Here is a 56513-nt window from a genome sequence, read left to right as displayed (position 1 = left end):
GAGATGGCCGGCGACGCGAACGACAAGCTGTTCGTGCCGATCGCGGTGCCGTGGGAGACCCTCGGCGGGCTGCTCGTCGTGGTTCCGCTCGGCGCGGCCCTGCTGGCCGCCCTGGTCACCAAGTCCAGCGGCGCCATGGCCCGGCGCGCGGCGGGCTGACGGTCACTGTGCGTTCACGCCCCCGTACAGGGTGGATCACGCCCGTACGGGGGCACACCGTGTGAGTAAGACGGTGTGCGAGAGAATGACGGCATGGAGATGCCGAGGAGTGAACGGTCGCAGGACAGCCCCCCGCACGGCCTGATCGTGGGACAGGACGGGATGCCGGTCGGCGGCGCCGATGACGAGTCGCGCGAGGTCCCGGTGACGGAGATGGTCGAACAGCCCGCCAAGGTCATGCGGATCGGCAGCATGATCAAGCAACTTCTGGAAGAGGTCCGCGCCGCACCTCTGGACGAGGCCAGCCGGGTCCGTCTCAAGGACATCCATGCAGCGTCCGTGAAGGAGCTGGAGGACGGTCTGGCTCCCGAGCTCGTGGAGGAACTGGAGCGCCTGTCGCTCCCGTTCACGGAGGAGGCGATTCCCTCCGAGGCGGAACTGCGCATCGCGCAGGCCCAGTTGGTGGGCTGGCTGGAAGGCCTGTTCCACGGCATCCAGACGGCCCTGTTCGCGCAGCAGATGGCGGCGCGGGCCCAGCTCGAACAGATGCGCCGCGCCCTCCCCCCGGGCGCCCCGACGGACGAGGAAGACGCCCACGGCGCCATCCGCTCGGGCCCGTACCTGTAGACAACGGTGGTGGCGGGGCTTGCGGGCCCCGCCACTGTCGTTCCCGGCCCCGCCGCACCATCCGGGCCCCGTCGGCGTCCGAGGCGCCGGGGTCCGGGGGCAGTGCCCCGGGAAGTGCAGCTCCCCGCAGGGGACATGGCCCCCGCATACTCATGGGTATGACCTACGACGCGATCGTCCTGGCCGGCGGCGCCGCAAGACGACTCGGCGGCGCGGACAAACCCGCCCTCCGTGTAGGCGGACGCGCCCTCCTCGACCGCGTCCTGGACGCCTGCACGGACGCCACCACCACCGTCGTCGTCGGCGGCCGCCGCCCCACCTCCCGCCCGGTCCGCTGGACCCGGGAGGAGCCGCCCGGGGCCGGCCCCGTCGCCGCCCTCGACGCCGGTCTGCGCCAGACCACCGCCGAGCTGGTCCTCGTACTCTCCGCCGACCTCCCGTTCCTCGACCGGGCCACGGTCCGCACGCTCCTGGATTCCGCCGGAGCCGACGGCGCCCTTCTGCGCGACCCCACCGGCCGCGACCAGCCGCTCGTCGCGGCCTACCGCGCCGAACCCCTGCGCCGCGAGATCGCCCTCCTGGCGACCGAGCACGGCGGCCTCTCCGGGCTCCCCCTGCGCGCCCTCACCGCCGAGCTGGACCTGGCCAAGGTGGCGGACACTGCGCCACTCGCCTCCTTCGACTGCGACACCTGGGACGATCTCGCAGCCGCCCGCGCCAGGATCAGGGAGCATGGAAGCGTGCTGGACCAATGGATCAACGCCGTCAAGACCGAGCTGGGCATCGACCTCGCCGTCGACACCAAGACCCTGCTCGACCTCGCCCGCGACGCCGCGCACGGTGTCGCCCGGCCCGCCGCCCCCCTGACCACCTTCCTCGTCGGCTACGCGGCCGCCCAGGCCGAAGCCACCGGCACCGACCCCGCCACCGCCGTCGCCGAGGCCTCCCGCAAGGCGGCCGACCTGGCCCTGCGCTGGGCCGCCGAAGCCGAGGCCGAGGCCGAACAGAACGGCTCAGGATGACCCCCACCGACGCCGACCACACCCTCCAGGCCCTCGACGAGGCCCTGGCCCTGGTCAGCCGCGATCCCCGGCCCGGCGCAGCCGGCACCCACCGCGCCGCCGCCTGGCCGCAGGCCCGGGAGGCCGCCGCCCGCGCCGGCTCCGCCCTCCGGCCCCGCACCCACCGGGTCCCCCTCGCCGACGCGCTCGGGGAGGTGCTGGCCCAGTCCCTGGAGGCCCTCACCGATCTGCCGTCCTTCGACACCTCCGCCATGGACGGCTGGGCCGTCGCCGGCCCCGGCCCCTGGACCGTCCGTCCCGGCGGCGGGGTACTGGCCGGCTCCGAGCGGCCCGAGCCGCTGGCCGACGGCGAGGCGGTACGGATCGCCACCGGCGCCCGGATCCCCGCCGACACCACCGCCGTGATCCGCAGCGAGCACTCCCGCGAGTCCGGCACCCAGCTGCACGCTGACCGGACCGTCCTCACCGGCCAGGACATCCGCCCCCGGGGTCAGGAGTGCCGCTCCGGAGATCTCCTGCTGCCCGCCGGCTCCCTCGTCACTCCGGCGGTCCTGGGCCTCGCCGCGGCCGCCGGGTACGACGAACTCGCCACCCGGCCCCGGCCCCGCGTCGAGATCCTGGTGCTCGGCGACGAGCTGCTCACCGAAGGCCGCCCGCACGACGGCCTGATCCGGGATGCCCTCAGCCCCATGCTCGGCCCCTGGCTCACCCGGCTCGGCGCCGAGGTCACCGCCACCCGGCGGCTCGGCGACGACCCCGAGGGCGCCAAGGCCCTGCTGGACGCCATCACCTGCTCCGACGCCGACCTGGTCCTCACCACCGGCGGGACCGCCTCCGGCCCCGTCGACCACGTCCACCCCGTCCTGCAGGAGGCCGGCGCCGAGCTGCTGGTCGACGGGGTCGCCGTACGCCCCGGGCACCCCATGCTGCTGGCCCGACTCGGCGACAGGTCCTCCGGCCAGGACGCGGTGCGCCACCTGGTCGGCCTGCCCGGCAACCCGCTCGCCGCCGTATCCGGACTGCTGACCCTCGCCGAACCGCTGCTGCGCGCCTTGGCCGGCCGCCGCCAGCGCCCCCGGTACACGGTCCCGGTGCAGGGCGACGTACCCGGCCACCCGTACGACACCCGGCTCGTGCCCGTCCTGCTGACCGACGAGCACGCCGTGCCGCTGCGCTACAACGGCCCCGCCATGCTGCGCGGCGTGGCCGCCGCCGACGGGCTGGCCGTCGTACCGCCGCACGGCGCGCACGACGGGCAGGACCTCGAGATCCTGGATCTGCCGTGGGTCTCGGGAGGATGTTTCACGTGAAACTCCACGGCCAGGACGCGATGGCCCGTGGCGCCGACGAGAAACTCGTCTCGCGGCGCATCAAACTGCCCAAGCGCGTCGTGGAGAAGCCGCTCCGGCAGGTCGGCAGACGCCTGTTGATGGCCCTGTTCGTGCTGTTCCTGACGGTCCTGATCGTGTGGCTCGACCGCGACGGGTACCACGACAACGCCAACGAGCAGGTCGACTTCCTCGACTGCGTCTACTACGCCACGGTGACCCTGTCGACGACCGGCTACGGCGACATCGTCCCGTACAGCGACAGTGCGCGGCTGACCAACATCCTGCTGATCACGCCCCTGCGCGTGCTCTTCCTGATCATCCTGGTCGGCACCACCCTGGAGGTCCTGACCGAGAAGACCCGCGAAGAATGGCGACTGAGCCGCTGGAGGAAGAACTTGCGTGAGCACACGGTCGTCGTCGGCTTCGGCACCAAGGGCCGCTCTGCGCTGCTGACGCTGCTGGCCACCGGCCTGCGCAAGGAGCAGGTCGTCATCGTGGACCCGAGCGCCAAGGTGATCGACACGGCCAACGCGGAGGGATTCACCGGGGTCGTCGGCGACGCCACCCGCTCCGATGTCCTGCTGCGCGCCGAGCTGCAGAAGGCCCGTCAGATCGTCATCGCCACACAGCGGGACGACACCGCCGTACTGGTCACGCTGACGGCTCGGCAGATGAACCGCGGCGCGAAGATCGTCGCGGCGGTCCGCGAGGAGGAGAACGCGCCCCTGCTGCGCCAGTCGGGTGCGGACGCGGTCATCACGAGCGCGAGCGCGGCCGGCCGGCTGCTGGGGCTCTCGGTGCTGAGCCCGAGCGCGGGCACGGTGATGGAGGACCTGATCCAGCAGGGCAGCGGACTGGACCTGATCGAACGGCCCGTCAGGAAGGCGGAGGTGGGCAAGGGCGTACGGGAGACGGAGGACCTGGTGGTGAGTGTGCTGCGCGGCCACCGGCTGCTCGCGTACGACGACCCGCACGCGAGCCCGCTCCAGCTGACGGACCGTCTCATCACCATCGTGCGCGCGGCGCCGCTCGCCTCGTCGCCGATGACGATGGGACCCGCCGACTAGCCGGCGCGCCGCCGGGGTGGCGTACCCTCCGGGCCATGCATGCGATCACCATCGAACAGCCCGGCGGCCCCGAGGCCCTCGTCTGGGCCGAGGTACCCGATCCGGTGGCCGGCGAGGGCGAGGTCCTCGTCGACGTCGCGGCGAGCGCCGTGAACCGCGCCGACATCCTCCAGCGCCAGGGCTTCTACGACCCCCCGCCCGGCGCCTCCCGCTACCCCGGCCTGGAGTGCTCGGGGCGTATCGCCGCCCTCGGACCGGGAGTGTCCGGCTGGGCGGTGGGCGACGAGGTGTGCGCGCTGCTCGGCGGCGGCGGGTACGCGGAGCGGGTCGCCGTCCCGGCCGGCCAGCTGCTGCCGGTCCCGGCGGGCGTGGACCTCGTGACGGCGGCGGCGCTGCCCGAGGTGGTCTGCACCGTGTGGTCGAACGTGTTCATGGTGGCGCACCTTCGCCCTGCCGAGACGGTGCTGGTGCACGGCGGCTCCAGCGGCATCGGCACGATGGCGATCCAGCTGGCGAAGGCGGTCGGCGCGACGGTGGCGGTGACGGCCGGAGGCCCGGAGAAGCTGGCCCGCTGCAAGGAGCTCGGCGCGGACATCCTGATCGACTACCGCGAGCAGGACTTCGTGGCGGAGCTGCGGGCCGCGACGGGGGGCGCCGGCGCGGACGTCATCCTGGACATCATGGGCGCGAAGTATCTGGCGCGGAACCTGGACGCCCTGGCCGTGAACGGCCGGCTCGCGGTGATCGGGCTCCAGGGCGGGGTGAAGGCCGAGCTCAACCTCGGCGCGCTGCTGGCGAAGCGGGCGGCGATCACCGCCACCTCCCTGCGGGCACGCCCGCTGGAGGAGAAGGCGGCCATCGTCGCCGCCGTACGGGAGCACGTGTGGCCCCTGGTGGCAGCGGGCCGGGTCCGCCCGGTGGTGCACGCGACGTATGCGATGGCGGATGCCACCGAGGCCCACCGCACGATGGAATCGAGCACGCACGTAGGCAAGCTCCTGCTCACCACCTGACCGTCTTTGCCGCGCGGGGTTTGCCCCTCCCCGCCCTTCTCCCGTTCAGCGGGCTCCGCCCCGGGAACGGGAGAAGGGCGGGGAGGGGACTCGCCCCGCAGGGCCCCGCTACAGCGAACGCAGCAGCACCGCAGGCGACTCCACGCAGTCCGCGACGTACCGCAGGAACCCGCCCGCCGTGCCGCCATCGCACACCCGGTGGTCGAACGTCAGCGACAGCTGGACGACCTGGCGGACCGCCAGCTCGCCCTGATGGACCCACGGCTTCGCCACGATCCGGCCGACGCCGAGCATCGCCGCCTCCGGGTGGTTGATGATCGGCGTGGAACCGTCCACACCGAACACCCCGTAGTTGTTCAGGGTGAACGTCCCGCCCGTCAGATCCGCCGGCGCCAGCTTCCCGGCCCGGGCGACCTCGGTGAGGCGGGCGAACTCCGCCGACAGCGACTCGGCGCCGCGCGCCTGAGCGTCCCGGACCACCGGGACCACCAGCCCGCGCTCCGTCTGCGCCGCGAAGCCCAGGTGCACGGACGGCAGCCGCACGATCTCGTTCGCCGCGAGGTCCACGGTCGAGTTGAGTTCCGGGTACTTCGCCAGCGCGGCCGTGCAGATCCGGGCCAGCAGCGCGAGCACCGAGATCTTCGGCCCGCCCACGGCGTTCATCGCGGCCCGCGCCGCCATCAGCTCGGTCGCATCGGCGTCGACCCAGCACGTGGCGTCCGGGATCTCCCGGCGGCTGCGCGACAGCTTCTCGGCCACCGCGCCCCGCAGGCCCTTCAGCGCAATCCGCTCACCGCTCACCGCGGCCGCCACGGGGGCGGAAACGGGAACGGCCACCGGCTCCGGCGCGCGGAGCGCCGCCTCGACGTCCGCACGCAGGATCAGGCCCTCGGGTCCGGATCCGTGCAGCGCGCGCAGGTCGATCCCGTGGTCCCGCGCCAGCTTGCGCACCAGCGGCGAGATCACGGCGACGGGCCCGGCCGAAAGGGGAGCAGGAGCCTGAGCAGGAGCCTGAGCGGCAGCGGGCGCGAGGGGAGCGGGTGCGGAAGCAGCGGCGACAGCCGGCGCTGCGGAGCCAGGTCGCACCCGCCTCCGACGCGCCGTACGCGAGTGGTCCGTCCCGTAGCCGACCAGGACGTTGCCCGAGCCGGAGTCCTCGGGCTCCACCGCCCCGTCCGCGCCCGCACCCACCGCCACCGTGATCAGCGGTGCTCCGACGGGGAGTTCCGTGCCCTCCTCCCCGAACCTGGCGGTGACCACACCGCCGTACGGGCACGGCACCTCCACCATCGCCTTGGCCGTCTCGACCTCGACCACCGGCTGGTCGACGGCGACGACGTCGCCCACCGCCACCAGCCAGCGGACGATCTCGGCCTCGGTCAGTCCCTCCCCGAGATCGGGGAGCTTGAACTCCATTACCTGCGGCATCAGTTCTCCCACTGCAGGCGGGCCACGGTGTCCAGGATCCGGTCCACACCGGGCAGATGGTGCTTCTCGAGCATCGGCGGCGGGTACGGGATGTCGAAGCCCGTCACGCGCAGCACCGGCGCCTCCAGGTGGTGGAAGCACTTCTCCTGGATGCGGGCGACGAGCTCCGCGCCCGGTCCTCCGAAGCCGTTGGCCTCGTGGACCACCACCGCGCGCCCGGTGCGGCGCACGGACGCCACGACCGTGTCCTCGTCGAACGGGACGAGCGAGCGCAGGTCCACGACCTCCAGGTCCCAGCCCTCCTCGCGCGCCGCCTCGGCCGCCTCCAGGCACACCGGCAGCGAGGGCCCGTACGTGATCAGCGTGGCGCTCGTGCCCGTACGCCGGACGAGTGCCTTCCCGATCCCCGGCACGGCCGCCGGCGTCTCGGGGTTCCACTGGGCCTTCGACCAGTACAGCCGCTTCGGCTCCAGGAAGACCACCGGGTCGTCGCTCGCGATCGACGCGCGCAGCAGCCCGTACGCGTCCTCCACGGTCGCCGGGGTCACCACGTGCAGGCCGGGGGTGGCCACGTAGTACGCCTCGGAGGAGTCGCTGTGGTGCTCCACCCCGCCGATCCCGCCGCCGTACGGCACCCGGATGGTGATCGGCAGCGGCATCGCGCCGCGCGTGCGGTTGCGCATCTTCGCCACGTGCGAGATGAGCTGCTCGAACGCCGGGTAGGCGAACGCGTCGAACTGCATCTCCACGACCGGCCGCAGCCCGTACATGGCCATGCCCACCGCAGCGCCCAGGATCCCGGCCTCGGCGAGCGGGGTGTCCGTACAGCGGTCCTCGCCGAACTCCTTCGCGAGGCCGTCCGTGATCCGGAAGACCCCGCCCAGCGTCCCGACGTCCTCGCCCATGACGTGGACCGTCGGGTCCTCCGCCATCGCGTCGCGCATGGCCCGCCCCAGGGCCTGCGCCATCGTCGCCGGCTTCACGGCCACCGTGGTCACGACTGCTCCTCCGCGTCGAGCTCGGCGCGCAGCATCTCCGCCTGCTCGCGGAGCCGGCCGGTCTGCTCCGCGTAGACGTTTTCGAACAGGTCCATCGGGTCGAGCACGGGCTCGGCGTTCATCCGCTCGCGCAGCGTCGCGGCCATCGCCTCGGCGGCGTCCTTGGCCTCCTGGATGCCCGCCGCGTCCAGCAGCCCGCGCGCGGTCAGCTCGCGCTCCAGCAGCTCCACCGGGTCGTGCGCCTTCCAGGCCTCGACCTCGGCGTCACCGCGGTAGCGGGTCGCGTCGTCGGCGTTCGTGTGGGCCTCGATGCGGTACGTGACCGCCTCGATCAGTGTCGGTCCGCCGCCGGCCCGGGCCCGCCGGACCGCCTCGGACAGCACCTCGTGCACGGCGGCGATGTCGTTGCCGTCGACGAGGCGGCCCGGCATCCCGTACCCGACGGCCTTGTGGGCCAGGGTGGGGGCGGCGGTCTGCTTGGCGAGCGGGACGGAGATGGCGAAGCCGTTGTTCTGGACGAGGAAGACCACCGGGGCCTGCCAGACGGCCGCGAAGTTCAGCGCCTCGTGGAAATCGCCCTCGCTGGTGCCGCCGTCGCCCACCAGGGCGAGGGCGACCACGTCGTCGCCGCGCAGCCGGGCCGCGTGCGCCAGGCCGACCGCGTGCGGCAGCTGGGTGGCGAGCGGGGTGCTCAGCGGGGCGATCCGGTGCTCGCGCGGGTCGTAGCCCGTGTGCCAGTCGCCGCGCAGCAGCGTCAGCGCCTGGACGGGGTCGAGTCCGCGCGCCACGGCCGCGAGGGTGTCGCGGTAGCTCGGGAAGAGCCAGTCCTGCTCCTCGAGGACCAGCGCGGCCGCGATCTCGCAGGCCTCCTGGCCGACCGTGGAGGGGTACACCGCGAGCCGGCCCTGCCGGGTGAGGGCGGTGGCCTGGGCGTTGTAGCGGCGGCCGCGCACCAGCTCGGCGTAGCAGCGCCGCATCAGCTCGGGGTCGAGCTTCTCGGCGGCCGGCGTGCCCAGTACCCGGTACGGCTCGGGGTCCGGGAGCAGCGGAGCGGCATCCGTACGGGGCCTCCAGGCGGGCGGCGGGGTGGATCGGTAGGACGCACCGGCACCGGGCAGCTCTTGGACCGTCATGGCGGCGTACACCTCCTCGTGGGAAGTCGTCTGGGCACCCCCGGGGGCACCCCCGGCGGTGGCCGGGGGCATGTGAGGCGCCTCACCAACCGATTGTTCGGTCGATGGCGCAATTTGGCTACAGGCGGCTCCAGGCTGTGGACAAAGTGACGCCGGGGCCCTGGGATGGGTGCAGGACGTCCAGGAGAGGGAGGCAGTGGGCAATGCCGGATGAACAAATGGCCGCAGCGGGTTCCGCACCGGTCCCACCGGGCGGTGCACCTTCCGCCCCACAGGCCCCGCCCCGCGCCCTGGATCCCATCGACCGTTCGATCATGCGCCTGCTCCAGGCGGACGGCCGCGCGTCGATACGCTCGGTGGCCGAGCAGGTCCACGTGTCGCGCGCGAACGCCTACGCCCGGATCAACCGGCTGATCGACGACGGGGTGATCCGCGGGTTCACGGCCCGCGTCAACCACGAAAGGGCAGGCCAGGGCGCTTCCGCGTACATCACCCTGAAGATCGTCCAGAACTCCTGGCGCACGGTCCGCGAGAAGCTGCGCGAGCTCCCGGGCGCCGCCCACATCGCGCTGGTCAGCGGCGATTTCGACGTCCTGCTCCTGGTCCACACGCCGGACAACCGCACCCTGCGCGAGCTGGTGCTGACCCGCCTCCAGTCCATCCCGGAGGTCCTCTCGACGCGCACGCTGCTGGTCTTCGAGGAGACCGACCTCCTCGACACCGGCCCGAACGGCGGACCGGCGATCTCCGAGGAGTAGGCGATCCCCGAGACAACAGGGGCTGCGGAACGCGACAGCGCCCCGGGAACGGCCTGGAGGGCGGTTCCCGGGGCGCTGTGCGAGGCGCCTACGGGTTGATCACTTGGTCTCGTAGTAGCCGAAGATGTCGACGATCAGGTCGGTGGTGTTCCAGCTCTGGTTCCAGAAGTCGACGACCCCGTTGACGCCGCCGGAGCTCGCCTGGACCAGGTTCGGGACGGTCTTGCCGGCCGTCCAGTTCAGGGTGGACGCGGTGGGACGGGTCAGCTGCGACTCGGTGCCGCTCTCGTACTGGTCCGGCGTGTTCGTGTCCGGGGCGACCGAGAGGAAGCCCGCGTCCTTGGTGTTGGTCACCGTGGTGTTCAGGACGTAGCCCGCGATGCCCTGCTCGCCGTGGGAGATGGGCATCCAGATGTAGCCGCGGGGGTACATCGGCCCCTGGCCCCAAGCACGGGTGTCGAGCATGCGGCCCGGGGTGACCGGCATGAAGGCGCCCGAGCTGTCGGGGCTGTAGTAGCCGACGACGTCGACGATGACGTCGGTCCCCGCCCAGGCGCCGTTGAAGACGTTGACCTTCCCGTCGGCACCGACCGGGACGACCACCGAGTTGGCGACGGTCTGCCCGGCCTTGAAGTTCACGTTCGAGGTGTTCGGGGCCTGCTGGCCGCTCGGGTAGGCCGTCAGGTGGCCGTCCTCGCGCGGGCCGGTGGCCGTCACGTTCAGCGCCACGGCGGTGGCGTTGGAGGGCACGTACCAGCCGCCGAGCTGCACGCCGATCGTGCCGCGGCCCGCGACCTGCCCCTGGGGCGCGCCCTGGCCGGAGCGGGTGTCCACGGCGCGGACCGGGGCCATCGGCGTGTAGCCGCTGGCCGCGGTGCGGGTGAAGTAGCCGGTGATGTCGGCGATCAGGTCGACCGCCGTCCAGCTGCCGTTGTAGAGCTCGACGGTGCCGTCCTTGCCGACCGGCACGACCACCAGGTTCGGGACGGTCTGGCCGGCCTCGAAGTTGAGGTTCGAGGTGGTCGGACGCGTGCCGCCGCCCGGGAAGGCCGTGACGTGCCCGGGGTTGGCGGCGTTGGTGACGGTGACGTTCAGGGCCACGGCCGTGACGCCCGCCGGTATCTTGCCGTTGCCGGCGATCTTCACCTTGGCCGAGGAGTACGCCTGGACCATGCCCTTCGGGGCTCCGGTGCCGGTCCGGGTGTCCAGGAGACGGGTCGGGGCGTACGGGGTGAAGTCCGAGCCGACCGTCGACAGCGGGAGCTCGTTGACGACCTCGGCCGAGTTCGCCAAGTCCGTCACGGTGACCTTGACGTTGTACTCGCCGAGCTCGGCGTAGCTGTGCTTCAGCGACACCTCCTGGCCGGGGAGGGCCTGGGTGCTGTCGGTCGTCCCGTCACCCCAGCTGTACACGACGCGGAGATTGGCGCCCGGGGAGCTGAGGACCTGGGCCTTCAGCTCGATGCCGTGCGCGGACGTGCTCTGCGCGTCGAGGACGAGGCCCAGGTCCGGGTTGCCCGCGGCGGTCTCCGCACCCTGGGCGGTCGCGGCAGCCGTGCCCTTGGCCGCCGGCAGGGCCTTGCGGACCGAGTGCTCGGCCGGGCTGTGGAACTTCTTGACTTCGGATGCACCGAGCTTGGCCAGGTCCGCCGCGGGAGCGGACACCCCCTTGGCCACCGGTGCGGACGGACCCGCGGCCGGACCGGCCGCCTGGGCCGTGCCCGGGATGAAACCAACGCTGGCCGCGACGACGACGGCAGCGGAAACTACGAGACGGCGACTGCGCACCGGCCCCCCCATTTTCTATTACTGCTTGAACATGTTCGAAAGCCTGCTCATCGTACAGACCCCGCGCGGCGATTCAGCCGGCATTTGCGGCCAGACCGTACGGATCATGGCCGGTCACCGACCGCGTACGGTCCGCAGTCCGTCCAGCGCCATGTGGACGACCGCGTCCGCCAATTGGTCCGCGGTGGTGCCGGGGTGCGGCCGGTACCACTCCACCAGGGAGTTCACCATGCCGAACAGCAGGCGGGTCGCCAGCCGGATGTCCACGTCCGCGCGCAGGTCCCCGTCGGCCGCGGCGGCCTTGAGGAGCTCCGCGACCTGGTGGTCGAACTCACGGCGGCGCTCCAGGGCCCAGCGCTCGGTCCGGGTGTTGCCCCGCACCCGCAGCAGCAGCGTCACGTACGGGAGCTCGGCGACCAGGACCTCGACCGTGCGCCGCGTGACGTACTCCACCCGCTCGACCGCCCGGCCGCGTACGGCACCCGTCTCCTCCAGGACGGCGAAGAGCCCGTCGAGCGCGCGGCTGACGGCCCGGCGCAGGAGCTCCTCCTTGCCCGCCACGTGGTGGTAGATCGAGGACTTCGAGATGCCCGCCGCCTTGGAGAGGTGCTCCATGGAGGTGCCGTCGTAGCCCCGCTCGTTGAAGACCTGGACGGCGACCGACAGGAGCGTCTCGGGGGTGTACGTGTCCCGCCTGGCGGTGGTCATTCGGCGTCCTCCGCGTAGCCGAGCTTGAACAGCGCCAGCGAGGGCGCGTAGCGGCCTCCGGGACAGCGCTCGTCGAGGTGGTGCAGCAGGTCGTAGGCCCAGTCGCGGCCCAGCCGGCCGTGCCATTCGGACGGGCCCAGCGGGTAGTTCACGCCGAGCCGCATCGCCGTGTCGATGTCCTCGGCGGTGGCCGCACCGCGCGCGACGGCATCGGCGGTCAGGTCGATCAGCATCGCGACCGTGCGCGCCACGATCATGCCGGGCACGTCGCCGATGACGGAGACCTTCTTGCCGAGCTTCTGGAACAGACCGACCGCCTCGGCCAGGGTCCGCTCGGTGGTGTCCGCACCGGCGGACAGCGCGATCCGGGTGGCCCCGCGGTAGTCGAGGGCGAGGTCGAAGTAGACGACGTCGGCGAACTCGATCGAGGTCTTGCCGTCCGCGAGCACCAGCTGGCCCTCGCCGGGCAGCTGGATGTACGGGCCCCCGTGCTCGGTGGACGTGACCGCGATCCCGGCCTCTTCCAGCAGCTCGACGAGCCCGGCGGCGGGACCGAGGTCGCCGACCACGGTGACCTTCTCGGGGGACTCCTCGGGACCGGCGGTGTGCGGGGCCGGAGCCTGGACGTCCGGGCCGTACGGGAACCAGCCGTGCCCGGACTTGCGGCCCAGGCGGCCCGACTGGACCAGCCGGCGCTGCGCGAGGGACGGGGTGAACTTGGGGCTCCGGAAGAAGGACTCCCACACGGAGCGGGTGACGGCCTCGTTGACGTCCTGTCCGATGAGGTCGGTCAGCTGGAACGGGCCCATCTTGAAGCCGCCGCACTCGCGGAGCACGGCGTCGATGGTCGCCGGGTCGGCGCCCTGCTCCTCGTACACCGCGAAGGCCTCGGCGTAGAAGGGGCGGGCGATCCGGTTGACGATGAAGCCGGGGGTGTCGGCGCAGCGGACCGGCGTCTTCCCCCAGCCCAGGACGGTGCGGTACGCGCGCTCGGCGGCGGCCGGGTCGGTCGCGAAACCGCTGACCACCTCGACGAGAGGGAGCAGCGGGGCCGGGTTGAAGAAGTGCAGGCCGAGGAAGCGGCCGGGGTGCGCGAGGCCGGCGGCGAGCTCGGTGACGGAGAGGGAGGAGGTGTTCGTGGCCAGCAGCGCGTCCGGCGCGACCACCTCTTCGAGTGCTTCGAAGAGCGCGCGCTTGACGGCGGAGTCCTCGACGACGGCCTCGATGACGAGCGCGGCGCCGGCGAGGTCGGTGAGGGCGGTGGCCGCATCGATCCGGCCGATCGCGTCCTCGGCCTCGGCGGGGTCGAGGCGGCCCTTCGCGGCCATGCGGTCGACGCGGTCCTGGACGATGCCGACGCCGCCGGCGGCGAGCTCGGCGTTGATGTCGTAGATCAGCACCCGGTGACCTGCGAGGAGGGCGACCTGGGCGATGCCCTGCCCCATGGTGCCGGCGCCGACGACCGCCACAGTGCGGGACCGCTCGATTGCTGTCATGTCCTGATCCTCCCGCACCGGGTTATCCACAGGCCTGCCGGGCCCTCTTGTCCCGACCGATCGTTCGGTTACTCTAACTCCAGTCTGCTCTTCTTCACCCGCCCCTGCCTGATCTCAGTCTGCGACCCAGCCTGATCTTGCCCGGCTCAACGAGGAGTTGGTCCCTGATGGCCGCCGAGCTCACCGTCCCCCAGCTGTCCGACAAGCACCGGTCCACCCTGGACCAGGCCCTGGCGGCCATCCGCAGCCGCGCCTACTGGTCCCCGCATCCGGAGCACCCCAAGGCCTACGGGGAGACCGCCCCGGCCGACGGGCTGGCCGCCTTCGAGGCCGTCCGCGGCACCCGCTTCGACCTGGGCCAGCCCGGCACGGACGGCTGGGCGGGCGCCGAAGTGTCCCCGTTCGGCCCCGAGCTGGGCGTCGAGTACCCGCACGTCGACCCCGACGTCCTGCTGCCCGCGATGAAGGCCGGCATGGGCGCCTGGCGGGACGCCGGTCCCGAGGTGCGCGCCCTGGTCTGCATCGAGATCCTGGCCCGGATCGGCGCGCGCACGCACGAGTTCGCGCACGCGGTCATGCACACCAGCGGCCAGGCCTTCATGATGGCGTTCCAGGCGGGCGGCCCGCACGCACAGGACCGCGGCCTGGAGGCGGTGGCCTACGCGTACGAGGAGCAGACCCGCGTCCCGGGCCAGGCCGACTGGTCGAAGCCGCAGGGCAAGAAGGACCCGCTGGAGCTCGGCAAGACCTTCACGGCCGTCCCGCGCGGCATCTCCCTGATGATCGGCTGCAACACGTTCCCGACGTGGAACGGCTACCCGGGCCTGTTCGCCTCCCTGGCCACGGGCAACGCGGTGCTGGTCAAGCCTCACCCGCGCGCCGTGCTCCCGCTGGCGCTGACCGTGAAGGTGGCCCGCGAGGTCCTCGCCGAGGCGGGCTTCGACCCGAACCTGGTGGCGCTGGCCGTCGAGCGCCCGGGCGAAGGCATCGCCAAGACCCTGGCCGTCCGCCCCGAGATCAAGCTGATCGACTACACCGGCTCGACCGAGTTCGGCGACTGGCTGGAGACCAACGCCCGCCAGGCACAGGTCTACACGGAGAAGGCCGGCGTCAACACGGTCGTGGTCGACTCGACGGGCAACTACAAGGGGATGCTGTCCAACCTGGCGTTCTCCCTTTCGCTCTACAGCGGCCAGATGTGCACCACCCCGCAGAACCTGCTGATCCCGCGGGACGGCATCGAGACGGACGCCGGCCACAAGTCGTACGACGAGGTCGTCGCCGACCTCGCGGCCTCGGTCGGCGGCCTGCTGGGCGACGACGCCCGGGCCAACGCGCTGCTCGGCGCCCTGGTCAACCCGGACGTCAAGGCCCGCCTCGAGGCCGCGACCGGCCTCGGCGAGGTGGCACTGGCCTCCCGCGAGGTGATCAACCCCGAGTTCCCGGACGCCGTCGTCCGCACCCCGGTGATGGTCAAGCTGGACGCGGCCAAGCCGGACGACTCGGCCCCGTACCTCTCGGAGTGCTTCGGCCCGGTCTCCTTCGCGGTCGCCGTGGACTCCACGGCGGACGCCCTGGACCTCCTGCGCCGCACGGTGCGGGAGAAGGGCGCGATGACCGTCGGCGCGTACACGACGTCCGCGGACACCGAGCGGGCCATCGAGGAGGTCTGCCTCGAGGAGTCGGCGCAGCTGTCGCTGAACCTGACGGGCGGGGTCTACGTCAACCAGACCGCGGCCTTCTCGGACTTCCACGGCTCGGGCGGCAACCCGGCGGCGAACGCGGCCCTGTGCGACGGGGCCTTCGTCTCGAACCGCTTCCGCATGGTGGAGATCCGCCGCCAGGCCTAGGCGTCGTCGCGGGGCCCGCCCCAGTGGAAGAGGGTCATGGCCACGCTGGTGGCCAGGTTGTAGCTGGACACCTGCGGCCGCATCGGCAGGGAGACCAGGTGGTCCGCGCGGTCACGCAGCTCGGGTGAGATGCCGTGCCGCTCCGAGCCGAAGGCGAGCAGGGCGTCGTCCGGGAGGGTGAGGGCACGGATGTCCTCGCCCTCCGGGTCGAGCGCGTACAGCGGCCCGGCGGGCAGGGTGTCGATCTCGACGCGGTCGACGGTGGTGGCGTAGTGCAGCCCGGCCCCGGCCCGGACCACGTTCGGGTGCCAGGGGTCGAGGTCGCCGCGGGTCACCACGCCGGTGGCGCCGAAGCCTGCGGCGAGCCGGACCACGGCGCCGACGTTGCCGAGGTTGCGGGGGTTGTCGAGCACGACGACGGGCGCGGTCCGGGGCTGCCGCTCCAGCCGGGCCCGCCCTTCGGCCCGGTCGGGCCGCACCGCCAGCGCCGCGACCCCGGTGGGATGGACGCGCGGCAGCAGCGTGCGCAGCTCGGCCCTGCGCACCAGCCGCCCGACCTCGCCCGCCACATCCGGAGCCAGCTCGCCGGCGAGCGCCCGTACGGCATCCGGATCGTCGGCGACGACGGCCCGCACATCGGCTCCGAACCGCAGGGCGTGCTTCAGCGCATGGAACCCGTCGAGGAGTACGAGGTCCCCGCACTCGGCGGCCTCCCGCCACTGCCGTGCGGTCTGGTCGGGGCTCCCATGCTGCTCAGTCATACCGCCGAGCGTACGGGCCGTGGCCTGGGAGTTCTGCCCCCTGCCCGCCCTTCGCCCGTTCCCCGGCGCTGCCCGGACCCGGTCCTCGAACGCGGACGGTCCGGAGGTTCAGCCCCGTCGGCGTCAGCGGCGCGGGTGCCCGGGGGCAGCGCGCCCGCAACGGCCCGCACTCGCAGGGGTCCGGGGCGTGCCCCTGGGGGCACCTCCCGGCGGTAGCCGGGGAGAAACGGAGAAAGGGCGGGGCGGGGAGGAGCCCCGCACAGCGGAAGCCGCACGCGCCGGGGGCTCAGCGCACGCTGGGACTCGGCCCCGCCGGCGCGACAGCCGCCTCGGCCTCCGCCGGAACCGCCGCAGCCCCCGCCGTCTCCACCAGGCGGGAGGCCCTCACCCCGAGCCACACCAAGAACCCCGTCGGCAGAAACACCGCATCCGCGGCGATCATCGCCAACGAGAAGAACGGCAGACCCAGCAGCACCGCGATCCCGGCATGCTCGAGCATCATCACGCCCAGCAGCACGTTCTTGATCCGCCGGTTGAACACCGTGAACGGAAACGCGACCTGCACCGCCACCGTCCCGTACGACAGCAGCATCACGAGCGTCCCGCTCCCCGCCACCACCGCCGACAGCCCCGGCCACGGCGTGAAGTAGTCCAGCCCGAGCGGGTAGTACAGCGCGGTCCCGTCCTGCCACCGCGACCCCTGGATCTTGTACCAGCCGGCCGTCGCGTAGATCAGGCAGACCTCCGCCATGATCACCAGCAGCCCCGCGTTGTGCACCAGGTTCGCCAGGACGTCGAGGACCGCCCGCCCCTCGCCCTGCGGCTCGTACCGGTCCACCATCCACCACACCGCGCAGACCACCCACAACGCCGCGAAGGCCGCCAGCCAGCCGTAGCTGAACCGCGCGGCCACCGCCCCGTACGCGAACACCGCGCCGAGCACACCCCACAGCACCGGCCCGGCCACCCCCGCCGAGGCCGACCCGCGCAGCCGCGCGCGCCGCGCGTCCAGCGACCACACCTGTGCGCACCGCGTCAGCACCAGGTACATCGCCATCAGGTGGATGACGTTGTCCCCGCCGTCGCCCATGAACACGCTGCGGTTCTGCAGCGACAGCACCCCGACCATGAACACCACGGACATCGCGCGCGTCCGCCAGCCCAGCATCAGCAGCACGCTCGAGAGCACCGACACCGCGTACACGGACTCGAACCACAGCGCCGAGTCCGACCACATCAGCACCGTGAAGGCGTGGTTCGAGTCGACCAGCCGCTCCGCCAGCCCGAAGCTCCAGGGCCCGTCCGGCCCGTACAGCTCGTGCCGGTTCGGGAACTCCCGCAGCAGGAAGAACAGCCAGGTCGCGGAGAAGCCGATGCGGACGACGGCGCTCTGGTAAGGGCCCAGCGCCCGTCCCGTGACCTGCGCGACCGCCCGGCCGGCGGCGGCGCGCGCCCGCCTCACACCGTCCACCACGGCAGCTCCCGGTAGTAGGTCTCGGTGTCGGTCTTCTCGTCGCTCCACGGCGGCGCCGCCACCGCCCGCGTCGCCGAGCGCAGCTGGATCCGTACGATCTCGCCCCGCAGGCCGGTCCCGTCGTCCGCGAGCCGGCTCAGTGCGATCCGGCGCAGGTACTGCTCGGACAGCTCCCCGCGCTCGCCGATCGGCTTGTTGTCCTCGTCGTGCGAGCCGGTGAAGAAGTCCCAGGCCCGACGCAGCTCGTTCTGCCGGGTGTGGCTCGGCAGCAGGCTGTGCCGGATGGCCGCGCCGTCCTCGGCCGACAGGTCGCGCCAGCCGACGGAGACCAGCTCGCCGCCGAGGTCGGGGCGGACCTCGGCCCGTACCTCCACCGCGATGTTCTGCTGGAGCGGGTTGGGGGCGAAGAGCTTCCAGTTCTGCTCGAACTCGGGGTAGATCCAGTCGTCGACGGTCTGCGCGTGCTGCTTGCTCACCGTGTTGGACGGGGCGACGTGCAGGAAGACGAGCGCCAGGTGCCCGCAGGCGGCGAGGCCCACGGCCGCCAGCGCCAGGGCCGCGACGACCCGGTACGGGGCGGACAGACCGGCGATCCCGGGCGCCCGCGGCGCCACCGGGCCCGGCGGACGCGGTTCGGCCGCCGGTTCGACCGGCGGATCCACGGGCGGGCGCGCCGACGGAACAGCCGGGCGGTCGACCGGCGGAACGACCAGCGGAACGACCGGCGGAACGGCCTCTTCCGCGGGCTCGCGCTCGTTCGAATCCATCCCGCCCCGATCGTCCGGCGTCCACAGGGTTGACCTCAGAGGTTGACACCCTACGGGCCGCCGACCCACCATTGAAGAGTACGAACCGAACGATCGGTCGGTCGGGCGGTCAACAATCTCTGGCAGGGGGCCGGGATGGTGGCAGTGACCCCGGAAACGGGGCAGGACTCAGGCCTCGGGGCTGACCTCGGGGCACAGCTCGCGGCGGCCTTCGACGCCGCCGTGGCGGCCGACGAGCGCGTCGAGCCGCGCGACTGGATGCCCGAGGCGTACCGCGCCTCGCTCGTCCGCCAGATGGCCCAGCACGCCCACTCCGAGATCATCGGCATGCAGCCCGAGGCCAACTGGATCACCCGCGCGCCCTCGCTGCGCCGCAAGGCGATCCTGATGGCCAAGGTCCAGGACGAGGCCGGGCACGGCCTCTACCTGTACAGCGCCGCCGAGACCCTCGGCACCAGTCGCGACGAGCTGCTCGACAAGCTGCACTCCGGCAAGCAGAAGTACTCCTCGATCTTCAACTACCCCACCCTGACCTGGGCCGATGTCGGCGCGATCGGCTGGCTCGTGGACGGCGCGGCGATCACCAACCAGGTGCCGATCTGCCGCTGCTCGTACGGGCCGTACGCCCGCGCGATGGTCCGGATCTGCAAGGAGGAGTCCTTCCACCAGCGCCAGGGCTTCGAGCTCCTCATGGCCCTCTCCAAGGGCACGGAGGCGCAGCACGCCATGGCGCAGGACGCCGTGGACCGGTGGTGGTGGCCCTCGCTGATGATGTTCGGCCCGCCGGACGACGAGTCGGCGCACTCCGCGCAGTCCATGGCATGGCGGATCAAGCGGCACTCCAACGACGAGCTGCGCCAGCGCTTCGTGGACATCGCCGTTCCGCAGGCCGAGGCGCTGGGCCTGACCCTGCCCGACCCGGACCTGAAGTGGAACGAGGAACGCGGGCACCACGACTTCGGTGCGATCGACTGGGCCGAGTTCTGGGACGTGCTCAAGGGCAACGGCCCGTGCAACGAGCAGCGGATCGGCCAGCGGCGCCGGGCCCACGAGGAAGGCGCCTGGGTCCGCGAGGCGGCCGCGGCGTACGCCGGGAAGCACACCGCCCGGACCGAGCACACCGCAGTACAGAGCACGGCAACGAACGAGGAGGCAGGGGTATGACGCAGAACTGGCCACTGTGGGAGGTGTTCGTGCGCTCGCGCCGCGGCCTCTCGCACACGCACGCGGGCAGCCTGCACGCGCCCGACGCGGAGATGGCCCTGCGCAATGCCCGCGACCTCTACACGCGGCGCGGCGAGGGCATCTCGATCTGGGTGGTGCCCTCCACCGAGATCACCGCGTCCTCGCCGGACGAGCGGGACCCGTTCTTCGCCCCGTCGGCCGACAAGCCGTACCGGCACCCGACCTTCTACGAGATCCCCGAGGGGGTGCACCACCTGTGACCAGCACCGATGCCGTTCAGCCCGATCTCGTCCGGTCCGCAGCCCTCGCGCTGGGGGACGACGCCCTGATCCTCTCCCACCGCCTCGGCGAGTGGGCGGGTCACGCCCCCGTCCTGGAGGAGGAGGTCGCCCTCGCGAACATCGCGCTCGACCTGCTCGGCCAGGCCCGCGTCCTGCTGTCCATGGCCGGCGACGAGGACGAGCTGGCCTTCCTGCGCGAGGAGCGGTCCTTCCGCAACCTCCAGCTGGTCGAGCAGCCGAACGGGGACTTCGCCCACACCATCGCGCGCCAGCTGTTCTTCTCCTTCCACCAGCACGAGCTGTACGCGGAACTGGCCGTCGGCGACGGCCCGTTCGCCCCGCTGGCGGCCAAGGCCGTCAAGGAGACCGCGTACCACCGCGATCACGCCGAGCAGTGGACGCTGCGGCTCGGCGACGGCACGCAGGAGAGCAACGCCCGCATGCAGGCCGCCCTGGACGCGCTGTGGAAGTTCACGGGCGAGATGTTCCAGCCGGTGGACGGCATCGACGGCGTGGACTGGGCCGCCCTGGAAGGGCGCTGGCTGTCCGCCGTGGGCGGCGTACTCGAGCGGGCCGGACTCGCGCTCCCCGAAGGCCCGCGCACCGGCGCCTGGGCCGCCGGGGCCGGCCGCCAGGGACTGCACACCGAGTCCTTCGGCAGGCTGCTCGCCGAGATGCAGCACCTGCACCGCAGCCATCCGGGGGCGTCATGGTGACGGACACGCCCCGCGCCCCGGCCCCCACGGGCGGGCCCGGGGCCACCGAGGCCATGACCCGCCTGGAGGCGGAGCTGGCCGAGCTCGCCGGCTCCGTGCCCGACCCCGAGCTGCCCGTCCTCACGCTCGCCGAGCTGGGCGTGATGCGCGGTGTGCGGATGCACGAGGACGGCCACGTCGAGGTCACCCTCACCCCGACCTACACCGGCTGCCCCGCCATCGAGGCCATGTCCGCCGACATCGAGCGGGTCCTGACCGGCCACGGCATCCCGGACGTGCAGGTGCGCACCGTCCTGGCCCCGGCCTGGTCGACCGACGACATCAGCGCCGAGGGCCGGCGCAAGCTCGCCGAGTTCGGCATCGCCCCGCCGCGGCCGCACGCGGCCGGCGGGCCGGTCCCGGTCACCCTCTCGGTCCGCTGCCCGAACTGCGGATCGACCGACACCGAACTGCTCAGCCGGTTCTCCTCCACCGCATGCAAGGCGCTGCGCCGCTGCACCGCCTGCCGTGAACCGTTCGACCACTTCAAGGAGCTGTAGATGGCCGCGTCCACGCCGTCGCCCACGTCGGGCTCCGGGCGCCCCGCGCGCCACGGCGCCTTCCACCCGCTGACGGTGGCGGCGGTCGACCGGCTCACCGACGACTCCGTGGCGCTGACCCTGCGCGTCCCCGAGGAGCTGCGCGGCGAGTACCTGCACGCCCCCGGCCAGCACCTCACGCTGCGCCGCAGCACCCCCGAGGGCGAAGAGATCCGCCGTACGTACTCGATCTGCTCGCCCGCCCCGGCCCCCGCGGGTCTCGGCCCGGCATCGCTGCGGGTGGGCGTGCGGCTGGTGGAGGGCGGCGAGTTCTCCACATTCGCGCACAAGGAGATCGCCGCCGGCGACGTGCTGGACGTGATGGTCCCGGCCGGGCGGTTCGTCCTGGAGCCGGCCGCCGCGCCGGCCGCCGGGCACTACGCGGCGATCGTCGGCGGCAGCGGGATCACCCCGGTGCTGTCGATCGCCGCCTCGCTGCTGGCGGCGCGGCCCGACGCCCGGTTCTGCCTGGTCCGCAGCGACCGTACGGCGGCGTCGACGATGTTCCTGGACGAGGTCGCCGACCTCAAGGACCGCTTCCCGGACCGCTTCCAGCTGGTGACGGTCCTGTCCCGGGAGGAGCAGGAGGCCGGGCTGCCGTCCGGCCGCCTCGACGAGGAGCGGCTGAAGGCCCTGCTGCCCGCGCTGCTCCCGGTCGGGGACGTGACGGGCTGGTTCCTGTGCGGCCCGTACGGGCTGGTCGTGGGCGCGGAACGGGCGCTGGGCACGCTCGGCGTCCTCCGGACCCGGATCCACGAGGAGATCTTCCACGTCGAGGACACGGCTCCGCCGGCCCCGGCCGCGGTTCCGGCCCACGTACGGGTCACGGCCCGCCTCGACGGACGTTCCGGGACCTGGCCGGTCCGCGACGGGGAGTCCCTGCTCGACGCCGTGCTGCGCAACCGCGCGGACGCCCCGTACGCCTGCAAGGGCGGGGTCTGCGGCACGTGCCGGGCGTTCCTGGTCACGGGCGAGGTCCGGATGGACCGGAACTTCGCGCTGGAGGCGGAGGAGACGGAGGCCGGGTTCGTGCTGGCCTGCCAGTCGCACGCGGTGACCGAGGAAGTGGAGATCGACTTCGACCGCTGAGGCCGGCCGTTTCCTTCACTGTGCATTTTCCACTGCGTGCTCTATCTTGACGCACCGTCAGGTCCGGACCGGGCCTGACCGGGATCCGGTGCGCGCGGGAGGACAGGCAGTGGACTTCACCTTCACCGAGGAGCAGCAGGCCGCCGTCGAGGCGGCGAAGGCCGTCTTCGCGGACGTCGCCCCGGACGGCGTGCCCAGCCCCGCGCTGACCCCGGGGGCCGTCGCCGAGGACTTCGACCGGCCGCTGTGGGCCCAGCTCGCCGCGTCCGACCTGCTGAGCCTGGTCCTCGCCGAGGAGCACGGCGGGGCGGGCCTCGACGCGATCGCCCTGTGCCTGGTGCTGCGTGAGGCGGCGAAGGTGCTGGCCCGGGTTCCGCTGCTGGAGCACTGCGCCACCGCCATGGCCGTCCAGGCCCACGGCAGCCCCGAACTGGCCGCCGCCCTGCTGCCCGGCGCCGGTCGGGGCACGCTCGTCCTCACCGCCGCCGCTCACGGGCGCAGCGGCCACGATCCCGCGGAACTCGCCGTCACCGCCCGCCGTGAGGGCACGCAGTGGACCCTCGACGGGGTCCAGACGGCCGTCCCCTGGGCGTACGGCGCCGACTGGATCGCCGTACCGGCCCACACGGGCGAAGGCGAGGGCGTCCTCGCGTTCGTCCCGCGCACCGCCGAGGGCCTCACCCTGGCCGGGCAGGTCTCCACCAGCGGGGAACGGCTCGCCGAACTCGCCTTGGACGGCGTACGGGTGCCTGCGACGCACCTCATCGACACCCCGGGCGCCTGGGAGCGGCTCCGCCAGCTCCTCGCCACCGGAACGTGCGCCCTGGCGCTCGGGCTCGGCGAGGGCGTCCTCGCCATGACCAGCCAATACACCAGCAAGCGCGAGCAGTTCGGCTTCCCGGTGGCCACCTTCCAGGCCGTCGCCGTCCAGGCCGCCGACCGCTACATCGACCTGCGCGCCATGGAGGTCACCCTCTGGCAGGCCGCCTGGCGGCTCGACGCGGCGACGGGCGGAGCCGGCGGGCCGCTGCCGAGCGCCGGGGACGTCGCCGTCGCCAAGATCTGGGCCTCGGAGGGGGTACGCCGGGTCGTGCAGACGGCCCAGCACCTGCACGGCGGCTTCGGCGCCGACACCGACTACCCGCTGCACCGCTACCACGCGTGGGCCAAGCAGCTGGAGCTCCAGCTGGGCCCGGCCGCCGCGCACGAGGAGGCGCTCGGCGACCTGCTGGCCGCCCACGCCCTCGCCTGACGGCCGGCGCCCGGCGTTCTAAAGCACGAAGGCCGGGTTCCCGTGGTCGGTCACCATCGGGCGCCCGGCGCCGTCCCAGGCCTGCATGCCGCCGTCGATGTTCACAGCGTCGATGCCCTGGCGCACCAGGTACTGGGTCACCTGTGCGGAGCGCCCGCCGACCCGGCACATCACGTGGACGCGACGGCCGTCCTCGACGGCCTCCGTCAGCTCACCGAAGCGGGCCACGAAGTCGCTCATCGGGATGTGCAGGGCGCCTTCCACGTGTCCGGCAGCCCATTCGTCGTCCTCACGGACGTCGAGGACAAAGCCTTCGGAGGGCACCGCGGCGGCGTCCACCGAGGGAAGCGGTCCGAAGTTCATACGTCGCCTTCTCTCATCGCAGGTCTGACTCCCAACCTATCCAAACTCCGCGAGCTCCGACTCCCGCTCGGAAACCTGCGCCAGCAGTTGCTCCGCGATCTCCTCCAGCAGCCGGTCCGGGTCCTCCGGCGCCATCCGCAGCATCGAGCCGATCGCGCTGTCCTCCAGCTCGCGCGCCACCGCCGCCAACATCTCCTTGCGCTGCGCCAGCCACTCCAGCCGGGCGTAGAGCTCCTCGCTCTCGTTCAGCAGCCGCACGGCCTCCGGCACGGGACCCGCCGCCCACTCCTCGGCCAGCTCACGCAGCACCTGCTCCTCGCCCCGCGCGTACGCCGCATTGACGCGCACGATGAACGCATCGCGCCGCTCCCGCTCGGCGTCGTCCCGGGCGAGGTCCGGGTGCGCCTGGCGGACCAGCTCGCGGTAGAGCCGGCGTACCTCCTCCGTCGGCCGGACCCGCTCCGGGGGCCGCACCGGGCGGTCGGTGAGCATCGCGGACGCGTCGTCGGAGATGCCCTCTGGACCCATCCAGTCGTGGAACAGCTCGTCCACGCCCGGCATCGGCATCACCAGCGAGCGGGCGTCCCGGGCCCGTCGCAGATCCTCGGCATCGCCGCTCCGGGCCGCCTTCGCCTCTGCGATCAGCGCATCCAGCTCGTCCAGCCTCGAGTACATCGGGCCGAGCTTCTGGTGGTGCAGGCGGGAGAAGTTCTCCACCTCCACCCGGAAGGTCTCCACGGCGATCTCGAACTCGATCAGCGCCTGCTCGGCGGCCCGCACGGCCCGTTCCAGGCGCGCCTCGGGACGCTCGTCGCCGGTGTCTTCAGTCTGCTGCTCGCTCACCCGGCCACCCTAAGGCCGGGCGGGCCGGGTCGATGTTTCACGTGAAACATCGACCCGGGACCGTGACCCGCAACGGGACTCGATGACCCGCTCAGACCCCGGCCTCCGCCGCGATCCGCCCGGACCGCACCGCCGCCACCAGGTGCGCATGGTCGGCCTCGCTCCGGTCGGCGTACGCCACCGCGAAGGTGGCCATCGCCTCGTCCAGCTCGTCGTTCTTGCCGCAGTACCCGGCCAGCAGCCGCGGATCGGCGCTGTGCGCGTGCGCGCGGGCCAGCAGGGCGCCGGTCATGCGCCCGTAGTCGTCGATCTGGTCGGCGGCCAGCGCCGCCGGGTCCACGCTGCCCTTGCGGTTGCGGAACTGCCGCACCTGGTACGGCCGCCCCTCCACCGTGGTCCAGCCCAGCAGGATGTCGGAGACCACCTGCATCCGCTTCTGCCCGGCCACCACCCGGCGGCCCTCGTGCTCCTCGACCGCGGACTCGAAGCCCAGCGCGGCCAGGTGCGGCAGCAGCACGGACGGCCGCGCCTCCTTGACCTGGAGCACCAGCGGCTCGCCCCGGTGGTCCAGCAGCAGCACCACGTACGAGCGGGTGCCCACGCTCCCGGTGCCGACCACCCGGAAGGCCACGTCGTGGATCGCGTAGCGGGCCAGCAGCGGCAGCCGGTCTCCCTGCAGGGTCTTCAGGTACGGGCCCAGCGAGGCGGCCACGGCCGCCGCCTCCGCGTCGCCGACCCGGCGCAGCACCGGCAGGGCGTCCACGAAGCGCCGCCCGCCGTCGGGGCCGGCCTCGGTGGACTTGGCGGCGAACCGCGCCGAGGTGTTGTTACGGGCCTTCTCCGAGACCCGCTCCAGCGTGCCCAGGAGGTCCCGGGCATCGGTGTGGGAGACGAGCTCCTCGTCCGCGATGGCGTTCCAGGCGTCCAGCGCCGGCAGCTTGGCCAGCAGCCGCATGGTGCGGCGGTACGCGCCCACCGTGTCGTGCGCCGCGGCCCGGCAGGTGTCCTCGTCCGCGCCGGCCACCCGTCCGGCCAGGACCAGCGAGGTCGCCAGCCGCTTCAGGTCCCACTCCCACGGGCCGAACACGGTCTCGTCGAAGTCGTTCAGGTCGATGACGAGCCGACCGCGCGCATCCCCGTACAGGCCGAAATTCGCCGCATGGGCGTCACCACAGATCTGCGCGCCGACCCCGGTCACCGGGCCGCCCGACAGGTCGTGCGCCATCAAGCCGGCCGCTCCGCGCAGGAACGCGAAGGGGTTCGCAGCCATCCGGCCCACCCGGATCGGCGCCAGCTCGGCGACCCGCCCGACGTTGGAGTCCTCGACCGCCTGCACCGCGTCCGGCCGCCCGGCCGGCGCCTCGAAGTGCGCGTGCGCCGAGCGCGGCACCCGCGTGCGCAGCGCCCTGCCCGCCTCCTTGGGCGAGCCCGCCACGGCCCGCGGGGCGAACCCCTCGACCCCGGGTATCCGCCCGCCGCCCACTGCCCCGTCCGGCTCCGCAAGCCGCTGTTCCGGTACCGCCACCATCCGTGCCGCCCCCGCCCGTACCCGTCGTACTGTCCCGGCCGCCACCGGCCAACATCATCAATTCGGCCCGACGGTACCTACAGCCCGGCGTCCCTGGCCAGCAGGGCGGCCTGAACCCGGTTCTCGCAGCCCAGCTTCGCCAGGATCCGGCTCACGTACGTCTTCACCGTCGCCTCGCTCATGTGCAGCCGCCGGCCCGCGTCCGCGTTGGACAGCCCCTCGCCCAGCAGCGACAGCACCCCGCGCTCGCGCTCGCTCAGCTCCGCCACCCGCCGCCGGGCCTCCTCGCCGCGCCCCGCGGCCCGCCCCGAGGCCAGCTGGTCGACCACGTGCCGGGTCGCCCCCGGCGAGAGGTAGGCGTCCCCGGCCGCGGCCGCCCGCACCGCGCCGATCAGCTCGCCCGGCGCCGAATCCTTCAGGAGGAACCCCGCGCCGCCGGAGCCGAGGGCCCGCAGCACGTTCTCCTTCTCCCCGAAGGTGGTCAGGATCAGCGCCCGGACCTCCGGTGCCGCCCGCCCCAGCTCACCGAGCGCGGTCAGGCCGTCCATCACCGGCATCTGGATGTCCAGCAGCATCACGTCCGGCGTGTGCGCGCGGGCCAGGTCCAGGGCCTCACGGCCGTTCGCCGCCTCCGCGACGACCTCGATGTCCGGAGCCGAGGTCAGGATCATCCTGATCCCGGCCCGGATCAGCGGCTCATCGTCAGCGATCACCACTCGGATCACCTTGGCTGTCACCCGCGCTCCTACTGCTCGACTTCGTACGCCTGCTTGTCGACGAGCTTGCCGTCCTTGAAGCAGAACCGGAAAACGGTATCGGTGGACAGCCCCGAGTCGTCCGACGACAGCAGTGCCAGACACTGCGTGCCCTCCGGCCGCTCCGGCCCCTTCCGGTCCAGGCCCTCGGTGAGGAAGCTCTCGCCGTCGGGCAGCCGCCTGCGGACCGCTTCCTCCGGCTCGCCCACCCGCACGTCGTCGTAGTCGGCCCGGCTGATCATCGCGTTGCCCGCGGTGCCCAGCAGCAGCACCACCCCGGCCCCGATCACGATCACCAGCAGCACCACCGCCGCGAAGGCGATCCCACAGCCCATCGCGATGCCCCCGGTCCGGCTGCGGCTCCGTACGGCCAGCTCCCGGTCCACCGCCGCCCAGTCCATCGGCGGGGCGCCTGCCAGCCCCAGGGCATGGGCCTGCGCCTGCTGCCCGAAGTCGTCGGCGATGTGGTCCACCCCCGCCGGCTCCGTCCCGTACGGCAGCACCCCGGCCACCCGGAACCCGCCGTCCTCGGTCGTGCCCGCGTGCACCATCCCGCCGACCAGCCGGGCCCGTTCGCGCAGCCCCGTCAGCCCCTGCCCGCCCGACACCACCTCGCCCGTTCCCGGACCGGCCGCGGGCCCGTTGGCGATCTCCACCACCAGCGAGTCGTCCTCGTACCGCAGTTCCACCGCGATCGGCGCCCCCGGAGCGTGCTTGTACGCGTTGGTCAGCGCCTCCTGAACGATCCGGTACGCCGCGTGGTCGCACGCCGCGACCAGCGGCCTCGGCCGCCCCGCCGACGTCATCCGTACGTCGGTCCCCGCACTCCGCGCCGCCTCGACGATCCCGGCGATCCCCGCCACCCCGCGCGCCGCGGGCTGCGCCTCCTCGACGGGCACCGGCGCCTCGACGCCGTCCCGCATGATCCCGACGACCTCGCGCAGCTCGTGCATCGCCGCGACCGAGGCCTGCCGCAGCACCCCCACGGTCTCGCGCTGGCGGTCGGTGAGCTCCGGGTCCACCTCCAGGGCGCCGGTGTGCACGGAGATCAGCGCCAGCTGGTGGCCCAGGCTGTCGTGCATGTCCTGGGCGATCCGCTGCCGCTCGCGCAGCCGGGCCTGCCCGGCGACCATCGCCCGCTCCCGCATCAGCTGCCCGTTGCGCTCCTGGAGCGCCTGCAGCAGCGTCCGGCGCTGTGACCAGTAGCGGCTGGCCAGACCCGGCATGACCGTCATGGCGAGGAACATCAGGGTGGAGAAGACGATCACCAGCACGGGCCGCTTGTCGGACCACGCCTGCAGCACACCGAAGCCGACCGAGGCGAGGAACGCGAGGGTGAACGCGGTCAACGCCCGGCCCACCCCGACGATCCGGCGCCCCGCCGACCAGCCCAGCAGGATCATGACCAGGAACGAGCCGGGCAGGAACGGGGACACCGCCGACGCCACGACCAGGGTCGCCGCCGGAAGGCGCCGCCGCAGCAGCGTGAGCAGCACCACAGCCGCGGCGCTGCCGATCATCCGCTGCACGCTGCCGTTGTCGAGTTCCTCGACCCCCAGGCCGAGCAGTGCGAGCAGCCCGGCGATCACCAGGTCCCCCGCCAGCATCCGCCGGGTCCACGGCTCGGGGCCCGTCAACCAGTCCCAGCCCGCCCGCATCCTCGCCGTCGCATCCACGCGACCGACCCTAGACATCCGCGCTCCCGCCCGGCCGCCCTCTTTCGTCGCGCCCTGCGTGACGAAAGTCGTGGGGCCGACCCCGCGGCCGCTCCGGCTGCGCTCCCAACTCCCGGTGCACGGAACGGGATCGGCCCTCCGGCGGTCCGCCGGCGTGACCCCCTCAGGGTCAACACCCCACCAGGGCACGGGAAAAGCGAAACGGCCGCCATCGCTTTCGCGATGACGACCGTTTCGTCGATGTGGGCGAGGGGGGATTTGAACCCCCACGTCCCGAAGGACACTGGCACCTGAAGCCAGCGCGTCTGCCGTTCCGCCACTCGCCCGAGCAGCGCCCCAGTGGATCTTCCCTTTCGGTCCGTTCCCCTGGCGACGTCGAAACATTAGCACGTCGGACGGGGTGGATTCACATCGCTTTCCCCTCACCGGTCGACCCGGCTCCGATGTCCCCTCCCGCACCGCACGTCCGGTGCGGGACACTGTCCCCTGAGCGCCCCTACGATCCCTTGTGAGGACCAACACTCCTGCGCACGGGACCCAGGGGGAACCAGCCGAATCCGCCACGCGTGGATACGATCAGTAAGCAGTACAGGGCGACAACGACGGAGGAGGTGCCCCATGGGAGTCCTGAAGCGGTTCGAGCAGCGACTCGAAGGTCTGGTGAACGGCACCTTCGCCAAGGTGTTCAAGTCCGAGGTCCAGCCCGTCGAGATCGCCGGCGCGCTCCAGCGCGAGTGCGACAACAACGCGACGATCTGGAACCGCGAGCGGACCGTTGTCCCCAACGACTTCATCGTCGAGCTCAGCGCCGGCGACTACGAACGCCTGAGCCCCTACTCCGGGCAGCTCGGCGACGAGCTCGCGGGCCTCGTCCGCGACTACGCCAAGCAGCAGCGCTACAGCTTCATGGGCCCGATCAAGGTCCACCTGGAGAAGGCCGACGACCTCGACACCGGGCTCTACCGGGTCCGCAGCCGTACGCTCGCCTCCAGCACCTCCCAGGCGCAGCCGCCGGCCCCCCAGAACCAGCAGGGCGGCTACGGCTATCCGCCGGTCGCCGCACCGCCGATGCCGGCCGGACCGCCCCCGGGCGCGGCCGCGCGCCGGCCGGGCGCCGGCGGGCCGGCCCCCGTACCGACCGCAGGCGGCGCCACCCGGCGCCACTGGATCGAGATCAACGGCACCCGCCACCAGATCTCGCGCCCCACGCTCGTACTCGGCCGAAGCACCGAAGCCGACGTGCGGATCGACGACCCCGGCGTCTCGCGCCGGCACTGTGAGATCCGGACCGGAACGCCCTCGACGATCCAGGATCTCGGGTCCACCAACGGCATCGTGGTGGACGGGCAGCACACCACCCGCGCTACGCTCCGCGACGGCTCGCGGATCGTCGTGGGCAGCACCACCATCATTTACCGGCAAGCCGAAGGGTGAAGCGGGGGCAATGTCAGAGCTGACCCTGACGGTCATGCGGTTGGGTTTCCTGGCCGTTCTGTGGCTGTTCGTCATCGTGGCCGTCCAGGTCATCCGCAGCGACCTCTTCGGTACGCGCGTCACGCAGCGCGGCTCGCGCCGCGGCAGCGCCGCCGCCGGAGCGCCGGCGCAGGGCGGGGGCCGGCAGACCGCCGCGCCGCCGCAGCAGCGCCAGCGCCGCGGAGCGCCGACCAAGCTGGTCGTCTCGGAGGGCACCCTCACGGGCACCACCGTCGCCCTCGCGGGCCAGACGATCACGCTCGGCCGGGCACATGACTCCACGATCGTGCTGGACGACGACTACGCCTCCAGCCGCCATGCCAGGATCTATCCCGACCGTGACGGCCAGTGGATCGTCGAGGATCTCGGGTCCACCAACGGCACGTATCTCGACCGGACCCGGCTGACCACCCCGACGCCCATTCCGCCGGGCGCCCCGATCCGCATCGGCAAGACCGTCATCGAGCTGCGGAAGTAGTACGAGAATGAGCGAGCGGAGCGAGCGAGCCGCGGCAGTCCGGACCACCCAGGACACGGACCCGAGCGCGCTCCCGACCGGAGGGTGGGCAGTGTGGCTCGAGACCGGTTGTACCCGGAGGAAGCGTCGACTGGGCAGGTGCGCATGAGTCTGTCCCTGCGGTTCGCCGCCGGATCCCACAAGGGCATGATCCGCGAGGGCAACGAGGACTCCGGCTATGCCGGGCCCCGTCTCCTCGCCGTGGCCGACGGCATGGGCGGCCAGGCCGCCGGCGAGGTCGCGAGCTCCGAGGTGATCTCCTCGCTCGTGCAGCTCGACGACGACGTCCCGGGCTCCGACATCCTCACCTCGCTCGCCACTGCCGTGCAGCGCGCGAACGACCAGCTGCGCGTCATGGTCGAGGAGGACGCCCAGCTCGAGGGCATGGGCACCACCCTGACCGCGCTCCTGTGGACCGGCCAGCGCCTGGGCCTCGTCCATGTCGGCGACTCGCGCGCCTACCTGCTGCGCGACGGCGTCCTCACGCAGATCACCCAGGACCACACCTGGGTGCAGCGCCTCGTCGACGAGGGCCGCATCACCGAAGAGGAAGCCACCACCCACCCGCAGCGCTCGCTCCTCATGCGGGCGCTCGGCAGCGGTGACACCGTCGAGCCCGACCTCTCGATCCGCGAGGTCCGCACCGGCGACCGCTACCTGATCTGCTCCGACGGCCTGTCCGGCGTCGTCTCGCACCAGACCCTGGAAGAGACGCTCGCCGACTACCACGGCCCCCACGAGACCGTGCAGGCCCTGATCCAGCTCGCCCTGCGCGGCGGCGGACCGGACAACATCACCTGCATCGTCGCGGACGTCCTCGACACCGACAGCGGCGACACCCTCGCCGCCCAGCTGAACGACACCCCGGTCGTCGTCGGCGCGGTCGCCGAGAACCAGCACCAGCTCTTCGACGGCGGCAACGCCATGCAGACCCCGGCGGGCCGCGCCTCCGGCCTCGGCCGCCAGGTCCCCCCGCCGGCCGGTGCCTTCGGGCCCCCCGGCAGCGGCGAGGCGCCCGGCTACGGATACCCCGACCAGAGCCAGGGCGGCGGCGCGTACGGCAGCTTCGGCGAACCCGACCCGTACGACGACGACTCCCGCTACGACGACACGTACGACCACCCCCGCCGGCGCCGCAGCAAAGGGCGCAAGTGGACCACCCGCACCTTGATCCTGCTGATCGTCGCCGGTGTCGTCGGAGGCGGCCTCTACGCCGCCCACCGCTGGACCCAGACGCAGTTCTACATCGGCGTCAAGGGCGAGCACGTCGCACTGTTCCGCGGCATCAGCCAGAACCTCGGCCCGCTGGAGCTCTCCAAGGTGGAGACCGACCGCACCGACATCGAACTGAAGTACCTGCCGCCCTTCAAGCGCAAGCTGGTCGAGGCCACCATCACCGAGACCAGCCTCGACGGCGCCCGCCAGAAGATCGACGAACTCGGCGCCCAGGTCACCGCCTGCAAGAAGGACGAGGAGCGCCGCGCCGCGGAAGCGCAGAACCCACCAGCACCCGGCCCCAGCCTGACTCCCACGGAGCAGTCGCTGGTCGGCCTCTGCGGCAAGCAGTAGTAGACACCCGCGGGCACAGGGGGCCTGCCACACCATGAGCGTTGTCACCAACACGACCACCATCGGCGCCATCGAGCTGCCGAGCCGGCGGAACACCGAGCTCCTGCTGCTCGTTTTCGCCGTGGTCATCCCGATCTTCGCCTACGCCAACGTGGGCCTGTCGATCCACGGCAAGCTGCCTCCCGGCATGGTCGCGTACGGGGGCGGCCTCGCCGTTCTCGCCGGCATCGCCCACCTCGTGGTGCGCCGCTACGCGAAGTACGCGGACCCGCTGCTGCTGCCGATCGCGACACTGCTCAACGGGCTCGGCTGCGTCCTGATCTGGCGGCTCGACCAGTCGGAGCGGCTGCAGAACCTGGCCAAGCGCAGCTTCGGCCACTTCTCCGAGTCGGCCCCCCGGCAGATGATGTACACGGCACTCGCCATCGCCCTGTTCGCCGGCGTGCTGCTGCTGCTCAAGGACCACCGCACCCTGCAGCGGTTCACGTACATCTCCATGGCCGCGTCGCTGGTCCTGCTGATCCTGCCCGTCGTGCCGGGCCTCGGCGCCGACGTCTTCGGCGCGAAGATCTGGATCAGCGTCGGCGGCTTCTCCATCCAGCCCGGTGAGTTCGCGAAGATCGTCATCGCGATCTTCTTCGCCGGCTACCTGATGGTGAAGCGCGACGCGCTCGCCCTGGCCAGCCGTCGCTTCATGGGCCTCTACCTGCCGCGCGGCCGTGACCTCGGCCCCATCCTGATGATCTGGGCGATGAGCCTGCTCGTCCTCGTCTTCGAGAACGACCTCGGCACCTCGCTGCTCTTCTTCGGCATGTTCGTGATCATGCTGTACGTGGCCACCGAGCGCACCAGCTGGATCGTCATCGGCCTGGTCATGAGCGTGGCCGGCGCCGCCGTCGTCGGCGCGACCGCCAGCCATGTCAAGGCCCGTGTCACCGCCTGGCTCGACCCCTTCGCCTGCTACTCCAAGTCGGGCGCCTGCGAGCAGGTCGGCCAGTCGATCATGAGCTTCGGTTCCGGCGGGGTCCTCGGCACCGGCTGGGGCCAGGGCAACTCCGACCTCATCGGATTCGCCGCCAACTCGGACTTCATCTTCTCGACGGTCGGCGAGGAGCTCGGCCTCGCGGGCGTCATGGCCTTCCTCCTGCTCTACGGCCTGATCATCGAGCGCGGCGTGCGCACCGCTCTCGCCGCCCGCGACCCCTTCGGCAAGCTCTTCGCCATCGGCCTCTCCGGCGCCTTCGCCCTGCAGATCTTCGTGGTCGCGGGCGGCGTCATGGGCCTCATCCCCCTGACCGGCATGACCATGCCGTTCCTCGCGTCCGGCGGTTCGTCCGTCCTCGCGAACTGGGCCCTCATCGGGATCCTCATCCGGATCAGCGACACCGCACGCCGCCCCGCCCCGGCCCCGGCACCGTCCCCCGACTCCGAGATGACCCAGGTGGTCCGCCCGTCATGAACAAGCCCCTGCGCCGCATCTCGATCTTCTGCGGGCTGCTCGTCCTCGCGCTGCTGATCCGTACCAACTGGCTCCAGTACGTCCAGGCCGAGGAACTCAGCACCCGCAAGGAGAACCGCCGGGTCCAGATCGCCCAGTACGCCACCCAGCGCGGCAACATCATCGTCGCGGGCGGCCAGGCCATCACCGGCTCCGCCACCACGGACGGCAGCGACTACAAGTACAAGCGGACCTACTCCAACGGAGCGCTCTGGGCACCGGTGACCGGGTACGCCTCCCAGGCCTTCGGCTCCACTCAGCTCGAGTCCCTCGAGGACAAGATCCTCACCGGCAACGACGACCGGCTGTTCTTCGACCGCACGATCGGCATGTTCACCGGCGAGAAGAAGGCCGGCGGCAACGTCGTCACCACGCTGATGCCCGAGGCCCAGCAGGCCGCCTTCGAGAAGCTCGGCGACAAGACGGGGGCCGTCGCCGCGATCGACCCGCGTACCGGCGCCATCCTGGCCCTGGTCAGCACCCCGTCGTACGACCCGTCCAGCTTCGCCGGCAACTCCAAGGCCGACGAGAAGGCCTGGGTCGAGCTGAAGGACGGCCCGGAGAAGAAGCTCGTCAACCGCGCCCTGCGCGAGACCTACCCGCCCGGCTCGACCTTCAAGGTCGTCACCGCCGCGGCCGCGCTGGAGCACGGCGTCGTCACCGACATCAACGTGCCGACGGACACCCCCGAGCCGTTCCTGCTGCCGACGACCAAGACCCCGATGGTCAACCACGCCAAGGGCTGCGAGAAGGCGAGCCTCAACTTCGCGCTGCAGGTGTCCTGCAACTCCGTCTTCGCCAACGTCGCCGACAAGGTGACCAAGGACAAGATGCTGGAGACCGCGCAGAAGTTCGGCTTCAACAACGACAAGATCGACACCCCGGTCCGGGCGTTCGCCAGCGTCTACGACAAGAACATGGACCGGCCGAGCAACTCGCTCTCCGCGATCGGCCAGTACAACACCGCCGCCACCCCCCTGCAGATGGCGATGGTCGCCGCGGCCGTCGCCAACGACGGCAAGCTGATGAAGCCGTACATGGTCGACCAGCTGACCGCCCCGAACCTCGACGTCATCGAGAAGCACGAGCCGCAGGAGATGAGCCGCCCGCTCTCGCCCGCCAACGCGCAGAAGCTCCAGCAGATGATGGTCAACGTCGTCGAGAACGAGAACGGCACCGGCGGCAAGGCCAAGATCAAGGGCGTCACCGTCGGCGGCAAGACCGGCACCGCCCAGCACGGCGAGAAGAACGCCAAGCGCCCCTACGCCTGGTTCATCTCCTACGCCAAGACCGACAAGGGCTCCCCGGTCGCCGTCGCCGTCGTCATCGAGGACAGCGACGCCGACCGCGAGGACATCAGCGGTGGCGGCCTCGCGGCTCCGGTCGCGAAGGCCGTCATGGAGGCCGTCCTGAAGAACCAGGGCTGACGGAGGAGCGCAACGGCCGACAGGGGCACAAAAGGCCGAACTGGAGTGATCCACATCACTGTTCCCGCCCGGATCCGAGCGTACGGTACCGGTCCGGTATCAGCCTGTGGTCACGAACCGATCACCGACGATCGGCCGGTAGCCTTTGCGCGAACAGCACACCGCCGGACCACACACGGGTGCGGTCGGGACTGACGGAGAGGGCTGCAACGTTATGGAAGAGCCGCGTCGCCTCGGCGGCCGGTACGAGCTGAGCCACGTGCTCGGCCGCGGTGGCATGGCCGAGGTCTACCTCGCCCACGACACCCGGCTCGGCCGTACCGTCGCCGTCAAGACCCTGCGCGCCGATCTCGCCCGTGACCCGTCCTTCCAGGCCCGGTTCCGGCGCGAGGCCCAGTCGGCCGCGTCGCTGAACCACCCGGCGATCGTCGCGGTCTACGACACCGGCGAGGACTACGTCGACAACATCTCCATCCCGTACATCGTGATGGAGTACGTCGACGGCTCCACCCTGCGCGAGCTGCTGCACTCGGGCCGCAAGCTGCTGCCCGAGCGCACCCTGGAGATGTGCATCGGCATCCTCCAGGCCCTCGAGTACTCGCACCGCGCCGGCATCGTGCACCGCGACATCAAGCCCGCCAACGTGATGCTGACCCGGACCGGCCAGGTCAAGGTCATGGACTTCGGCATCGCCCGCGCCATGGGCGACTCCGGCATGACCATGACGCAGACCGCGGCCGTCATCGGCACCGCCCAGTACCTCTCCCCGGAGCAGGCCAAGGGCGAGCAGGTCGACGCACGCTCCGACCTCTACTCCGCGGGCTGCCTGCTGTACGAACTCCTCAGCGTCCGGCCCCCGTTCATCGGCGACTCCCCTGTCGCCGTCGCGTACCAGCACGTACGGGAAGAACCCCAGCCGCCGTCGAACTTCGACCCCGAGATCACGCCCGAGATGGACGCGATCGTGTTGAAGGCTCTCGTCAAGGACCCCGACTACCGCTACCAGTCCGCCGACGAGATGCGCGCCGACATCGAGGCCTGCCTCGAGGGCCAGCCCGTAGCCGCTGCCGCCGCCATGGGCGCCCCCGGCTACGGCTACCCCGACCAGGGCCACGGCTACGGACACCAGGGGTACGACCAGCCCACCACCGCCCTGCGCGCCGCCGACGCCGGCCAGACCTCCATGCTCCCGCCGATGGCCCCGGGCGACGGCGGATACGGCTACGGCGACCAGGGCCAGGGCGGCTACGACCAGGGCGGCCACGGCCGCCGCCAGCAGAAGAAGAGCAAGGCCTCGACGATCCTGCTGGTCACGGCCGGCATCCTCGTCCTGGTCGGCGCCATCCTCATCGGCCGCTCCCTCTTCAGCGGCGGCGCCGACAACCGGCCCACCGTGCCCAAGCTCATCGGCGCGACCCTCGAGCAGGCGCAGAAGACCGGCGACAACGTCGGCCTCAAGGTCGAGAAGGAAGCCGACGAGGCCTGCGACAACCAGCCCAAGGGCAACATCTGTTCGCAGATCCCGGCGCCCGACACCAAGGTCGACAAGGGCTCGACGGTCAAGGTCAAGATCTCCTCGGGCGCGCCGGAGGTGGCCGTCCCCGACGTCCTCAACGTGAAGTTCGAGGACGCCGAGAAGGCGCTCAAGGACAAGGGCTTCGCGGTCGAGAAGAAGACCCAGGAGTCCGACCGGACCGCCGGCACCGTCCTGGACCAGACCCCGAAGAGCGGCGGCAAGGCCGCGAAGGGCTCGACCGTCACGCTGACCGTCGCCAAGGAGCAGTCGAAGTCCGAGATGCCGGACCTCCTCGGGAAGACCAGGGAGGCAGCGGTCAAGGCTCTGAACGATGCCAAGCTCAAGCTGGGCAGCGTGACGGAGGTCGACTCTCCCGGTGCCCCGCCGAAGACGATCGTCCAGCAGCAGTACCAGCCGGGCGAGCAGCTCGCGGTGGGCACGACGGTCAACGTGCAGATCGCCAAGGCCGGCCAGAACACCCAGGTCCCGCAGCTGATCGGCAAGACCGTCGCCCAGGCCAAGGCCGACCTCGCGAGCCGGGGCCTGAGCCTCCAGGTCATCGTGGGCGCGACGGACGACAAGGCGATCATCGTGCAGACGGATCCCCCGGCGGGTACCCCCGTCGAGGCGGGCCGGGTCATCAACGTCCAGACCATGCCCGGCCAGCAGAACGGCGGCAACGACGGCGGGACGCTCTTCGGCGGCCTGACGGGCGGCCGGCGCTAACCGGCGGCCCGAACCGCCTGGAGACACGGAAAAGCCCCTGTGGGCGGCCTCAGAGCCGCTCACAGGGGCTTTCCCGTGTCAGCGCAGCTCCGCCGGGCGCGTGCGCTTCGCGTCCACCTTCTCCGTGCGCACCAGCTCGCCCCACACGACGTACCGGAACTTCGAGGTGTACACCGGGGTGCAGGTCGTCAGGGTGATGAAGCGGCCCGGGGCCGTACGCCCCGACTCCTTCGGGACCGCCGAGATCACGTCCACGTCGTACTTCGACGTCTGGCGCAGCTCCGCGAAGACCTTGTACACGTACCAGGTGTCCCGCGTCTCGAAGACGACCGCGTCGCCGTTCTTCACCTTGTCGATGTTGTGGAACTTCGCCCCGTGCCCGTCCCGGTGCGCCGCCAGCGAGAAGTTCCCCGACGGCTCCCACGGCAGGGCCGCCTTCACCGGGTCGGTGTAGTACCCGGCCACGCCGTCGTTGAGGATGTCCGGCGCCGTGCCCCGCTTGACCAGGACCTCGCCGTTCTTCATCGCCGGCACGTGCAGGAAGCCGATGCCGTCCTCGGTGTCCAGTGCCCCCGGCGCCGCGGGCGCGTTCGCCCCCGGGGCACTCTGCCACTGCCGGCGGACGTCGTCGCCGCGCGCCGAGGCCTGCCGGTCCGCGAGGACGTTCGTCCACCACAGCGAATACGCGACGAACAGGCCCAGCACCAGGCCCACGGTGATCAGGAACTCGCCCAGCAGGCTCAGGAACCCGGCGAGCACGCTGCGGCTCTGGTGGGGCGGCGGTGCGGCACGTGACACTGCTTGTTCGTCCTTACGGGCTCGTCAGCGCGGGCGGAGCACCCTGGCTGCGGGGGCGTTCACCGGTCATCCTGCCCCATACGATCATCCGGTAGGTGCTCGTGAACTCCGGGGTACAGGTCGTCAGCGTGATGTACCGGCCCGGAGAGGTGAAACCCGACCCCTCCGGCACCGGTTTGATCACCGACACGTTCGTCGGCGGAGTCTGCGCCAGCGACGAGGTGATCTCGTACGTGTAGTACGCGTCCCGCGTCTCGACCACGACCGGGTCGCCCGGCACCAGCCGGTTGATGAAGCGGAACGGTTCGCCATGGGTGTTGCGGTGGCCCGCCAGCGCGAAATTTCCCTGCTCGTCGGCCGGCATCGCCGTCTTCAGCGCGCCGTCCCCGTAGTGCCCGACCATCCCCTTGTCGAGCACCTTCGGCTTGCTGATCCCCTCCGCCACCGGCACCTTCACGTCCAGCTTCGGGATGTACAGGATCGCGAACCCCTGCCCCGGCTCGAACGCCGAGACGGCCGGCGCAGCGGCCCCGCCCGGCTCCTGCTCCCAGGTCTGCCGCAGCGAGCCCGCAGCCCCGTTCGCCGTCCGCTGCGCCAGTACGTTCGTGTACCAGAGCTGGTAGGCGACGAACAGCAGCATCACCACGCCCAACGTGATGAACAGCTCTCCGGCCAGCCGGCTCGCGACGACCACCGGGCCGCCCGACACGGGCCGCCTGCGCCGCCGTCCGCCGCCCCGCCTCCGCGAGCGCTTCGCGGCCTCCTGAGCTGCCCTGCGCCGCGCGGGCCGGCCCTCCGTGGGCGCGGACGGCGCGACCGCGGTCACGCGACGGCCTTGCCCACCACCGGGGCCAGCCCCACCGAGCGCTCGACGGCCCCCGCGTCCCCGCAGCGGACCAGCCAGTTCGCGAGCATCCGGTGGCCCCACTCGGTCAGCACCGACTCGGGGTGGAACTGCACGCCCTCGACGTCGTGCTCCCGGTGCCGCAGTCCCATGATGATCCCGTCCTCGGTGCGCGCGGTGACCTCCAGCACGTCCGGGAGGGTCGCCGGCTCGGCCGCGAGCGAGTGGTAGCGGGTGGCGGTGAACGGCGACGGCAGCCCCGTGAAGACGCCGAGGCCCTCGTGCACCACCGGCGAGGTCTTCCCGTGCAGCAGCTCGGGCGCCCGGTCCACGACGCCGCCGTACGCGACGGCCATGGACTGCATGCCCAGGCACACGCCGAAGACCGGGACCCCGGTGTCGGCGCAGTGACGGACCATGTCGATGCAGACGCCCGCCTGCTCGGGCGTTCCCGGCCCGGGCGACAGCAGCACGCCGTCGAAGCCGTCCTGCGCGTGGGCGAGCTCGACCTCGTCGTTGCGCAGCACCTCGCACTCGGCGCCGAGCTGGTACAGGTACTGGACCAGGTTGAAGACAAAGCTGTCGTAGTTGTCGACCACCAGAATGCGCGCGCTCACGGAGTGGCTCCCGATCCCTCGTCCACCGTTACGTCGTTGAACGGCAGGAGCGGCTCGGCCCAGGGGAAGACGTACTGGAACAGCACGAAGACCACCGCGAAGACCAGTACGAGGGAGATCAGCGCGCGGATCCACGCGTTGCCCGGCAGATGCCGCCAGATCCAGCCGTACATGCCGTCTGTTTCCTTATCCGTCCACGAACTACCCACCGCACCGCGGGGGCGGTACGCGAACAGACTAAAGGCAGCGGCCCGGCCCGGTGGGTCAGCTCGGCAAACCCTCGGGGCGGCCCTGGGCGGCCGTACGGGTCCCGGTCAGCTCCGCCCACACGACCAGCCGGTGGCTGTGGCCCCATTCCGGATCGCAGGTCGTCAGCGTCAGGTACCGCCCGGGGCCCGTGAACGGCGACCTGCGCGGCACCGGGTCGACCACGCCGATGTCGGTGGGCAGCGTGCGCAGCGGCTCGCTGCGGACCGTGTACGTGTACCAGGCCGTCGCGTCCTTGAGGATCACGACGTCGCCGGGCCGCAGCTCGGGGAAGTCCTTGAAGGGGTCGCCGTAGGTCCGCCGGTGGCCCGCCACGGAGAAGTTCCCGGTGCCGCCGAGGCGGGCCGTGCCCGGGTAGTGGCCGAGGCCCTTCTTCAGCAGTTCCGTACCGGTGCCCTCGAGGACCGGCTTGTTCCAGCCCGGGCCGAAGCGCGGGATGTACATCTCGGCGAAGGGCCGGCCCGGCACGTAACCGGGCTGGTCCTGCGCCGGCTGCGAGGGCGCGGGCTGCGGGGCGGCCGGGCTCACGGCCGGGCTTGCGGCAGGGCTCGCGGCCGGGGCGGCCTCGGGCGCGGCGGCCGAGGCCCAGCGGTCGCGCATCCGGGCCATCTCCCCGTCCATGGCCCGGTCGGCCTTGACCCCGGTCCACAGCAGGACGTACGCGACGAAGAGCACGATCAGCGTGCCCGCCGTCAGGCACACCTCGCTGAAGGTCCGCACCGCCAGGCGCAGTACGACGTCACGGCGTACTGGTCGCGGAAGAGGCATCCAGCGGCTTCGCATAGTGGAGGTCCACTGTGCCGGAGTACCCGGGAAGTGTCAGCTCCTTGTGCTCGTCCACTTTCCAGCCGAGCCCGTACGCCGTCACGTACAGCTGGTAGTTCTGCAGGGCCTGGGAGGCCGCGAGCGCCTTGCGCAGCGCGGCCGGGTCGCCGACCGCCGTCACCTTGTACGGGGGCGAGTAGACCCGGCCCTGGAGGATCAGCGTGTTGCCGACGCAGCGCACCGCGCTGGTGGAGATCAGCCGCTGGTCCATGACCTGGATGCCCTGGGCGCCGCCCTGCCACAGGGCGTTCACCACGGCCTGGAGGTCCTGCTGGTGGATCACCAGGTCGTTGGGCTGCGGCTCGGGCACGTTGGGGATGCGGGCCGTGGCGTTCGGCGGGGCGTCGTTCAGCGTGACCGTGAGGCCCTTGCCGGACAGCGGCTCGGTGCCGGAGGCGATGCGCAGGGCGGCCAGTTTGGCGTCCTCGGCCTTGGTGCTGCCGTCGTCCCGCTCGGCGAGGGCGTCCACCCGGCTGCGGACGGCCGCGGTGCTCTGCTCGAGCAGCGCATTGTTCTGGCTGCGCTCGTGGATGAGGTCCGAGAGCTTGAGGAGCGATGCGTCCGTCCGGATGTTCGTACCCTTGGACGTGTTGAAACTGGTGACGAAGATGAGGCCCGCCAGGGCGAACACGGCGGCCGTCAGCAGCCGGACCGGTCTGGCCCGGCGACGGGGACCCGCGGAGGAGTCGTCGGAATTGCTCAACGTACCCTTCTCCTTCAACGCCACAGGTCCACTACGCTAACGGACGCCCGGGGCAGGCAAGGTCCCCAGCGCATCGACAGGAGAGCCCCTCGTGCCGAAGTCACGTATCCGCAAGAAGGACGACTACACGCCGCCGCCGGCGAAGCAGGCGCAGACCATCAGGCTGACCAACCGCAGCTGGGTCGCCCCGGTCATGCTGGCGTTCTTCCTGATCGGTCTCGCGTGGATCGTCGTCTTCTACGTGACCGAGACCCAGCTGCCGGTCGAGGCACTGGGCAACTGGAACATCGTGGTCGGTTTCGGCTTCATCGCGGCGGGGTTCGGCGTCTCCACTCAGTGGAAGTAGCCGGCCCCGGTCCGAGCGCCGGCAAGCACAGGCGCACCGGGTCCGACAAGCTCTCCCCATGAGTTATCCACAGCGTCATCCACACCTGAGGAAAAGACAGAAGATCTGTGGATAACCCTGTGGAGTGTTGACGCCGGTGTGATCAGGTGAGTTCGGCCGTACGGATCAGGACCACCGCCGCTGCCAGCAGGAATGCCGCCGCGCAGGTCCCCCACTGGACGAGCGTGCGCGTCCTGCCGGCGGCCGGTCCCACCATGCCCAGACCGACCAGCAGCCCGGTCACCAGGCCGCCGATGTGGGCCTGCCAGGACACGGACAGGCTGCCTCCGAACGGCACGAAGGTCAGCACCAGCATGAGCACGACCATGGTGATCACCGGCCGCATCTCGTAGCGCAGCCGGCGCACGAGGACGACGGTTGCGCCGAGCAGGCCGAAGATGGCGCCGGAGGCACCGAGGGTCGGTGTGTTCGGGGCGGTCAGCAGATAGACGAGGGCACTTCCGCCGAGGCCGGACAGCACGAACACGGCGAGGTAGCGGACCCGGCCCAGAGCCGCTTCGAGCGGTCCGCCGATCACCCACAGGGCCAGCATGTTGCCCCCGATGTGCCACCACTCCACATGCAGGAACACCGAGCTCAGCAGCCGGTGGAACTGGCCGGTGGAAACCCCTTCCACGGGGCCGCCGAAGTACTCGACGTACCGCCCGAGCAGCTCCAGCTGGACGACGAGCGCCGGCGCGAGCTGCCCCACCAGGAACAGCGCCAGGTTGATCCCGATGAGGACCTTGGTGACGAGGTGGGGATCGGCTGCCACCACCCCGCCCGCCAGGGTGCGCGGCGCGGTCGCAGCCGGGCCGTTGCCGGTGCCGGAGCCGTCACGGACGCAGTCGGGGCACTGGAAGCCGACCGAGGCGCTGATCATGCACTCGGTGCAGATCGGCCGCTCGCAGCGCGTGCAGCGGATCCCCGTGTCGCGGTCCGGGTGGCGGTAGCAGCCCGGCAGACGGTCGGTGTCCATCGGTCCCCTCGATCAGCGGCGGGGCAGGGGGTGCACCCCGCCGGTCCGGTACACATCCAGGACGGACGGGCGGGGCGGAAAGGTTCCCGGGGCGACGGCTCGGGGGTCAGCGCTTCTCGACGACGACGGACTGGATGATCACGTCGTCGAGGGGCCGCTCGGTGCGCGGGTTCGTCTGCAGGCCGGCGATGTCGTCCACGATCTTCTGACTGGCCTTGTCGGTGACCTCGCCGAAGATGGTGTGCTTGCGGGTCAGCCAGGCGGTGGGCGCGACGGTGATGAAGAACTGGGACCCGTTGGTGCCCGGGCCGGCATTGGCCATGGCGAGCAGGTACGGCTTGGTGAAGGCCAGGTCGGGGTGGAACTCGTCGCCGAACTGGTAGCCGGGACCGCCGGTGCCGTTGCCCAGCGGGTCGCCGCCCTGGATCATGAAGCCGCTGATGACGCGGTGGAAGACGGTGCCGTCGTACAGCGGATCGGTGGTCTTCTGGCCGTCGGTGGGACGGGTCCATTCGCGGGCGCCCGTGGCCAGCTCCACGAAGTTCTTGACCGTCTTCGGGGCGAAGTTCGCCAGCAGCTCGATCTCGATGTCGCCGTGGTTGGTCTTCAGGGTGGCGTAGAGCTTCTCGGCCACGGATCTGCCTTCCATAGTCATCACTGTCGGTTCCAGATCCTCCCACGGAGGGCTGCACGGCAGAGAAATCCTCCACCCGTATGCCCTGTCACGCATGCCGCCCAGCGGTATGGCAGGCATGATCCGACAAAGGGTGGAAAGGTGAACTGTGTCCGCCACCGAGGAGGAGGATCCCGTGACCCGCAAGGACAGCGTGCACCTGGCCGCCGAAAGCGCCAGGGACACGGTCAAGCACGCCGCGGAAGCGGTGGCGCCGTACGCCGCAACCGCCAGGGAAGCCGCGGTGCACTATGCGACCGAGGCGAACGAGCGGCTGGCGCCGAAGGTGTCGTACGCGACCGCCGAGGCGGCACGGCAAGCCCGTACGGCGTACGACTGCCATGTCCACCCGGCGATGAAGGCGGCGCGGGCACACGTGCCGCCGAACGTCGACCGGGCGGCGACGGTGGCGGTCCACCACACGCGCCGGGCGGCGCGCCAGGCGGCCGACTACACCCAGCCGCGGCTCGAGAGCGCGCTGGCGGCGGCCCAGCCGGTGGCCGAGGAAGCCGCGTCGCGGTCGACGGCGGCCTTGGCGGCGCTGCGCGGCCAGGTGTCGGCCAAGGAAGTGCAGAAGCTGGTCAGGCGCAACGAGCGGCGGGCCCGCACCGGCCGGGCGTTCAAGTGGGTGGCGGTGGTCGGCGTCGTGGCGGTCGGCGCGTACATGGCGTGGCGCTGGTGGGACCAGCAGTCGAACCCGGACTGGCTCGTCGAGCCGCCCGAGGCCACGGAGCTGTCCCGGGACCAGGCCAGCTTCGACGACGAGCTGGCGGCGAAGGAGCGCGAGACCGGGTCGGGCTCGGCGGACGAGAACCCGATGTAGCGGACAGGCACCTGACGCGGACGGCAGGCGGGAGGGCCCGGATCCGGTGGATCCGGGCCCTCCCGCCGTTCCCGCCCTCCCGCCCGGCTAGCGGGGGAGGGTGAGCACCTGCCCCGGGCGGAGCAGTTCGGGGTTGGAGCCGATGACGCCCCTGTTCATGGCGTACAGCTCACGCCAGCGGGCCTCGTTGCCCAGCTCCCGGCGGGCGATCGAGGAGAGCGAGTCACCGGCCCGCACGGTGTACACGAGCTGCGCGCCGGCCGGCGCGGGCCCCGGGGCCGGGGCCGCCGGAACCGCCTTGTGCGCGGCGGACGCCGGGGTCGGGGTGTACGGCGAGTGGGGCGCCGCGGTCGGCTTGGGCGGAGCCGGTGCGGCCTTCGGCGGAGCCGCGGCGGCCATCCGCTCGGCGGCGGCCTTGGTGGCCGAGACGGCGTCGCTGTACTTCGTCGCGTAGTCGGCGGACGAGGCCGCCGCTGCCTTCTCGGCGGCCTCGTGTTTCTTCTTGTCGGACTTGAGGAAGTCGAAGAGTCCCATGTCTGTACGCCTCCGGCGGTGGTGTCGCCCCCTGGCTCGGTGCCTTCCCCCACTGTCGGACAGGAGCGGCCGCCCGGCCCTGTGACGGCGCCAACCGGGGGACACCGCAACCGCTCGCCGACGGGCCGCCCGGTCTGCCGCCGGGCTGTTACTGTCCCCGGATGCCCGAGCTCATCCTCCCCTCCCCCCGGCTGCACGCCTCCTGGCTCGCCGCCCACGAGGAATGGGGTCCCGACGCCCACATGGACGGAGCCGGTCTCGGCTCCGGCGACGACGTCGACAGCGCCGAGGGCTTCGCCGCCTGGACCGAGCGGCTGCACCGGTACGGGGACCGCACCCTCCCGGTCGAGCAGGGCCGCGTCCACGCCACGTACTGGTGGATCACCGAGGACGACACCTATCTGGGCGCCATCGACCTGCGCCACTACCTGAACGGGTTCCTCCTCGACGCCGGCGGCCACATCGGCTACGGCGTGCGGCCCTCCGCCCGCCGCCGCGGCCTGGCCGGCTGGGCCCTGCGCGAGGTCCTGCACGAGGCCCGGATCATGGGAATGGACCGGGTCCTGCTGACGTGCGACCCGGACAACACGGGATCCGTGCGCACGATCGAGCGCGGCGGAGGCGTCCTCGAGGACGTCCGCGAGACGCTCATCGGCCCCAAGCGGCGCTACTGGATCGACCTCTAGCGGCGGCCGCACGCAGTCCCCGCCCCCTGCACGAAGAGGCCCCCTGACCGGCGTTTCCGCTGGCCAGGGGGCCTCTGATGCTGTGGAGCTTAGGAGATTCGAACTCCTGACATCTGCCTTGCAAAGGCAGCGCTCTACCAACTGAGCTAAAGCCCCGAAACGGTGGACGCGACCGTCTCCCGCGAAGGAGTGGCCGTTCCGCAGAACAGAGTACCGGGTGTACCCCCGCATCTCGCAAAATGATAGGGACTCCCGCCGTGCGACCACTCTCCGTAAGATGCTCGCGAGGTTCGCACCAGCGAAGTAGGGGAGTAGTAAGAGTGGACGCTGTACAGCAAGAGGCCACGGCCAGAGCCCGGGAGCTTCAGCGCAGTTGGTACGGGGAGCCGCTCGGTGCCCTCTTCCGCCGGCTCATAGATGACCTCGGCTTGAACCAGGCCCGCCTCGCTGCCGTCCTCGGACTGTCCGCGCCCATGCTCTCCCAGCTGATGAGCGGCCAGCGGGCCAAGATCGGGAATCCGGCCGTGGTCCAGCGCGTCCAGGCGCTCCAGGACCTCGCCGGCCAGGTGGCGGACGGAAGCGTCAGCGCGGCCGAGGCCACCGACCGGATGGACGAGATCAAGAAGACCCAGGGGGGCTCCGTCCTCAGCAACAGCGGCCAGACCACGACCAGTTCCGGCGCACCCACCGTCAAGCGCGTCGTCCGGGAGATCCAGTCGCTGCTGCGCTCCGTCTCCGCGGCCGGCGACATCATCGACGCCGCCGACTCCCTCGCCCCCAGCCATCCGGAACTGGCAGAGTTCCTCCGTGTCTACGGCGCGGGCCGCACCGCCGACGCGGTCGCCCACTACGAGTCGCACCAGAACTGACACGACGGACGGGAACGGGGGACGGGCGCAGCGATGGGTGAGATCTTCGCCGGCCGGTACGAGCTGATCGATCCGATCGGCCGTGGCGGCGTGGGCGCCGTATGGCGGGCCTGGGACCACCGGCGTCGCCGGTACGTCGCCGCCAAGGTCCTCCAGCAGAGCGACGCCCACACCCTGCTGCGCTTCGTGCGGGAGCAGGCCCTGCGCATCGACCATCCGCACGTGCTGGCCCCGGCCAGCTGGGCGGCGGACGACGACAAGGTCCTGTTCACGATGGACCTCGTCGCCGGGGGTTCCCTCGGCCACGTGATCGGGGACTACGGACCGCTGCCGCCCCGCTTCGTGTGCACGCTGCTCGACCAGCTCCTGTCGGGGCTGGCCGCGGTGCACGCGGAGGGTGTCGTCCACCGCGACATCAAACCGGCCAACATCCTGATGGAGGCCACCGGCACGGGACGGCCGCACCTGCGGCTTTCCGACTTCGGCATCTCGATGCGCAAGGGCGAGCCCCGGCTCACCGAGACCAACTACGTGGTGGGCACGCCCGGTTATTTCGCCCCCGAACAACTGCTCGGCTCCGAACCCGACTTCACCGCGGACCTCTTCGCCGTCGGGCTGGTCGCCCTGTACCTCCTCCAGGGCCGCAAACCCGATTCCCAGGCCCTGGTGGAGCACTTCCTCGCCCACGGCACCCCCGGCGCCCCCGAGGGCGTCCCCGCGCCGCTCTGGGACGTCGTCGCGAACCTCCTGCAGCCGGACCCCCAGAGCCGGTTCCGGACCGCCACCGGGGCCCGCAAGGCCCTTGCCGGGGCCGTGGAGCTGCTCCCGCCGCCGGCCCCGGACGAGGACCCGGTGGAGGTGTTCGACCAACTCGGCCCGCTCCCCGCCGGTTTCGGCCCCCAGGGGCCGCAGAGCACGGCTGCGGTGACCCCCGAGGCGCCCACGGCCGCCGCGGCGGCGGTGCAGCCGTCCGGTACCCCGCCGACGGCGGCAAAGACCGCGCCGGCGGCCGCCGAGCCCGCCCGTACCGATCCCCGCGGCACGGTCATGACGGCCCAGGCCTCCCCGTACGCGCCCTCGCCCGCCTCCCCGTACGCGGCCTCCCCGGCCTCCCCGTACGCGGCCCCCACCGGCGGGACCGGCAGCTTCCACCTGGCTCCGCCGGCGCCGCCGGCCGTCCCGCAGCCGGCCGCCCCTGCCGCGCCTCCCGTCCGGACCGGCGGCATCGCCCCGCCCCCGCCGAAGGTCACCGTCGGGATCCTGGTCGCCGCGCTGCTCTGCTTCGCCGTGGGCGTCTGGGCACTGACCGGGGTCTGAAGCCCCGGCGGGCTATGCGTTCCTGCCCCGCCGGGCCAGCAGGATCCATCCGCCGAGCACCAGCAGCAGCGCCGTCCCGGTGCCGAAGCCCGCGCCGGCCACCACCCGCATCACCGAGCGGTCGCCGGCCGCGGCCGAGGCCTCGGGGGCGGTGAGCCCGTCCTTGGCCGCGGCCCGGTCGTCGGCGCCCACCCCGAACCCGGCGGCGGTCAGGCTCTCCTTGTACGCGGGCCCCTTGGCCGGGCTGCCGACGACGTCCATCCGCAGGGTCAGCGGCACGGGGCTCGCGTCCTCGGTGAACTCGGCGACCTTCCCGCCCAGGGTCACGGCGATGTAGTACCAGCCGGCCACCCGGGCCCCGGCCACCTCGTCGGTGCCCGAGAAGCGGTTCTCGTACGCCACCGGGGCGGTCTTCGGCAGGGTGACGCCCGCCTGCTTGCCGCTGTAGGAGATGTCCTTGTCCGCGACCAGGCTCCGGTACGGGCTGTAGAGCGCGACGGTGAGCCCGTTGGAGGCCGACCCGTACGACTTGGTCATCCTGGCGTCGGCGACCTCGGCGCTGAGCCCCAACTGCTGCCCCCAGTCCAGCGGTACCCGGTAGAAGCGGGTCTGCCCGGGCCGCAGGTCGTCACGCCAGACCCCGCGGCCCAGGGCGCGGGCGTCGTTGAAGCCGGTACCGCCGCTCCGCGCCACCGGCTCGCTGCCGGGCAGCGTCGGCGAGGCCGAGGGCCAGACGCTGGGCGCGGTGGTGGGGGCGCTGCCCGTGGCGAGGCCGGGCTCGCGCTGGAGCAGGAGTTCCACCGGCCACGCGCTCTGGTCGGAGTCCTTGGCGGCGGTGCGGGTGACCTTGGCGAAGTAGACCCCGGCGCCCTGGCATTCGGCGTCCTCCTCGAGCCGCCGTACGGCGACGGCGCCGAGCGGGACCGGGTCGTAGCCGAAGCCGGCCTTGCCGGGGTTGTCCGGGCAGCGCGCACCCTCCTTGGTCATGAGGGCGACCTCGAGGCCGTCGCCGTATCCGACCTTGGCCCCGCGCGGGGGCTGGAGCACCGCGGAGAAGTACACGCTGGAGGCGTCGTCGAGGTTGAGCCGGTAGACGCGCTCGCCCGGGGCCACGGTGTCCGTGTAGGCCTGCCCGGCCGCCACGAGCGGGGCGTCCGCGCTGCTGGCCTTGCCCTCGATCTTCCTGGCGCCCGGGGCGCCCTGGTACGCCGGCAGCGGCTGCGGGGGCGTCGTGGCGGCCTGCACCGCCCCCGGCAGGCCCACGGCCAGCCCCAGGGCCGCCGCCCCCACCAGCACCGTCTTCCCTACCCCAGCCATCACGCCCACCCCGGTTTTGCTAGCGCAAGCCAAATCTTTGCATAACGCAACTTTTTGTCACAGAACAGCACAAAGCCCCGGCCGCAGCGGCAGCCGGGGCTTCATGAGATCAGCTTTCGGTCTCACACACCGGAACCGGAAGGCACGGAGTCGGTTGCCTCCGTCCACAGGTCCTGCTCGGCGCGGTCCGCCTGGATCTGGCGGTACACGAGGAGCCCGCCGATGGCGGCCAGTGCGACCAGGAGCAGCTTCTTCACCGCGCGACCTCGTCTTTCGTTGACGTTGGGGACTTCTGACGGCCAACAATACACACGCACCGATACCGTTCGGTGACCTGGGAAGGCCTCAACCGGCCCTACGACGAAGACCCCCAGGCCGTGGGCCTGGGGGTCTTCGTCACTGTGGGGCTAACAGGATTTGAACCTGTGGCCTCATCCTTATCAGGGATGCGCTCTAACCAACTGAGCTATAGCCCCATCCGCGCTGCGCGCTGACTCCTGAAGATTAGCGCACAGACACGGTCACGCCAAAATCCGTTCCGCGGGGCAGTCCCCGCAGGTCATCCGGCGGTCACTCGTCCTCGGCGAGCGTGAGCTCCACACCGCCGACGAAGCCCGCCGACAGGTTGTAGATGAACGCGCCCAGCGTCGCCAGCGCCGTCGCCAGCACCACGTCGATCACCGCGATGACCGACGTGAAGATCAGAACCCGCGGCAGCGACAGGAACGACTGGAGGTCGAAGCCGTTACTCTCGTTCGACCCGGTCGCCTCGCTGATGGTGCCGCCGACGGTCGAGAAGACGCCCATGGCGTCCATGACCATCCACAGCACCACCGACGCCACGATCGTGCAGACGCCCAGCGCGATCGACAGCAGGAAGCTGACCTTCATGACCGACCACGGGTCGGCCTTGGCCACCCTCAGCCGCGCCTTGCGCGTCCTGGGCGTCGTACGGGCCCCCGTACGCGGCTTGCGCTGCGCACCGGCGTCCCCGGCGCCCCGCGGCGCGCCCGGGCCCGGGGGCGCCGCGTAGGCCTGCGGCGGGTGGTACGGCTGCTCCGGCTGCTGGCCGGCCGCGGCCTGCTCCTGCTTGCGGGTGTCCGTCACGGTTCTCCCCCTGCCCTCGGCGGCCGCGCCCCCACCGGGGGAGTCCGCGGCGGGGCCACGGGCACCGTCGTCCCCAGTCTTGGCCGGTCCGGCGCCCGTGGCTCCACTCACGACTTACTCCTCGTGCTCCCCGGCCGAGGGCTGCGTGCCCTCGGCGGCCTCGGCGGCCGGTCCTTCGGCTGCCTCGGTCTCGTCAGCATCCTGACCGGCCTCGGCGTTACGGGCGATGCCGACCACGGCATCGCGCTTGCCCAGGTTGATCAGCTGGACGCCCATGGTGTCACGGCCGGTCTCCCTGACTTCGTTGACTCGCGTACGAATCACACCACCGCTGAGCGTGATGGCGAGAATCTCGTCCGATTCGTCCACCACCAGCGCACCGACGAGCGACCCGCGGTCCTCCACGATCTTCGCGGCCTTGATACCCAGACCACCACGACCCTGGACGCGGTACTCGTCGACCGGCGTCCGCTTGGCGTAGCCGCCGTCGGTCGCGGTGAAGACGAACGTACCCGGCCGGACAACGCTCATGGAGAGCAGTTCGTCACCCTCGCGGAAACTCATGCCCTTCACGCCCGACGTCGCACGGCCCATCGGGCGCAGCGCGTCGTCCGTCGCCGTGAAGCGGATCGACTGCGCCTTCTTGCTGATCAGCAGCAGGTCGTCCTCGGCGGACACCAGCTCGGCGCCGATCAGCTCGTCGTCGCTGCCGTCCCCGGTCTCCCGGAGGTTGATGGCGATGACACCACCCGAGCGCGGCGAGTCGTAGTCCTTGAGCGCCGTCTTCTTCACCAGGCCGCCCTTGGTGGCCAGGATCAGGTACGGGGCGGCCTCGTAGTCGCGGATCGCGAGGATCTGGGCGATCTTCTCGTCCGGCTGGAAGGCCAGCAGGTTCGCCACGTGCTGCCCGCGGGCGTCGCGGCCGGCGTCCGGCAGCTCGTACGCCTTGGAGCGGTAGACCCGGCCCTTGTTCGTGAAGAACAGCAGCCAGTGGTGCGTGGTGGAGACGAAGAAGTGGTCGACCAGGTCGTCCTGCTTCAGCTTCGTGCCGCGCACGCCCTTGCCGCCGCGCTTCTGCGAGCGGTAGTCCTCGGTCTTGGTGCGCTTGACGTAGCCGCCGTGCGTGATCGTGACGACGATGTCCTCTTCGGCGATCAGGTCCTCGATGGACATGTCCCCGTCGAAGGGCACCAGCTTGGAGCGCCGGTCGTCGCCGTACTTCTCGACGATCGCCCCCAGCTCCTCGCTGACGATCGAGCGCTGCTTCTCCGGCGAGGCCAGGATCGCGTTGTACTCGTTGATCTTCGCCTGGAGCTCGTCGTGCTCGGCGACGATCTTCTGCCGCTCCAGGGCCGCCAGGCGCCGCAGCTGCATCTCGAGGATCGCGTTCGCCTGGATCTCGTCGATCTCCAGCAGGCCCATCAGGCCCTCGCGCGCGATCTCGACGGTGTTGCTGCGCCGGATGAGGGCGATGACCTCGTCGATCGCGTCCAGCGCCTTGAGGAGGCCGCGCAGGATGTGCGCCCGCTCCTCCGCCTTGCGCAGACGGAACTTCGTCCGCCGGACGATGACCTCGATCTGGTGCGTGACCCAGTGGCGGATGAACGCGTCGATCGACAGCGTGCGCGGCACGCCGTCCACCAGCGCCAGCATGTTCGCGCCGAAGTTCGTCTGGAGGTCGGTGTGCTTGTACAGGTTGTTCAGCACGACCTTCGCGACCGCGTCGCGCTTGAGCACGATCACCAGGCGCTGACCCGTTCGCGACGAGGTCTCGTCGCGCACGTCGGCGATGCCGCCGATCTTGCCGTCCTTGACCAGGTCGGCAATCTTCTGCGCCAGGTTGTCCGGGTTGGTCTGGTACGGAAGCTCGGTGACCACCAGGCACTGGCGGTTCTGGATCTCCTCGACCTCGACCACCGCGCGCATCGTGATCGAGCCGCGCCCGGTCCGGTACGCCTCCTCGATGCCCTTGCGGCCCACGACCAGGGCGCCCGAGGGGAAGTCGGGACCCTTGATCCGCTCCAGGAGCGCGTCGAGCAGCTCCTCGTGCGAGGCGTCCGGGTGCTCCAGCGCCCACTGGGCGCCGGCCGCGACCTCGCGCAGGTTGTGCGGCGGGATGTTCGTGGCCATACCGACCGCGATACCGGCGCTGCCGTTGACGAGCAGGTTCGGGAAGCGCGCCGGCAGGACCGTCGGCTCCTGGTTGCGGCCGTCGTAGTTGTCCGTGAAGTCGACGGTCTCCTCGTCGATGTCCCGGAGCATCTCCATGGCCAGCGGCATCAGCTTGCACTCGGTGTAGCGCATCGCGGCCGCCGGGTCGTTGCCCGGGGAGCCGAAGTTGCCGTTGCTGTCCACCAGCGGCATGCGCATCGACCACGGCTGGGCCAGGCGGACCAGGGCGTCGTAGATCGAGGAGTCACCGTGCGGGTGGTACGTACCCATGACGTCGCCGACGACGCGGGCGCACTTGTAGAAGCCCTTCTCGGGGCGGTAGCCGCCGTCGTACATCGCGTACAGCACACGGCGGTGGACCGGCTTGAGGCCGTCCCGTACGTCGGGCAGAGCGCGGGACACGATGACGGACATCGCGTAGTCGAGGTAGGAGCGCTGCATCTCCGTCTCGAGCCCGACGGGCTCGATGCGCAGCACGGGCTGCTCCTCCGCGGGGTTCTCGGCGGTGGGGGTGGTTTCGTCGGCCATTGCTGGTCAGAAGTCCTTTCAGGCGGTCAGCGGGGACCGACTCAGATGTCGAGGAACCGAACGTCCTTGGCGTTGCGCTGGATGAAGGAGCGCCGTGCCTCGACGTCCTCACCCATCAGCACCGAGAACAGGTCGTCGGCCTGGGCCGCGTCGTCCAGGGTGACCTGGCCGAGCACGCGGTGGTCGACGTCCATGGTGGTGACGCGCAGTTCCTCGGCGTTCATCTCGCCCAGACCCTTGAAGCGCTGGATCGAGTCTTCCTTGATCCGCTTGCCGTTCTGCTTGCCCAGTTCGACCAGGGCGTCGCGCTCGCGGTCCGAGTACGCGTACTCGAAGTCGTCCCGGCCCCACTTGATCTTGTAGAGCGGCGGGCGCGACAGGTACACGTGACCGGCCTCGACCAGCGGCCGCATGAAGCGGAACAGGAAGGTCAGCAGCAGGGTGTTGATGTGCTGGCCGTCGACGTCGGCGTCCGCCATCAGGATGATCTTGTGATAGCGGAGCTTCTCGATGTCGAAGTCCTCGTGCACACCGGTACCGAACGCGCTGATCAGCGCCTGGACTTCGGTGTTCTGGAGGATCTTGTCGATACGGGCCTTCTCGACGTTCAGGATCTTGCCGCGGATCGGCAGGATGGCCTGGTACATCGGGTTGCGGCCGGACTTCGCGGAGCCGCCGGCCGAGTCGCCCTCGACGATGAAGATCTCGCACTTGGTCGGGTCGTTCGACTGGCAGTCGGACAGCTTGCCCGGCAGCGAGGCGCTCTCCAGCAGACCCTTGCGGCGCGTCAGGTCCCGGGCCTTGCGGGCCGCGACGCGCGCCGTGGCCGCCTGGATCGACTTGCGGACGATGTCCGCGGCCTCGACCGGGTTGCGGTCGAACCAGTCGTTGAGGTGCTCGTGGACGACCTTCTGCACGAAGGTCTTGGCCTCCGTGTTGCCCAGCTTGGTCTTCGTCTGGCCCTCGAACTGCGGCTCGCCCAGTTTGACCGAGATGATCGCCGTCAGACCCTCGCGGATGTCCTCGCCGGCGAGGTTGTCGTCCTTCTCGCGGAGCAGCTTCTTGTCGCGCGCGTAACGGTTCACCAGACCCGTCAGCGCCGCACGGAAGCCCTCCTCGTGCGTACCGCCCTCGTGGGTGTGGATCGTGTTCGCGAAGGAGTAGACGCCCTCCGTGTACTGCGAGTTCCACTGCATCGCGATCTCGACCGAGAGCATGCGCTCCTTGTCCTCGGCCTCGACGTCGATGACGGTCGGGTGGATGAGCTCGCCCTTGCGCGAGTTCAGGTACTTCACGAAGTCGACGATGCCGCCCTCGTAGTAGTACTTGACCGTGCGCGCGGTGGGCTCGGCCGTGTCCGCGTCGGGGTCGTCCGCACCGACGGTGGCCTTCGCCGACTCGCGCTCGTCGGTCAGCGACAGGGTCAGGCCCTTGTTCAGGAAGGCCATCTCCTGGAAACGCCGCGACAGCGTCTCGAAGGAGTACTCGGTCGTCTCGAAGATGTCGCCGTCGGCCCAGAACGTCACCGACGTACCGTGCTCGTCGGTCTCCTCGTTCTTGGCCAGCGGGGCCGTCGGCACGCCCAGCTTGTAGTCCTGGGTCCAGCGGTGGCCGTCCGTCTTGACCTCGACCGAGACCTTGGTCGACAGGGCGTTCACGACGGAGACGCCGACGCCGTGCAGACCGCCGGAGACGGCGTAGCCGCCACCGCCGAACTTGCCGCCCGCGTGCAGGACCGTCAGGACGACCTCGACGGCGGGCTTTCCTTCGGACGGCACGATGCCGACGGGGATGCCTCGGCCGTTGTCGATGACCCGTACACCGCCGTCGGCGAGGATCGTCACGTCGATGGTGTCCGCGTGCCCGGCCAGGGCCTCGTCGACCGAGTTGTCCACCACCTCGTACACGAGGTGGTGCAGCCCGCGCTCACCGGTCGAGCCGATGTACATGCCTGGCCGCTTGCGGACCGCGTCCAGGCCCTCGAGGACCTGGATCGCGCTGGCGTCGTACGAGGCGGTTACCTCGCCGTTCTCGCCGGCTGTGGACTGGTTGTCGTTGGGGTTGCCGGAATCGGCCACGAAGCGCCCTTTCTGGCACAGCACAGGCCGAACTCCGGGCCAGCAGGCATGCAAGCAGGAGCGGCTGCGTCGATCTGCGTTGTCAGCGTGTATCAGCTAGATCCCGCAAGCGGGCGGGATTCGCTTCAGTCTACCGGTACCACGGACATGAATGGGGGTTTGCCGGTACCTGAGTCCGCATGTGCCGCCCTGAACCTCCTCTCTCCGACTCCCCATATCCGGGAAGGGGCTCAAAGAGGCTCACACGGGCACCCAGCGCTTCGGCCTGTCAACCTCCCGCTACCGTGAGGGACGCCACCCGCGGCCCCGGCTCAGCCGTACGTGTCCCCCGGGCCCGTACTGCCCGGCGCGCGCAGCGGTCCGTACCGCTTCGGGCGTCCGCCCGGGCCCTGGACCTTGATCATCCGGACGGTTCCCTGCCCCAGGTCCGCGTTGAGCCGCGCCACCAGCTGCGGAGCCAGCAGCTTCAGCTGGGCCGCCCATGCCGAGGAATCACACCGCACGACCAGTTCACGGTCCTCGTACCGCTCCGGTTCACAGTGCGCCGCGATCTCCGGCCCGACGATCTCCGGCCAGCGCTCCATCACGCCCGCGACCGCCATCGGCATCTCCCAGCCGTGCTCCGTGCGCAGCCGGTCCAGCGCCGCCATCAGCGGCATCGGGTCCCGGCCGTCCGCGCGCGCACCCGAGCGCAGTCCCGGCTGCCGGCTCCCCTTCTTCCCGCCGGCCGCATTGCCCCGGGCCCGCGCCTGCTCCCGGGCGGCCGCCAGCGCCTGCCGCGCGAGGTCCACGCCCGAGGGCTCCGGGACCTTGCGGGGTTCCTTCTTCTCGTCGCTCACAGCCGGGTCACCTCACCGCCGGACACCCCGAACCGGGTTCCCGCCAGGACACCCGGAACGTCGTCGTCCACCGCCGCCGTCACCAGCACCTGCTCGCCCGGAGCCACCAGCTCGGCCAGCCGCTCCCGGCGGCGTGCGTCCAGCTCCGCGAAGACGTCGTCCAGGATCAGCACCGGCTCGACGCCCTCCGAGCGCAGCAGCTCGTACGAGGCCAGCCGCAGCGCCAGCGCGTACGACCAGGACTCGCCGTGGCTCGCATATCCCTTGGCCGGGAGGTCGCCGAGGCGCAGCAGCACGTCGTCGCGGTGCGGGCCCACCAGGGTCACGCCGCGCTCGATCTCCTGCTTGCGCACCTCGGCCAGGGCCGTCAGCAGCACCTCGTACAGCGCTTCGCGCGTGCGCGCCGAACCGCCGTCGACCGCCCCGGCGGTCTCGGAGGTCTCGCCGCCTGCCGAGGACTTGTACGCGAGGCCCAGCGGGCCGCCGCCGGGCGCGAGCTGCTCGTACGCCTTGTCCGCCAGCGGCAGCAGCGTCGCGATCAGGTCGAGGCGCTGCGCCAGCAGCTCCGCGCCCGCGCGCGCGAGGTGCTGGTCCCACACGTCGAGGGTGGACAGGTCCATGGAGCGGCCGCCGTGCCGGCGGGCCATCGCCGCCGACTTCAACAGGGTGTTCCGCTGCTTGAGCACCCGCTCGTAGTCCGACCGGACCGCCGCCATCCGCGGCGAGCGGGCCGTGACGAGCTCGTCGAGGAACCGCCGGCGCTCCCCGGGATCCCCCTTC

54 protein-coding genes, 3 tRNA genes and 1 pseudogene (2 of these 58 only partly in view) are annotated in these 56513 nt (G+C 71.5%); 25 read left to right on the top strand and 33 right to left on the bottom strand.

Translation table 11 applies throughout. The annotated features are described in order from the left end of the window. From IF09_RS0106310 to IF09_RS0106285, 6 genes are all read left to right on the top strand, one after another. A protein-coding gene (locus IF09_RS0106310; protein WP_030292761.1) for an ABC transporter permease crosses the window boundary here: on the top strand, nt 1-159 show its 3' portion. Its footprint begins 2664 nt before the window's first position; the window shows 159 of its 2823 coding nt (coding positions 2665-2823); the start codon falls outside the window, past its left edge; its stop codon occupies nt 157-159. A gap of 93 nt (nt 160-252) precedes the next feature. Further along, nucleotides 253-786, top strand: coding sequence for a bacterial proteasome activator family protein (locus tag IF09_RS0106305; protein ID WP_030292759.1), 534 nt, complete (start codon nt 253-255; stop codon nt 784-786). A 158-nt stretch (nt 787-944) separates the two neighbouring features. Beyond that, nucleotides 945-1808, top strand: coding sequence for an NTP transferase domain-containing protein (locus tag IF09_RS0106300; RefSeq protein WP_030292757.1), 864 nt, complete (start codon nt 945-947; stop codon nt 1806-1808). Beyond that, a complete protein-coding gene (locus IF09_RS0106295) occupies nt 1805-3118 on the top strand; it encodes a molybdopterin molybdotransferase MoeA (RefSeq protein ID WP_078613081.1) in 1314 nt (437 codons plus the stop codon). The genes IF09_RS0106300 and IF09_RS0106295 overlap by 4 nt, the downstream gene beginning before the upstream one ends. Then, entirely contained in the window at nt 3106-4206 is a 1101-nt protein-coding gene (locus IF09_RS0106290) for a potassium channel family protein (protein ID WP_030292751.1), read from the top strand. Before IF09_RS0106295 ends, IF09_RS0106290 begins: the two co-directional genes overlap by 13 nt. A gap of 35 nt (nt 4207-4241) precedes the next feature. Then, nucleotides 4242-5219 carry an NAD(P)H-quinone oxidoreductase gene (locus IF09_RS0106285; protein WP_030292749.1) on the top strand — a complete coding sequence of 326 codons (978 nt, stop codon included), beginning with the start codon at nt 4242-4244 and terminating at the stop codon, nt 5217-5219. A gap of 108 nt (nt 5220-5327) precedes the next feature. On the opposite strand, the gene IF09_RS0106280 is transcribed toward IF09_RS0106285, so the two are convergent. From IF09_RS0106280 to pdhA, 3 genes are read right to left on the bottom strand one after another with little or no spacing between them, the layout of a single operon-like run. Next, nucleotides 5328-6647, bottom strand: a complete 1320-nt coding sequence (locus IF09_RS0106280) for a dihydrolipoamide acetyltransferase family protein (RefSeq protein WP_030292748.1) — start codon at nt 6645-6647, stop codon at nt 5328-5330. Further along, entirely contained in the window at nt 6647-7645 is a 999-nt protein-coding gene (locus IF09_RS0106275) for an alpha-ketoacid dehydrogenase subunit beta (RefSeq protein WP_030292747.1), read from the bottom strand. Before IF09_RS0106275 ends, IF09_RS0106280 begins: the two co-directional genes overlap by 1 nt. Then, complete coding sequence (gene pdhA / locus IF09_RS0106270; RefSeq protein ID WP_030292746.1) at nt 7642-8778, bottom strand: pyruvate dehydrogenase (acetyl-transferring) E1 component subunit alpha; 1137 nt, start codon at nt 8776-8778, stop codon at nt 7642-7644. The genes IF09_RS0106275 and pdhA overlap by 4 nt, the downstream gene beginning before the upstream one ends. Before the next feature lie 203 nt (nt 8779-8981). Here pdhA and IF09_RS0106265 point away from each other — a divergent pair, with 203 nt between their 5' ends. Beyond that, nucleotides 8982-9536, top strand: coding sequence for an Lrp/AsnC family transcriptional regulator (locus IF09_RS0106265; protein ID WP_078613080.1), 555 nt, complete (start codon nt 8982-8984; stop codon nt 9534-9536). 99 nt (nt 9537-9635) lie between these two features. Here IF09_RS0106265 and IF09_RS45470 read toward each other — a convergent pair whose 3' ends face one another. From IF09_RS45470 to IF09_RS0106250, 3 genes are all read right to left on the bottom strand, one after another. Then, nucleotides 9636-11324 carry a PKD domain-containing protein gene (locus IF09_RS45470; RefSeq protein ID WP_158709913.1) on the bottom strand — a complete coding sequence of 563 codons (1689 nt, stop codon included), beginning with the start codon at nt 11322-11324 and terminating at the stop codon, nt 9636-9638. Nucleotides 11325-11438: 114 nt separating this feature from the next. Further along, the gene (locus tag IF09_RS0106255) at nt 11439-12032 is read right to left on the bottom strand and encodes a TetR/AcrR family transcriptional regulator (RefSeq protein ID WP_030292742.1); all 594 of its coding nucleotides are present in this window, start codon (nt 12030-12032) and stop codon (nt 11439-11441) included. Continuing rightward, nucleotides 12029-13528 carry a 3-hydroxyacyl-CoA dehydrogenase gene (locus IF09_RS0106250; RefSeq protein ID WP_030292739.1) on the bottom strand — a complete coding sequence of 500 codons (1500 nt, stop codon included), beginning with the start codon at nt 13526-13528 and terminating at the stop codon, nt 12029-12031. The genes IF09_RS0106255 and IF09_RS0106250 overlap by 4 nt, the downstream gene beginning before the upstream one ends. A 167-nt stretch (nt 13529-13695) precedes the next feature. Between IF09_RS0106250 and paaN the strand changes: the two genes are divergently transcribed. After that, nucleotides 13696-15378 carry a phenylacetic acid degradation protein PaaN gene (gene paaN, locus IF09_RS0106245; protein ID WP_030292738.1) on the top strand — a complete coding sequence of 561 codons (1683 nt, stop codon included), beginning with the start codon at nt 13696-13698 and terminating at the stop codon, nt 15376-15378. Here paaN and IF09_RS0106240 read toward each other — a convergent pair. The 3 genes from IF09_RS0106240 to IF09_RS45465 form a co-directional block, all read right to left on the bottom strand. Then, nucleotides 15375-16139, bottom strand: coding sequence for a TrmH family RNA methyltransferase (locus IF09_RS0106240; protein ID WP_030292737.1), 765 nt, complete (start codon nt 16137-16139; stop codon nt 15375-15377). The two genes, paaN and IF09_RS0106240, sit on opposite strands and share 4 nt — an antisense overlap. A 286-nt stretch (nt 16140-16425) precedes the next feature. After that, nucleotides 16426-17661 carry an HTTM domain-containing protein gene (locus IF09_RS0106235; protein WP_418953023.1) on the bottom strand — a complete coding sequence of 412 codons (1236 nt, stop codon included), beginning with the start codon at nt 17659-17661 and terminating at the stop codon, nt 16426-16428. After that, on the bottom strand, nt 17598-18380 hold the full coding sequence (locus tag IF09_RS45465; RefSeq protein WP_158709912.1) for a DUF5819 family protein: 783 nt from the start codon (nt 18378-18380) through the stop codon (nt 17598-17600). The genes IF09_RS0106235 and IF09_RS45465 overlap by 64 nt, the downstream gene beginning before the upstream one ends. A gap of 135 nt (nt 18381-18515) precedes the next feature. On the opposite strand from IF09_RS45465, the gene paaA reads away from it, so the two are divergent. The 6 genes from paaA to IF09_RS0106200 all read left to right on the top strand — a co-directional run bounded on the left by paaA (nt 18516) and on the right by IF09_RS0106200 (nt 23481). Next, the gene (gene paaA / locus IF09_RS0106225) at nt 18516-19544 is read left to right on the top strand and encodes a 1,2-phenylacetyl-CoA epoxidase subunit PaaA (RefSeq protein ID WP_051832134.1); all 1029 of its coding nucleotides are present in this window, start codon (nt 18516-18518) and stop codon (nt 19542-19544) included. After that, nucleotides 19541-19825, top strand: coding sequence for a 1,2-phenylacetyl-CoA epoxidase subunit PaaB (paaB, locus tag IF09_RS0106220; RefSeq protein ID WP_030292728.1), 285 nt, complete (start codon nt 19541-19543; stop codon nt 19823-19825). The genes paaA and paaB overlap by 4 nt, the downstream gene beginning before the upstream one ends. After that, nucleotides 19822-20562, top strand: a complete 741-nt coding sequence (gene paaC, locus IF09_RS0106215) for a 1,2-phenylacetyl-CoA epoxidase subunit PaaC (protein ID WP_030292726.1) — start codon at nt 19822-19824, stop codon at nt 20560-20562. Before paaB ends, paaC begins: the two co-directional genes overlap by 4 nt. Next, nucleotides 20556-21101, top strand: coding sequence for a 1,2-phenylacetyl-CoA epoxidase subunit PaaD (gene paaD, locus IF09_RS0106210; RefSeq protein WP_418953022.1), 546 nt, complete (start codon nt 20556-20558; stop codon nt 21099-21101). Before paaC ends, paaD begins: the two co-directional genes overlap by 7 nt. Then, nucleotides 21102-22229: a 2Fe-2S iron-sulfur cluster-binding protein gene (locus IF09_RS0106205; protein WP_051832133.1), complete on the top strand. Its 1128-nt coding sequence runs from the start codon at nt 21102-21104 to the stop codon at nt 22227-22229. Nucleotides 22230-22338: 109 nt separating this feature from the next. Next, nucleotides 22339-23481 carry an acyl-CoA dehydrogenase family protein gene (locus IF09_RS0106200; protein ID WP_030292721.1) on the top strand — a complete coding sequence of 381 codons (1143 nt, stop codon included), beginning with the start codon at nt 22339-22341 and terminating at the stop codon, nt 23479-23481. 18 nt (nt 23482-23499) lie between these two features. Here the strand turns inward: IF09_RS0106200 and IF09_RS0106195 are convergent, their stop codons facing one another. The 6 genes from IF09_RS0106195 to IF09_RS0106170 all read right to left on the bottom strand — a co-directional run bounded on the left by IF09_RS0106195 (nt 23500) and on the right by IF09_RS0106170 (nt 28972). Continuing rightward, entirely contained in the window at nt 23500-23844 is a 345-nt protein-coding gene (locus tag IF09_RS0106195; RefSeq protein ID WP_030292714.1) for a rhodanese-like domain-containing protein, read from the bottom strand. 36 nt (nt 23845-23880) lie between these two features. Next, complete coding sequence (locus IF09_RS0106190) at nt 23881-24687, bottom strand: J domain-containing protein (RefSeq protein WP_037634093.1); 807 nt, start codon at nt 24685-24687, stop codon at nt 23881-23883. Between the two features lie 91 nt (nt 24688-24778). Beyond that, the gene (locus IF09_RS0106185) at nt 24779-26215 is read right to left on the bottom strand and encodes a DUF2252 domain-containing protein (RefSeq protein WP_051832132.1); all 1437 of its coding nucleotides are present in this window, start codon (nt 26213-26215) and stop codon (nt 24779-24781) included. 77 nt (nt 26216-26292) lie between these two features. After that, complete coding sequence (locus IF09_RS0106180) at nt 26293-26940, bottom strand: response regulator (RefSeq protein WP_030292709.1); 648 nt, start codon at nt 26938-26940, stop codon at nt 26293-26295. 20 nt (nt 26941-26960) lie between these two features. Then, nucleotides 26961-28646, bottom strand: coding sequence for a sensor histidine kinase (locus IF09_RS0106175; RefSeq protein ID WP_158709911.1), 1686 nt, complete (start codon nt 28644-28646; stop codon nt 26961-26963). 243 nt (nt 28647-28889) lie between these two features. Then, a tRNA-Leu gene (locus tag IF09_RS0106170) sits at nt 28890-28972 on the bottom strand. A gap of 292 nt (nt 28973-29264) precedes the next feature. Here IF09_RS0106170 and IF09_RS0106165 point away from each other — a divergent pair. The 6 genes from IF09_RS0106165 to pknB all read left to right on the top strand — a co-directional run bounded on the left by IF09_RS0106165 (nt 29265) and on the right by pknB (nt 37372). Then, complete coding sequence (locus IF09_RS0106165; protein WP_030292704.1) at nt 29265-30080, top strand: FhaA domain-containing protein; 816 nt, start codon at nt 29265-29267, stop codon at nt 30078-30080. A 10-nt stretch (nt 30081-30090) separates the two neighbouring features. Then, nucleotides 30091-30597, top strand: coding sequence for an FHA domain-containing protein FhaB/FipA (locus tag IF09_RS0106160; protein ID WP_030292703.1), 507 nt, complete (start codon nt 30091-30093; stop codon nt 30595-30597). 144 nt (nt 30598-30741) lie between these two features. Continuing rightward, entirely contained in the window at nt 30742-32205 is a 1464-nt protein-coding gene (locus IF09_RS0106155; protein ID WP_037634089.1) for a Stp1/IreP family PP2C-type Ser/Thr phosphatase, read from the top strand. A gap of 34 nt (nt 32206-32239) precedes the next feature. Further along, the gene (locus tag IF09_RS0106150; RefSeq protein WP_030292699.1) at nt 32240-33664 is read left to right on the top strand and encodes an FtsW/RodA/SpoVE family cell cycle protein; all 1425 of its coding nucleotides are present in this window, start codon (nt 32240-32242) and stop codon (nt 33662-33664) included. After that, the gene (locus IF09_RS0106145) at nt 33661-35130 is read left to right on the top strand and encodes a peptidoglycan D,D-transpeptidase FtsI family protein (RefSeq protein WP_030292697.1); all 1470 of its coding nucleotides are present in this window, start codon (nt 33661-33663) and stop codon (nt 35128-35130) included. Before IF09_RS0106150 ends, IF09_RS0106145 begins: the two co-directional genes overlap by 4 nt. Before the next feature lie 214 nt (nt 35131-35344). After that, complete coding sequence (pknB, locus tag IF09_RS0106140; protein ID WP_030292694.1) at nt 35345-37372, top strand: Stk1 family PASTA domain-containing Ser/Thr kinase; 2028 nt, start codon at nt 35345-35347, stop codon at nt 37370-37372. A 78-nt stretch (nt 37373-37450) separates the two neighbouring features. Here pknB and IF09_RS0106135 read toward each other — a convergent pair whose 3' ends face one another. The 6 genes and pseudogenes from IF09_RS0106135 to IF09_RS0106110 all read right to left on the bottom strand — a co-directional run bounded on the left by IF09_RS0106135 (nt 37451) and on the right by IF09_RS0106110 (nt 41426). Next, nucleotides 37451-38170 (bottom strand): class E sortase, encoded by a 720-nt coding sequence (locus tag IF09_RS0106135; RefSeq protein ID WP_030292692.1) that lies wholly within the window; start codon nt 38168-38170, stop codon nt 37451-37453. Nucleotides 38171-38183: 13 nt separating this feature from the next. Then, nucleotides 38184-39110 (bottom strand): annotated as a pseudogene (locus tag IF09_RS39940) (class E sortase); the annotation flags it as partial. Continuing rightward, nucleotides 38993-39631 carry an aminodeoxychorismate/anthranilate synthase component II gene (locus IF09_RS0106125; RefSeq protein WP_030292688.1) on the bottom strand — a complete coding sequence of 213 codons (639 nt, stop codon included), beginning with the start codon at nt 39629-39631 and terminating at the stop codon, nt 38993-38995. The gene IF09_RS0106125 and the pseudogene IF09_RS39940, both read right to left, overlap by 118 nt. Next, on the bottom strand, nt 39628-39804 hold the full coding sequence (locus IF09_RS46245; protein ID WP_030292686.1) for a hypothetical protein: 177 nt from the start codon (nt 39802-39804) through the stop codon (nt 39628-39630). Before IF09_RS46245 ends, IF09_RS0106125 begins: the two co-directional genes overlap by 4 nt. A 91-nt stretch (nt 39805-39895) precedes the next feature. Then, the gene (locus tag IF09_RS0106115) at nt 39896-40666 is read right to left on the bottom strand and encodes a class E sortase (protein ID WP_030292684.1); all 771 of its coding nucleotides are present in this window, start codon (nt 40664-40666) and stop codon (nt 39896-39898) included. Further along, nucleotides 40638-41426, bottom strand: a complete 789-nt coding sequence (locus IF09_RS0106110; protein WP_030292682.1) for a DUF881 domain-containing protein — start codon at nt 41424-41426, stop codon at nt 40638-40640. The genes IF09_RS0106115 and IF09_RS0106110 overlap by 29 nt, the downstream gene beginning before the upstream one ends. Before the next feature lie 91 nt (nt 41427-41517). Here IF09_RS0106110 and crgA point away from each other — a divergent pair, with 91 nt between their 5' ends. Then, nucleotides 41518-41772 carry a cell division protein CrgA gene (gene crgA, locus IF09_RS0106105; protein WP_030292680.1) on the top strand — a complete coding sequence of 85 codons (255 nt, stop codon included), beginning with the start codon at nt 41518-41520 and terminating at the stop codon, nt 41770-41772. 142 nt (nt 41773-41914) lie between these two features. Here the strand turns inward: crgA and IF09_RS0106100 are convergent, their stop codons facing one another. Beyond that, nucleotides 41915-42790 (bottom strand): rhomboid family intramembrane serine protease, encoded by an 876-nt coding sequence (locus IF09_RS0106100; RefSeq protein ID WP_030292674.1) that lies wholly within the window; start codon nt 42788-42790, stop codon nt 41915-41917. 106 nt (nt 42791-42896) lie between these two features. Next, nucleotides 42897-43424 (bottom strand): peptidylprolyl isomerase, encoded by a 528-nt coding sequence (locus tag IF09_RS0106095; RefSeq protein ID WP_030292672.1) that lies wholly within the window; start codon nt 43422-43424, stop codon nt 42897-42899. A 175-nt stretch (nt 43425-43599) separates the two neighbouring features. Between IF09_RS0106095 and IF09_RS0106090 the strand changes: the two genes are divergently transcribed. Further along, nucleotides 43600-44286: a DUF5324 family protein gene (locus IF09_RS0106090; RefSeq protein ID WP_037634148.1), complete on the top strand. Its 687-nt coding sequence runs from the start codon at nt 43600-43602 to the stop codon at nt 44284-44286. A gap of 87 nt (nt 44287-44373) precedes the next feature. Here the strand turns inward: IF09_RS0106090 and IF09_RS47860 are convergent, their stop codons facing one another. Next, complete coding sequence (locus IF09_RS47860) at nt 44374-44820, bottom strand: LysM peptidoglycan-binding domain-containing protein (protein WP_051832130.1); 447 nt, start codon at nt 44818-44820, stop codon at nt 44374-44376. A 161-nt stretch (nt 44821-44981) separates the two neighbouring features. Here IF09_RS47860 and IF09_RS0106080 point away from each other — a divergent pair, with 161 nt between their 5' ends. After that, nucleotides 44982-45506, top strand: coding sequence for a GNAT family N-acetyltransferase (locus IF09_RS0106080; RefSeq protein ID WP_030292667.1), 525 nt, complete (start codon nt 44982-44984; stop codon nt 45504-45506). Nucleotides 45507-45589: 83 nt separating this feature from the next. Here the strand turns inward: IF09_RS0106080 and IF09_RS0106075 are convergent. Continuing rightward, nucleotides 45590-45662, bottom strand: a tRNA-Ala gene (locus IF09_RS0106075). A 164-nt stretch (nt 45663-45826) separates the two neighbouring features. On the opposite strand from IF09_RS0106075, the gene IF09_RS0106070 reads away from it, so the two are divergent. Both IF09_RS0106070 and IF09_RS0106065 read left to right on the top strand, forming a co-directional pair. Next, on the top strand, nt 45827-46375 hold the full coding sequence (locus IF09_RS0106070; RefSeq protein ID WP_030292665.1) for a helix-turn-helix domain-containing protein: 549 nt from the start codon (nt 45827-45829) through the stop codon (nt 46373-46375). A gap of 33 nt (nt 46376-46408) precedes the next feature. Further along, entirely contained in the window at nt 46409-47692 is a 1284-nt protein-coding gene (locus tag IF09_RS0106065; protein ID WP_030292663.1) for a serine/threonine-protein kinase, read from the top strand. A gap of 12 nt (nt 47693-47704) precedes the next feature. On the opposite strand, the gene IF09_RS0106060 is transcribed toward IF09_RS0106065, so the two are convergent. From IF09_RS0106060 to recF, 8 genes are all read right to left on the bottom strand, one after another. After that, nucleotides 47705-49009, bottom strand: a complete 1305-nt coding sequence (locus tag IF09_RS0106060) for a hypothetical protein (protein ID WP_106974996.1) — start codon at nt 49007-49009, stop codon at nt 47705-47707. Nucleotides 49010-49131: 122 nt separating this feature from the next. After that, nucleotides 49132-49266 (bottom strand): DLW-39 family protein, encoded by a 135-nt coding sequence (locus IF09_RS46765; protein ID WP_208809277.1) that lies wholly within the window; start codon nt 49264-49266, stop codon nt 49132-49134. A 145-nt stretch (nt 49267-49411) separates the two neighbouring features. Continuing rightward, nucleotides 49412-49485 (bottom strand) — tRNA-Ile (locus IF09_RS0106050). Nucleotides 49486-49579: 94 nt separating this feature from the next. Further along, the gene (locus IF09_RS0106045; RefSeq protein ID WP_078613075.1) at nt 49580-50227 is read right to left on the bottom strand and encodes a DUF3566 domain-containing protein; all 648 of its coding nucleotides are present in this window, start codon (nt 50225-50227) and stop codon (nt 49580-49582) included. Nucleotides 50228-50230: 3 nt separating this feature from the next. Next, complete coding sequence (gene gyrA, locus IF09_RS0106040) at nt 50231-52816, bottom strand: DNA gyrase subunit A (protein ID WP_030292656.1); 2586 nt, start codon at nt 52814-52816, stop codon at nt 50231-50233. Nucleotides 52817-52857: 41 nt separating this feature from the next. Beyond that, the gene (gene gyrB, locus IF09_RS0106035; protein ID WP_030292654.1) at nt 52858-54918 is read right to left on the bottom strand and encodes a DNA topoisomerase (ATP-hydrolyzing) subunit B; all 2061 of its coding nucleotides are present in this window, start codon (nt 54916-54918) and stop codon (nt 52858-52860) included. 287 nt (nt 54919-55205) lie between these two features. Next, nucleotides 55206-55733, bottom strand: a complete 528-nt coding sequence (locus IF09_RS0106030) for a DUF721 domain-containing protein (protein ID WP_030292652.1) — start codon at nt 55731-55733, stop codon at nt 55206-55208. Beyond that, nucleotides 55730-56513, bottom strand: partial view of a DNA replication/repair protein RecF gene (recF, locus tag IF09_RS0106025; protein WP_030292650.1) — the 3' portion only. It continues 374 nt past the right edge of the window; only the last 784 of its 1158 coding nucleotides appear in the window; its start codon lies off the right edge, out of view; it ends in the stop codon at nt 55730-55732. The genes IF09_RS0106030 and recF overlap by 4 nt, the downstream gene beginning before the upstream one ends.

The sequence above is a fragment of the Streptomyces katrae genome (assembly GCF_000717655.1).
Taxonomy (GTDB): Bacteria; Actinomycetota; Actinomycetes; order Streptomycetales; family Streptomycetaceae; genus Streptomyces; species Streptomyces katrae_B.
This window is presented reverse-complemented; position numbering and strand designations above follow the sequence as displayed.

Excerpts from the sequence above, each read along its gene's own strand:
- paaN (WP_030292738.1), top strand. The coding sequence starts at position 13,696 with ATGGCCGCCGAGCTCACCGTCCCCCAGCTGTCCGACAAGCACCGGTCC.
- IF09_RS0106080 (WP_030292667.1), top strand. The coding sequence starts at position 44,982 with ATGCCCGAGCTCATCCTCCCCTCCCCCCGGCTGCACGCCTCCTGGCTC.
- paaB (WP_030292728.1), top strand. The coding sequence starts at position 19,541 with ATGACGCAGAACTGGCCACTGTGGGAGGTGTTCGTGCGCTCGCGCCGC.
- IF09_RS0106250 (WP_030292739.1), bottom strand. The coding sequence starts at position 13,528 with ATGACAGCAATCGAGCGGTCCCGCACTGTGGCGGTCGTCGGCGCCGGC.
- paaD (WP_418953022.1), top strand. The coding sequence starts at position 20,556 with ATGGTGACGGACACGCCCCGCGCCCCGGCCCCCACGGGCGGGCCCGGG.
- IF09_RS0106295 (WP_078613081.1), top strand. The coding sequence starts at position 1,805 with ATGACCCCCACCGACGCCGACCACACCCTCCAGGCCCTCGACGAGGCC.
- gyrA (WP_030292656.1), bottom strand. The coding sequence starts at position 52,816 with ATGGCCGACGAAACCACCCCCACCGCCGAGAACCCCGCGGAGGAGCAG.
- IF09_RS0106265 (WP_078613080.1), top strand. The coding sequence starts at position 8,982 with ATGCCGGATGAACAAATGGCCGCAGCGGGTTCCGCACCGGTCCCACCG.
- IF09_RS0106240 (WP_030292737.1), bottom strand. The coding sequence starts at position 16,139 with ATGACTGAGCAGCATGGGAGCCCCGACCAGACCGCACGGCAGTGGCGG.
- IF09_RS0106205 (WP_051832133.1), top strand. The coding sequence starts at position 21,102 with ATGGCCGCGTCCACGCCGTCGCCCACGTCGGGCTCCGGGCGCCCCGCG.
- IF09_RS0106300 (WP_030292757.1), top strand. The coding sequence starts at position 945 with ATGACCTACGACGCGATCGTCCTGGCCGGCGGCGCCGCAAGACGACTC.
- IF09_RS0106185 (WP_051832132.1), bottom strand. The coding sequence starts at position 26,215 with ATGGTGGCGGTACCGGAACAGCGGCTTGCGGAGCCGGACGGGGCAGTG.
- pknB (WP_030292694.1), top strand. The coding sequence starts at position 35,345 with ATGGAAGAGCCGCGTCGCCTCGGCGGCCGGTACGAGCTGAGCCACGTG.
- IF09_RS0106065 (WP_030292663.1), top strand. The coding sequence starts at position 46,409 with ATGGGTGAGATCTTCGCCGGCCGGTACGAGCTGATCGATCCGATCGGC.
- IF09_RS0106160 (WP_030292703.1), top strand. The coding sequence starts at position 30,091 with ATGTCAGAGCTGACCCTGACGGTCATGCGGTTGGGTTTCCTGGCCGTT.
- IF09_RS0106100 (WP_030292674.1), bottom strand. The coding sequence starts at position 42,790 with ATGGACACCGACCGTCTGCCGGGCTGCTACCGCCACCCGGACCGCGAC.
- IF09_RS0106290 (WP_030292751.1), top strand. The coding sequence starts at position 3,106 with ATGTTTCACGTGAAACTCCACGGCCAGGACGCGATGGCCCGTGGCGCC.
- IF09_RS0106305 (WP_030292759.1), top strand. The coding sequence starts at position 253 with ATGGAGATGCCGAGGAGTGAACGGTCGCAGGACAGCCCCCCGCACGGC.
- IF09_RS0106280 (WP_030292748.1), bottom strand. The coding sequence starts at position 6,647 with ATGCCGCAGGTAATGGAGTTCAAGCTCCCCGATCTCGGGGAGGGACTG.
- IF09_RS0106255 (WP_030292742.1), bottom strand. The coding sequence starts at position 12,032 with ATGACCACCGCCAGGCGGGACACGTACACCCCCGAGACGCTCCTGTCG.
- IF09_RS0106115 (WP_030292684.1), bottom strand. The coding sequence starts at position 40,666 with ATGCCTCTTCCGCGACCAGTACGCCGTGACGTCGTACTGCGCCTGGCG.
- pdhA (WP_030292746.1), bottom strand. The coding sequence starts at position 8,778 with ATGACGGTCCAAGAGCTGCCCGGTGCCGGTGCGTCCTACCGATCCACC.
- IF09_RS0106195 (WP_030292714.1), bottom strand. The coding sequence starts at position 23,844 with ATGAACTTCGGACCGCTTCCCTCGGTGGACGCCGCCGCGGTGCCCTCC.
- IF09_RS45465 (WP_158709912.1), bottom strand. The coding sequence starts at position 18,380 with ATGGATTCGAACGAGCGCGAGCCCGCGGAAGAGGCCGTTCCGCCGGTC.
- IF09_RS0106285 (WP_030292749.1), top strand. The coding sequence starts at position 4,242 with ATGCATGCGATCACCATCGAACAGCCCGGCGGCCCCGAGGCCCTCGTC.
- IF09_RS46245 (WP_030292686.1), bottom strand. The coding sequence starts at position 39,804 with ATGTACGGCTGGATCTGGCGGCATCTGCCGGGCAACGCGTGGATCCGC.
- IF09_RS47860 (WP_051832130.1), bottom strand. The coding sequence starts at position 44,820 with ATGGGACTCTTCGACTTCCTCAAGTCCGACAAGAAGAAACACGAGGCC.
- IF09_RS0106145 (WP_030292697.1), top strand. The coding sequence starts at position 33,661 with ATGAACAAGCCCCTGCGCCGCATCTCGATCTTCTGCGGGCTGCTCGTC.
- IF09_RS0106155 (WP_037634089.1), top strand. The coding sequence starts at position 30,742 with ATGAGTCTGTCCCTGCGGTTCGCCGCCGGATCCCACAAGGGCATGATC.
- IF09_RS0106165 (WP_030292704.1), top strand. The coding sequence starts at position 29,265 with ATGGGAGTCCTGAAGCGGTTCGAGCAGCGACTCGAAGGTCTGGTGAAC.
- paaA (WP_051832134.1), top strand. The coding sequence starts at position 18,516 with ATGGTGGCAGTGACCCCGGAAACGGGGCAGGACTCAGGCCTCGGGGCT.
- IF09_RS0106060 (WP_106974996.1), bottom strand. The coding sequence starts at position 49,009 with ATGGCTGGGGTAGGGAAGACGGTGCTGGTGGGGGCGGCGGCCCTGGGG.
- IF09_RS0106150 (WP_030292699.1), top strand. The coding sequence starts at position 32,240 with ATGAGCGTTGTCACCAACACGACCACCATCGGCGCCATCGAGCTGCCG.